This window comes from Ornithinimicrobium sufpigmenti (assembly GCF_004322775.1).
Classification (GTDB): Bacteria; Actinomycetota; Actinomycetes; order Actinomycetales; family Dermatophilaceae; genus Ornithinicoccus; species Ornithinicoccus sufpigmenti.
Map to the genome: position 1 here is coordinate 619,038 of NZ_CP036403.1, position 57,671 is coordinate 676,708.

At 69.9% G+C, this 57,671-nt stretch carries 52 protein-coding genes, 1 tRNA gene and 1 pseudogene (2 of these 54 cut by a window edge); 25 read left to right on the forward strand and 29 right to left on the reverse strand.

The annotated features are described in order from the left end of the window. The 3 genes from ESZ52_RS19100 to ESZ52_RS19855 all read right to left on the reverse strand — a co-directional run. Positions 1-334, reverse strand: partial view of a TPM domain-containing protein gene (locus ESZ52_RS19100; protein ID WP_181009811.1) — the start only. 1,352 nt of this gene lie to the left of the window's left edge; only the first 334 of its 1,686 coding nucleotides appear in the window; the start codon lies at positions 332-334; the stop codon falls past the left edge of the window. Between the two features lie 50 nt (positions 335-384). Further along, positions 385-1,104 (reverse strand): PspA/IM30 family protein, encoded by a 720-nt coding sequence (locus ESZ52_RS02965; RefSeq protein WP_131103625.1) that lies wholly within the window; start codon positions 1,102-1,104, stop codon positions 385-387. Positions 1,105-1,222: 118 nt separating this feature from the next. Continuing rightward, on the reverse strand, positions 1,223-3,310 hold the full coding sequence (locus tag ESZ52_RS19855) for a TPM domain-containing protein (protein ID WP_131103626.1): 2,088 nt from the start codon (positions 3,308-3,310) through the stop codon (positions 1,223-1,225). 110 nt (positions 3,311-3,420) lie between these two features. Here ESZ52_RS19855 and mfd point away from each other — a divergent pair, with 110 nt between their 5' ends. From mfd to ESZ52_RS19615, 15 genes are all read left to right on the forward strand, one after another. Then, positions 3,421-7,026 carry a transcription-repair coupling factor gene (mfd, locus tag ESZ52_RS02975; protein WP_131103627.1) on the forward strand — a complete coding sequence of 1,202 codons (3,606 nt, stop codon included), beginning with the start codon at positions 3,421-3,423 and terminating at the stop codon, positions 7,024-7,026. Positions 7,027-7,084: 58 nt separating this feature from the next. Beyond that, on the forward strand, positions 7,085-7,525 hold the full coding sequence (locus tag ESZ52_RS02980; RefSeq protein ID WP_131103628.1) for a DUF6918 family protein: 441 nt from the start codon (positions 7,085-7,087) through the stop codon (positions 7,523-7,525). A gap of 28 nt (positions 7,526-7,553) precedes the next feature. Beyond that, complete coding sequence (locus ESZ52_RS02985) at positions 7,554-8,102, forward strand: hypothetical protein (protein WP_131103629.1); 549 nt, start codon at positions 7,554-7,556, stop codon at positions 8,100-8,102. After that, complete coding sequence (locus tag ESZ52_RS02990; RefSeq protein ID WP_131103630.1) at positions 8,075-9,130, forward strand: nucleoside triphosphate pyrophosphohydrolase; 1,056 nt, start codon at positions 8,075-8,077, stop codon at positions 9,128-9,130. Before ESZ52_RS02985 ends, ESZ52_RS02990 begins: the two co-directional genes overlap by 28 nt. A 67-nt stretch (positions 9,131-9,197) precedes the next feature. Beyond that, positions 9,198-10,478 (forward strand): phosphopyruvate hydratase, encoded by a 1,281-nt coding sequence (gene eno / locus ESZ52_RS02995; protein ID WP_131103631.1) that lies wholly within the window; start codon positions 9,198-9,200, stop codon positions 10,476-10,478. Positions 10,479-10,580: 102 nt separating this feature from the next. Further along, a complete protein-coding gene (locus ESZ52_RS03000; protein WP_131103632.1) occupies positions 10,581-11,093 on the forward strand; it encodes an FtsB family cell division protein in 513 nt (170 codons plus the stop codon). Further along, positions 11,090-11,608: a DUF501 domain-containing protein gene (locus ESZ52_RS03005; RefSeq protein WP_131103633.1), complete on the forward strand. Its 519-nt coding sequence runs from the start codon at positions 11,090-11,092 to the stop codon at positions 11,606-11,608. Before ESZ52_RS03000 ends, ESZ52_RS03005 begins: the two co-directional genes overlap by 4 nt. After that, positions 11,605-12,546 (forward strand): Ppx/GppA phosphatase family protein, encoded by a 942-nt coding sequence (locus tag ESZ52_RS03010; protein ID WP_131103634.1) that lies wholly within the window; start codon positions 11,605-11,607, stop codon positions 12,544-12,546. Before ESZ52_RS03005 ends, ESZ52_RS03010 begins: the two co-directional genes overlap by 4 nt. A 608-nt stretch (positions 12,547-13,154) precedes the next feature. Further along, complete coding sequence (locus tag ESZ52_RS03015) at positions 13,155-14,693, forward strand: S8/S53 family peptidase (protein ID WP_131103635.1); 1,539 nt, start codon at positions 13,155-13,157, stop codon at positions 14,691-14,693. After that, on the forward strand, positions 14,690-15,319 hold the full coding sequence (locus ESZ52_RS03020; RefSeq protein ID WP_238154331.1) for an RNA polymerase sigma factor: 630 nt from the start codon (positions 14,690-14,692) through the stop codon (positions 15,317-15,319). Before ESZ52_RS03015 ends, ESZ52_RS03020 begins: the two co-directional genes overlap by 4 nt. Then, positions 15,306-15,812, forward strand: coding sequence for a hypothetical protein (locus ESZ52_RS03025; RefSeq protein ID WP_131103636.1), 507 nt, complete (start codon positions 15,306-15,308; stop codon positions 15,810-15,812). The genes ESZ52_RS03020 and ESZ52_RS03025 overlap by 14 nt, the downstream gene beginning before the upstream one ends. An 8-nt stretch (positions 15,813-15,820) precedes the next feature. Continuing rightward, entirely contained in the window at positions 15,821-18,352 is a 2,532-nt protein-coding gene (locus ESZ52_RS03030; RefSeq protein ID WP_131103637.1) for a CHAT domain-containing protein, read from the forward strand. A 44-nt stretch (positions 18,353-18,396) separates the two neighbouring features. After that, a complete protein-coding gene (locus tag ESZ52_RS03035) occupies positions 18,397-19,221 on the forward strand; it encodes a uracil-DNA glycosylase (RefSeq protein ID WP_131103638.1) in 825 nt (274 codons plus the stop codon). Positions 19,222-19,250: 29 nt separating this feature from the next. After that, positions 19,251-19,327: transfer RNA gene (locus ESZ52_RS03040), tRNA-Leu, on the forward strand. A 34-nt stretch (positions 19,328-19,361) separates the two neighbouring features. Beyond that, entirely contained in the window at positions 19,362-19,526 is a 165-nt protein-coding gene (locus tag ESZ52_RS19615) for a hypothetical protein (protein ID WP_238154332.1), read from the forward strand. 399 nt (positions 19,527-19,925) lie between these two features. Here ESZ52_RS19615 and ESZ52_RS19620 read toward each other — a convergent pair. The 11 genes and pseudogenes from ESZ52_RS19620 to ESZ52_RS03095 all read right to left on the reverse strand — a co-directional run. Then, a pseudogene (locus tag ESZ52_RS19620) lies at positions 19,926-20,972 on the reverse strand (recombinase family protein); the annotation flags it as partial. Between the two features lie 184 nt (positions 20,973-21,156). Then, a complete protein-coding gene (locus tag ESZ52_RS03050) occupies positions 21,157-21,366 on the reverse strand; it encodes a hypothetical protein (protein WP_131103639.1) in 210 nt (69 codons plus the stop codon). Next, positions 21,363-21,977, reverse strand: coding sequence for a hypothetical protein (locus ESZ52_RS03055; RefSeq protein ID WP_131103640.1), 615 nt, complete (start codon positions 21,975-21,977; stop codon positions 21,363-21,365). The genes ESZ52_RS03050 and ESZ52_RS03055 overlap by 4 nt, the downstream gene beginning before the upstream one ends. A gap of 19 nt (positions 21,978-21,996) precedes the next feature. Beyond that, on the reverse strand, positions 21,997-22,458 hold the full coding sequence (locus ESZ52_RS03060) for a single-stranded DNA-binding protein (RefSeq protein WP_181009812.1): 462 nt from the start codon (positions 22,456-22,458) through the stop codon (positions 21,997-21,999). Positions 22,459-22,579: 121 nt separating this feature from the next. Then, positions 22,580-24,349: a TraM recognition domain-containing protein gene (locus ESZ52_RS03065; protein WP_131103642.1), complete on the reverse strand. Its 1,770-nt coding sequence runs from the start codon at positions 24,347-24,349 to the stop codon at positions 22,580-22,582. Beyond that, a complete protein-coding gene (locus ESZ52_RS03070) occupies positions 24,346-24,909 on the reverse strand; it encodes a hypothetical protein (protein ID WP_131103643.1) in 564 nt (187 codons plus the stop codon). The genes ESZ52_RS03065 and ESZ52_RS03070 overlap by 4 nt, the downstream gene beginning before the upstream one ends. Further along, the gene (locus tag ESZ52_RS03075; protein WP_131103644.1) at positions 24,909-26,405 is read right to left on the reverse strand and encodes an ATP-binding protein; all 1,497 of its coding nucleotides are present in this window, start codon (positions 26,403-26,405) and stop codon (positions 24,909-24,911) included. The genes ESZ52_RS03070 and ESZ52_RS03075 overlap by 1 nt, the downstream gene beginning before the upstream one ends. Next, the gene (locus ESZ52_RS19975; RefSeq protein WP_181009813.1) at positions 26,402-27,637 is read right to left on the reverse strand and encodes a hypothetical protein; all 1,236 of its coding nucleotides are present in this window, start codon (positions 27,635-27,637) and stop codon (positions 26,402-26,404) included. The genes ESZ52_RS03075 and ESZ52_RS19975 overlap by 4 nt, the downstream gene beginning before the upstream one ends. Before the next feature lie 119 nt (positions 27,638-27,756). After that, positions 27,757-29,226: an SCO6880 family protein gene (locus ESZ52_RS03085; RefSeq protein WP_131103645.1), complete on the reverse strand. Its 1,470-nt coding sequence runs from the start codon at positions 29,224-29,226 to the stop codon at positions 27,757-27,759. Between the two features lie 7 nt (positions 29,227-29,233). Next, positions 29,234-30,673 carry a conjugal transfer protein TrbL gene (locus ESZ52_RS03090; RefSeq protein ID WP_131103646.1) on the reverse strand — a complete coding sequence of 480 codons (1,440 nt, stop codon included), beginning with the start codon at positions 30,671-30,673 and terminating at the stop codon, positions 29,234-29,236. Between the two features lie 48 nt (positions 30,674-30,721). Continuing rightward, on the reverse strand, positions 30,722-31,063 hold the full coding sequence (locus ESZ52_RS03095) for a DUF6112 family protein (RefSeq protein ID WP_131103647.1): 342 nt from the start codon (positions 31,061-31,063) through the stop codon (positions 30,722-30,724). A gap of 101 nt (positions 31,064-31,164) precedes the next feature. On the opposite strand from ESZ52_RS03095, the gene ESZ52_RS03100 reads away from it, so the two are divergent. Then, positions 31,165-31,566 (forward strand): hypothetical protein, encoded by a 402-nt coding sequence (locus tag ESZ52_RS03100; protein WP_131103648.1) that lies wholly within the window; start codon positions 31,165-31,167, stop codon positions 31,564-31,566. Between the two features lie 113 nt (positions 31,567-31,679). Continuing rightward, positions 31,680-32,024, forward strand: coding sequence for a MarR family winged helix-turn-helix transcriptional regulator (locus tag ESZ52_RS03105; RefSeq protein WP_202865400.1), 345 nt, complete (start codon positions 31,680-31,682; stop codon positions 32,022-32,024). A 1-nt stretch (position 32,025) separates the two neighbouring features. Here the strand turns inward: ESZ52_RS03105 and ESZ52_RS03110 are convergent, their stop codons facing one another. The 14 genes from ESZ52_RS03110 to ESZ52_RS03180 all read right to left on the reverse strand — a co-directional run bounded on the left by ESZ52_RS03110 (position 32,026) and on the right by ESZ52_RS03180 (position 46,024). Then, a complete protein-coding gene (locus ESZ52_RS03110) occupies positions 32,026-32,292 on the reverse strand; it encodes a DUF6112 family protein (protein WP_131103650.1) in 267 nt (88 codons plus the stop codon). Between the two features lie 6 nt (positions 32,293-32,298). Continuing rightward, positions 32,299-33,972 carry a M23 family metallopeptidase gene (locus ESZ52_RS03115; protein WP_131103651.1) on the reverse strand — a complete coding sequence of 558 codons (1,674 nt, stop codon included), beginning with the start codon at positions 33,970-33,972 and terminating at the stop codon, positions 32,299-32,301. Between the two features lie 14 nt (positions 33,973-33,986). Further along, positions 33,987-34,673, reverse strand: coding sequence for a hypothetical protein (locus ESZ52_RS03120; RefSeq protein ID WP_131103652.1), 687 nt, complete (start codon positions 34,671-34,673; stop codon positions 33,987-33,989). 56 nt (positions 34,674-34,729) lie between these two features. Next, positions 34,730-35,740, reverse strand: a complete 1,011-nt coding sequence (locus tag ESZ52_RS03125; RefSeq protein WP_131103653.1) for a ParB N-terminal domain-containing protein — start codon at positions 35,738-35,740, stop codon at positions 34,730-34,732. Then, positions 35,737-36,660 carry a hypothetical protein gene (locus ESZ52_RS03130; RefSeq protein WP_131103654.1) on the reverse strand — a complete coding sequence of 308 codons (924 nt, stop codon included), beginning with the start codon at positions 36,658-36,660 and terminating at the stop codon, positions 35,737-35,739. The genes ESZ52_RS03125 and ESZ52_RS03130 overlap by 4 nt, the downstream gene beginning before the upstream one ends. A gap of 89 nt (positions 36,661-36,749) precedes the next feature. Beyond that, positions 36,750-37,199 carry a hypothetical protein gene (locus tag ESZ52_RS03135; protein WP_131103655.1) on the reverse strand — a complete coding sequence of 150 codons (450 nt, stop codon included), beginning with the start codon at positions 37,197-37,199 and terminating at the stop codon, positions 36,750-36,752. Beyond that, entirely contained in the window at positions 37,196-37,954 is a 759-nt protein-coding gene (locus ESZ52_RS03140; RefSeq protein ID WP_131106393.1) for a DUF2637 domain-containing protein, read from the reverse strand. The genes ESZ52_RS03135 and ESZ52_RS03140 overlap by 4 nt, the downstream gene beginning before the upstream one ends. A gap of 59 nt (positions 37,955-38,013) precedes the next feature. Beyond that, positions 38,014-38,973 (reverse strand): bifunctional DNA primase/polymerase, encoded by a 960-nt coding sequence (locus ESZ52_RS03145; protein WP_425600030.1) that lies wholly within the window; start codon positions 38,971-38,973, stop codon positions 38,014-38,016. Beyond that, on the reverse strand, positions 38,970-40,085 hold the full coding sequence (locus tag ESZ52_RS03150) for an ArdC-like ssDNA-binding domain-containing protein (RefSeq protein WP_131103657.1): 1,116 nt from the start codon (positions 40,083-40,085) through the stop codon (positions 38,970-38,972). Before ESZ52_RS03150 ends, ESZ52_RS03145 begins: the two co-directional genes overlap by 4 nt. Before the next feature lie 235 nt (positions 40,086-40,320). After that, positions 40,321-41,148 (reverse strand): helix-turn-helix domain-containing protein, encoded by an 828-nt coding sequence (locus ESZ52_RS03155; RefSeq protein ID WP_238154333.1) that lies wholly within the window; start codon positions 41,146-41,148, stop codon positions 40,321-40,323. A 219-nt stretch (positions 41,149-41,367) separates the two neighbouring features. Then, positions 41,368-41,565 (reverse strand): 50S ribosomal protein L32, encoded by a 198-nt coding sequence (gene rpmF / locus ESZ52_RS03160; protein ID WP_131103659.1) that lies wholly within the window; start codon positions 41,563-41,565, stop codon positions 41,368-41,370. 79 nt (positions 41,566-41,644) lie between these two features. After that, the gene (locus ESZ52_RS03165; RefSeq protein WP_202865401.1) at positions 41,645-42,829 is read right to left on the reverse strand and encodes a radical SAM protein; all 1,185 of its coding nucleotides are present in this window, start codon (positions 42,827-42,829) and stop codon (positions 41,645-41,647) included. A gap of 437 nt (positions 42,830-43,266) precedes the next feature. Next, positions 43,267-44,448 carry a Cmx/CmrA family chloramphenicol efflux MFS transporter gene (locus tag ESZ52_RS03170; RefSeq protein ID WP_131103660.1) on the reverse strand — a complete coding sequence of 394 codons (1,182 nt, stop codon included), beginning with the start codon at positions 44,446-44,448 and terminating at the stop codon, positions 43,267-43,269. A gap of 712 nt (positions 44,449-45,160) precedes the next feature. After that, a complete protein-coding gene (locus tag ESZ52_RS03180) occupies positions 45,161-46,024 on the reverse strand; it encodes a helix-turn-helix domain-containing protein (RefSeq protein ID WP_425600046.1) in 864 nt (287 codons plus the stop codon). 196 nt (positions 46,025-46,220) lie between these two features. Here ESZ52_RS03180 and ESZ52_RS03185 point away from each other — a divergent pair, with 196 nt between their 5' ends. Then, positions 46,221-47,750, forward strand: a complete 1,530-nt coding sequence (locus ESZ52_RS03185; RefSeq protein WP_131103661.1) for an MFS transporter — start codon at positions 46,221-46,223, stop codon at positions 47,748-47,750. 36 nt (positions 47,751-47,786) lie between these two features. Then, positions 47,787-48,356: a TetR/AcrR family transcriptional regulator gene (locus ESZ52_RS03190; protein ID WP_131103662.1), complete on the forward strand. Its 570-nt coding sequence runs from the start codon at positions 47,787-47,789 to the stop codon at positions 48,354-48,356. Between the two features lie 193 nt (positions 48,357-48,549). Here ESZ52_RS03190 and srmL read toward each other — a convergent pair whose 3' ends face one another. Continuing rightward, positions 48,550-49,668, reverse strand: coding sequence for a PheS-related mystery ligase SrmL (gene srmL / locus ESZ52_RS03195; protein WP_131103663.1), 1,119 nt, complete (start codon positions 49,666-49,668; stop codon positions 48,550-48,552). A 644-nt stretch (positions 49,669-50,312) separates the two neighbouring features. On the opposite strand from srmL, the gene ESZ52_RS03200 reads away from it, so the two are divergent. From ESZ52_RS03200 to ESZ52_RS03225, 6 genes are all read left to right on the forward strand, one after another. Beyond that, the gene (locus ESZ52_RS03200; protein WP_131103664.1) at positions 50,313-50,831 is read left to right on the forward strand and encodes a TIR domain-containing protein; all 519 of its coding nucleotides are present in this window, start codon (positions 50,313-50,315) and stop codon (positions 50,829-50,831) included. Positions 50,832-50,911: 80 nt separating this feature from the next. Continuing rightward, positions 50,912-51,670, forward strand: coding sequence for a macro domain-containing protein (locus ESZ52_RS03205; protein WP_238160627.1), 759 nt, complete (start codon positions 50,912-50,914; stop codon positions 51,668-51,670). After that, positions 51,667-52,143, forward strand: a complete 477-nt coding sequence (locus ESZ52_RS03210; protein WP_131103666.1) for an HIT family protein — start codon at positions 51,667-51,669, stop codon at positions 52,141-52,143. The genes ESZ52_RS03205 and ESZ52_RS03210 overlap by 4 nt, the downstream gene beginning before the upstream one ends. 119 nt (positions 52,144-52,262) lie before the next feature. Then, positions 52,263-55,805, forward strand: a complete 3,543-nt coding sequence (mobF, locus tag ESZ52_RS03215) for a MobF family relaxase (RefSeq protein ID WP_131106396.1) — start codon at positions 52,263-52,265, stop codon at positions 55,803-55,805. A gap of 144 nt (positions 55,806-55,949) precedes the next feature. Next, positions 55,950-56,288 (forward strand): sulfate permease, encoded by a 339-nt coding sequence (locus tag ESZ52_RS03220; RefSeq protein WP_131103667.1) that lies wholly within the window; start codon positions 55,950-55,952, stop codon positions 56,286-56,288. Positions 56,289-56,855: 567 nt separating this feature from the next. Beyond that, positions 56,856-57,671: the 5' portion of an ATP-binding protein gene (locus ESZ52_RS03225; RefSeq protein WP_145968819.1), read on the forward strand. Its footprint extends 2,784 nt past the window's final position; the window shows 816 of its 3,600 coding nt (coding positions 1-816); it begins with the start codon at positions 56,856-56,858; its stop codon lies off the right edge, out of view.

The following is a 57,671-nucleotide window of genomic DNA, read 5'->3' on the forward strand; positions in this document are numbered from 1 at the left end:
CCTCCTCGGCCGCGATCTGCCGCGCCCGCTCGGGCACGACCTCGGTCTCGTCGACCAGCCCGTAGCGCCCCGCCTCGATCGCCACCGCCAGGAGAGCGTCGTCGGCACCGAGCCCGGTGCGGTCGAAGGACGCCTCGGCCCAGTCGACGCCGTCCATCCCGTCGAAGTCCTCGACGAGCACGACGTGCAGCACGATCCCGTGCCCGTCCTCCAGCTCCTCCAGCGCCGCCGTCACCTGACGCACCTGGGCAGGGGAGAGGTATGCCGAGGGGTCGGTGATCTGCTCCTCGAGCTGGTGCGGCGGCTCGGCGGCGGCGGGGGACCCCTGCAGCACCGCCGCCCCGACCCCGAGGGCCAGGACGGCGGTGAGGTGCTGGACCCGGCTCAGCTCTGCTGACCCTTGAGCTGCGCCAGGCGGGCCTCGATCTCGGCGTCGTTGCTGTGGTCCTCGAGCTCGGCGAACCGGTCCTCCAGGCTGGTCGACTGCGCCTCGGCGCGCCCCTGCACCATGGCCTCCTGACGCCGGATCTGGTCCTCCCAGCGGGCGATGTCGCTGCTGGGGTCCATGACGTCGATGGAGGACATCGCGCTCTGCACGGTCTCCTGCGCCTCGACGGACCGGGCCCGCGCGACCAGGGTGTTGCGTCGGGACTTGAGGTCCTCCAGCTTGGTCTTCATCATCGCCAGCCCGTCCTTGAGCTGGTCCACCGTCTTGTTCTGCTGGGCGATGACCGGCTCGGCGCTCTTGATGTCGTTCTCGTGCTGGATCTGGCGGTTGAGCGCCACCCGCGCCAGGTCGTCGAACTTGAAGGCGCCGTCCGGGTCCCCCGCGCCGCGCATCTGCTCCGCCTTGGCCGCGGCAGCGGCCGCCTTGCGGCCCCACTCGGCGACCGCCTCGCGGTCGGTCTGCAGGTCGGTCTCGGCCATCCGCACGTTGGCGATGGTCTGGGCCACGGCCTCCTCGGCCTCCGCGATGCTGTTGGTGTAGTCCCGGATGAGCTGGTCCAGCATCTTCTCCGGGTCCTCGGCACGGTCCAGCAGCGCGTTGATGTTGGCCCGCGCGAGCTGGCTGATGCGGCCGATGATCGTCTGCTTCTGGGTCATCCTCGGTGTCCTTTCTCGGCCCGCCGGTCGGCGGGGAGCCTGATCCCGCCGGTCGGCGGAAGAGTAGGTGGAACTGTGGTCTCGTGCTTGGTCGTCGTGCTTGGTCGTCGTGCTGGCCCTAGAACCGTCCGCCGGTGAAGCTTCCTCCTCTGCCCCCGCCCCCGCCGAAGCTGCCCCCGCCGAAGCTGCCCCCGCCGAAGCTGCCGCCGCCGAAGCTGCCGCCACCACCCCAGCTGCCGCCCCAGCCACCGGAATGGCGACGGCCGCGACCGCCGCCCCCGAGCAGGATGCCGCCCAGGATCACCGACCAGGGATCGATGCCGCCGCCCCCGCCGGAGCCTCCGGACCCGCCCCAGCTGCCCAGGTCGTTGTTCGCCTCGGTCAGGGCCTGCTCGCCGAGCTGCTCGGCGCGGGTGAGCAGCCCCATCGCGGCGCGGGGGTCCGTGCCGCTGGTGGTGCGCGCCTCCTCGTAGAGCCGCAGCGCCTCCGACATCCGGGTCCGCGCCCCGCTGGAGATGGCGCCTCGTCGCGTCGCGATCGTCTGGTTGATGCTCTGCAGGCGGGCCCCGACCCGGGTGTAGCGCTGGGCGAAGTCCTCCCGCATCTTGGTCACGTGGGCCTCCTGCTCCCGCATCGGCTCCAGGAGGGTGTCCAGGTCGTGCTCGGCCACGTCGAGATCCGCCAGCGCCCGCAGCGGGTCGCCGGAGCTCCGGGCCGCCTGGGCCCGCTCGATCGCCTCGCGGGCACGCTGCACGGAGTGCCCGACCGTCGGCTCGTGCGGAGCCAGCCGCTGGGCGTCCTGGATGTCCGCGGTCAGCGAGGCGATGCCGCGGCTGAGCTGCTCCGCCGCGCTGGACAGGTCGGCGTCGGCGCGGGAGACGGCGTCCAGCAGGCTGGCCGCCTGCCCGATCGACTCCTCCGCGGCCCGGGCGGCGGCCACGGCCGAAGGACGGTCGTCGCGCTCCAACGACTGCCGGCCGGCGACGATGAAGCCGTCGGCGGAGTCCAGCAGCCCGGTCGCCTGCTCGAGGTGGGCGCGCACCGTGACCAGCGCCTCCCGGGGGTGGCGGGCGGCCAGCCCGTCGAGCTCCTGCCGGGCGGTGGGCAGCCGCTCCCGCGTCTCCCGGGCCCGGGTGGTGAGCTCGTCCAGGAACTGTGGGGCCCGGTCCTGCAGGGCCCGCAGCGTGGCGAACTCCGCGGTGTGCTCGTCCAGCGCGCGGCGGGCCTGGCTCGTGAGCTGGACGATCCGCGACAGCATGCTGCGGCGCACGTCGTCCGGCTCGCGCTGGTCGTCGTCGAGCTGCTGGCGCAGGGAGAACGCCTCCTTGGCCGCAGACTCGGCCTGCTCCAGCACGCCACGGAAGGCCTCGGTGCGCTGCCGGCCGAACTGTGCCTCGGCGAAGGCGAGCTCCTCCTCGGCGCTGCGGACGGCGTTGTCCATCGACACCAGCGCCTCCGCCGACTGCCGCTCCAGCTCCTGCAGGCTGACGCCCTGCGCCGCGGCCGGCCCGGAGCCCCCGGCGCCCCCGCCGCGGGTGGTGCGGCCGCCGCCCTTGCTCCTGGTGGCCGCGCGGATGACCAGGACCGCCCCGCCCCCGACCAGCAGCGGCACCAGCAGGGCCCCGGTGAAGTTGCCCAGGCCGCCGGACGACCGCGTGCGCACCGGCCGGTCGGAGCTGATCCCGCCGCCGGAGGGCCGTGCGTGCTCCCGCGCCACACCGTCGACGGCAGCCTCCGCGGCGCCCGACCAGTCGTCCTGGCCGAGCCGGGGCTCGACGTCCTGCAGCTGCACCCGCTGCAGCGACTGCCCGGAGAGGGTGCTGCCGATGTCCCCCAGGCCGTAGGCGCGCTGCTCCACCGCGACCGCCAGGACCAGGTCGCCGGGCCCCATACCGGACTCCTCGGAGGTGAGCTGCGCCCACTCCGGACCGTTGATCAGTGCGCCGGAGGAGTCGTGGAACTCGTCCACGAAGACCACGAACAGCTGCAGACCGGTCTCCTGCTGCAGCGCGTCGATCCGCTCCTCCACCTCGGTCTCCTCCGAGGGGGAGAGCACGTCGGCGGCGTCGGTGACCGGGCCGGGCAGGTTGACCGGCTCCTCGGCCCACGCCGCGGGGCCCGGGGCGAGCAGGCCGGCCACCGCCAGGGTGGTCAGGGTCGCGGCGGTGCGCCGGGGTCGGGGACGAGGCCGGCGAGCGTCAGGCATCACGCCCCGATCCTCCCCGACCGCTCGCGTTCGCGTCCACCGGGGTGCCCTGGCCGCCGTAGAATGTGGGACCCACCCCTGCTCTGCCGCCTCGCGCCTGAAGGATCCCCATGCCCCTCTCGCCCGTCGTCGACCTGCTCTGCGCCCACCCGTCGGTGGCGCCGGTGCTGGCTGCCGCCCGCGAGGGCGTCCGTGCCGTCGACGTCTCCGCAGCCTCCGGCGCGCACCCGGCGCTGGTCGCCGCACTGGCCGGGAGCGACCAGGCCCCCGTCCTCGCGGTGACGGCCACCGGGCGGGAGGCGGACGACCTGGTGGCCGTCCTGGGTGACCTGCTGCCGGACGGGCCCGACGTGGTCGCCGCCTTCCCCTCCTGGGAGACCCTGCCGCACGAGCGGCTCAGCCCGCGCTCGGACACCGTCGGTCGACGGCTGGCGACGCTGCGCCGCCTGGCCCACCCGGACGACTCCGCCGACAGCGACCCCGCCACCGGACCGGTGCGGGTGGTCGTGGCCAGCGTCCGCGCGCTCCTGCAGCCGGTGGTCAAGGGGCTGGGCGACCTGGAGCCGGTGTCGCTGCGGGCCGGGCAGGACCGCCCGCTCACCGAGGTGGCCGAGGCGCTCGTGGGGGCCGCCTACACCCGCGTCGACATGGTCGAGCGGCGCGGGGAGTTCGCGGTCCGCGGCGGCATCCTCGACGTCTTCCCGCCCACCGAGGAGCACCCGGTCCGCGTCGAGTTCTGGGGCGACACCGTCGAGGAGGTGCGCTGGTTCAAGGTCGCCGACCAGCGCAGCCTGGAGATCGCCGAGCACGGCCTCTACGCCCCGCCCTGCCGGGAGGTCCTGCTCACCGCGGAGGTCCAGGCCCGCGCGGCCGAGCTGGTCGACGTCCTGCCCGGCGCCGCGGACATGCTCACCAGGATCGCCGAGGGCATCGCGGTGGAGGGTATGGAGTCCCTCGCGCCCGCCCTGGTGGACGGCATGGAGACCCTGGTCGACGTCCTGCCCGAGGGTGCCCGGGTGGTCGTCCTCGACCCCGAGCGGGTCCGCACCCGGGCGCACGACCTGGTCATGACCAGCGAGGAGTTCCTCCAGGCGGGGTGGGCGGCCGCCGCCGGCGGTGGCGCGAGCGTGCCGATCGACCTGCAGCAGGTGCTCGGCACCGCGTCGTCCTGGTCGCTGGCCGACATGCGCACGCACACCCTGTCCTCCGGCCGCCCGTGGTGGGCGCTGACCGCGTTCACCGCCGACGCCGAGCTGGCGCAGGCCACCGCCGACGAGGCCGAGGTCACCACGCTGGTCGTCCCGTCCGCCCAGGTGACGGCATACCGCAGCGACGTCGAGACCCTGGTGGGCGACCTGCGCGGCTGGCTGGGCGAGCAGCGCCAGGTCGTCCTGGCCCTGGACGGCCCCGGCCTCGCCCGGCGCGTGGGCGAGGTGCTCGGCGAGCACGACGTGCCCCACCGGGTGGCCGAGGAGCTGTCGGCACCGCTGCCCACGGACCTGGTCACCGTCACGGCGGGACGGGTCGGGCGCGGGTTCGTCCTCAGCGAGGGCGGGCTCGTGCTGGTCGGGGAGACCGACCTCACCGGGCAGCAGACCAGCGGTGGCAGCACCCGCGACATGCGGAAGATGCCGGCCCGGCGCCGGCACCAGGTCGACCCCCTCCAGCTGCGGCCCGGCGACTTCGTCGTGCACGAGCAGCACGGCGTGGGCAGGTTCGTGGAGATGGCCCAGCGCACGGTGCAGGGGGCCACCCGTGAGTACGTGGTGCTGGAGTACGCCAGCTCCAAGCCGCGGGGACATGGTCAGCCCGACCGGCTCTTCCTGCCTACCGACCAGCTGGACCAGCTGACCAAGTACGTCGGCGGCGAGGCGCCCACCCTGCACCGGCTCGGCGGGGCGGACTGGCAGAAGACCAAGGCGCGGGCGCGCAAGCACGTCAAGCAGATCGCCGGCGAGCTGATCCGGCTCTACTCGGCGCGGCAGGCCAGCCAGGGCTACGCCTTCGGGCCCGACACGCCGTGGCAGCGCGAGCTGGAGGACGCCTTCGCCTTCACCGAGACCCCGGACCAGCTCTCCTCGATCGAGGAGGTGAAGGCGGACATGGAGAAGACCGTGCCGATGGATCGCCTGGTCAGCGGCGACGTCGGCTACGGCAAGACCGAGATCGCGGTCCGCGCGGCGTTCAAGGCCATCCAGGACGGCAAGCAGGTGGCCGTGCTGGTGCCGACCACCCTGCTCGTGCAGCAGCACTACGAGACCTTCTCCGAGCGTTATGCCCAGTTCCCCGTCGTGGTCAGGGCGCTGTCCCGCTTCCAGAGCGACAAGGAGGCCAAGGAGGTCATCGCCGGGTTGGCCGACGGCTCGGTCGACCTGGTCATCGGCACCCATCGGCTGCTCGGCTCCACCGTGCGGTTCAAGGACCTGGGCCTGGTGGTCATCGACGAGGAGCAACGCTTCGGCGTGGAGCACAAGGAGCAGCTCAAGGCGCTGCGCACTAACGTCGACGTCCTGGCGATGTCGGCCACGCCGATCCCCCGCACCCTGGAGATGGCCATCACCGGCATCCGGGAGATGTCGACCCTGGCCACCCCGCCGGAGGAGCGGCACCCGATCCTCACCTTCGTCGGGGCCTACGACGAGAAGCAGATCGCCGCGGCCATCCGCCGGGAGCTGCTGCGCGAGGGCCAGGTCTTCTACATCCACAACAAGGTGGGCTCGATCGAAAAGGCGGCTGCGCGCCTCCGTGATCTTGTGCCCGAGGCGCGGGTGGAGACCGCGCACGGGCAGCTGGGTGAGCAGCGGCTGGAGCAGGTGGTGGTGGACTTCTGGGAGCGGCGCTTCGACGTCCTGGTCTGCACCACGATCGTGGAGACTGGCCTGGACATCTCCAACGCCAACACCCTCATCGTGGAGCGCGCAGACACCCTCGGCCTGTCCCAGCTGCACCAGCTGCGCGGGCGGGTCGGCCGGGGCCGGGAGCGGGCCTACGCCTACTTCCTCTACCCGCCGGAGAAGCCGCTGACCGAGACGGCCGTGGACCGGCTGCAGACGATCGCGGCGAACACCGACCTGGGCTCCGGCATCGCGGTGGCGATGAAGGACCTGGAGATCCGCGGCGCCGGCAACCTGCTCGGCGGCGAGCAGTCCGGGCACATCGAGGGGGTCGGCTTCGACCTCTACGTGCGCCTCGTCGGTGAGGCGGTGGCCGCGTTCAAGGGCGAGGCCGAGGAACCCCCCGCCGAGGTGAAGATCGAGCTGCCGGTCGACGCGCACCTGCCGCACGACTACGTGCCGGGGGAGCGGCTCCGGCTGGAGGCCTACCGCAAGCTGGCCCAGGTCGGGGACGAGGCGGAGCTCGACCGCATCCGCGAGGAGCTGGTCGACCGGTACGGCACCCCGCCGCCTCCGGTGGAGACGCTGCTGGAGGTGGCCCGGCTGCGCACGGTGGCCCGCGCCGCGGGCATCACCGACATCGCCGTCCAGGGCAAGATGGTCCGCTTCGGGCCGGTCGAGGACCTGCGCGAGTCCCAGCAGCTGCGGCTCACCCGCGTCTACAAGGGCACGATCATCAAGCCGGCCCTGCGGCAGATCCTGGTGCCGATGCCCAGGACAGCCGCCGTCGCGGGCAAGCCGTTGCGGGACAAGGAGATTCTCGACTGGGCGGCGCAGCTGGTGCGCTCGATCCTGCTCGACGACTACGCCGCGGTCGGGTGACGCCGAGGCGGGTCCTGCCGCGCACGGCGGGCCCCGCCCGTCGTGGCATGCTGACGCCATGAACACGCTCAGCACCTCCCTGCTCGACCCCACGGTCCGCCCGCAGGTGGTCGACGCCCTGGTCCAGCTGGCCGAGACCGAGGTCTCGGGCAAGAAGGGGATCAGCGGCACCATGCTGAAGACCGCGCTCGCCGGTGCCCGCAAGGCCCCCGGCGGCGGGGTGGGGCGGGCAGCCAACGCGCTGCTGCCCGGGGTCGCCCGGGCGCTGGACCCGCACTTCGAGGCCAAGGGTGAGCAGCCGTTCGGGGCCTACCTGGCCGACCCGGCCCGCTCCTCCCAGGTCGCCGACGAGCTGCTCGCGGTGGCTGACGCCCGCGCCAGGTCCGTGGAGGGCAACCCGCTGGGCAAGGTCTACGGCAGCTTCCGGGGACGGGCCAAGGAGCACGTGGTGGCCGCCCTGCCGGGTCTGGGTGCGACCCTGGAGCGCTTCGTCCGCTGACGACGGCGCGTGCGATGATGGCCCCGTGATGAGCCATGTGAAGCGTTCGACGCGCCCTGCGGCGCTGGTCATCGCGGCCTCTCTCGCCCTCAGCGCGTGCAGCGGCCCCGGGATGCGCGAGGGTGCGGTCATCCACGGCACCGCGTACTCGATGCAGGAGGTGCAGCAGGCCGTCGCCCAGATCGACAGCATCGCCGCCAACCCGGTCGACGTCTCGCAGATCGTCTACGAGGCCGCGGTCGTGCCCCTCATCGCGGACGCCTTCCACGGCTCGCCCTACACCGTCTCCGACGCCCAGCTGACCAGCACGATGCACGGAGCCGGCCTGGAGGAGGAGCCCAACGAGCTGGCCCTGAGCTCGGCCCGGTTCCGGCACTACGCCTCCATCCTGCAGGCGCCGGGGATCCAGGAGGACCCGGCGATGGGCCCGGTCCTGGCGCAGCTCAACGCCGTGACCCAGGAGGACATCCTCGACCTCGACGTCGAGGTCAACCCCCGCTTCGGCACCTGGAAGCCCGAGGAGGGCGGTGTCGTCGCCGAGGTGCCCGCGTGGATCACCCCGTCCGGCACCAACTGACGCTCCTGCTCACCTCGCCCCGGGTCGCGCCGGGGCTGCTCTCGGCGACCGCCTGGGACACCGTCCGCGCCGCCGCCGTCGTCCTGGCCGCCGACCCCGACGCCGCGACGCCCCGGGCGCTGCGGGCGGCCGGGGTCGAGGTGTCCGTGCCCGGTCTCGAGCACCTCGCCTCCCCGCAGAGGCTGGCGCGGCACCTGCTGACGCGGGTGGAGGGGACGCTGGTCTGGGTGGGTTCACCCGACGGCGACCCCGGGCTGGCCGAGGCGCTCGCGGTCGAGCTGCCCGAGGGCGACCCGCCCACGCTGGAGCTGCTCGTCGCGTCCTGGGACACCCCGGGCGCGCGGCTGCTCGACGCGGTGGCCGTGATGGACCGTCTCCGCTCGCCCGGCGGGTGCCCCTGGGACGCCGAGCAGACGCACGCCAGCCTGACCCCGTACCTCATCGAGGAGGCTCACGAGGCGGCCGAGGTGCTGGAGCGGCTCGAGGAGCCGGAGGGGCCGGACGGCCCCGACCTGCGCAGCGACGCGGTCGAGGAGCTCGGTGACGTCCTGCTCCAGGTCCTCTTCCACGCCCGGGTCGGGGCCGACCATGCCGAGGACCCCTTCGACGTCGACGACGTGGCCGGGGCACTGGTCGCCAAGCTGGTGCGCCGCCACCCGCACGTCTTCGCCGACGTGCACGCGAAGGACGCGGCCGCCGTCGAGGCCAGCTGGGAGGCGATCAAGGCCCGCGAGAACGCGGACAAGCCGCACGCGACCCAGCGTGCCCACCCGCTGGACGGGATCCCGGCCGGTATGCCGTCCCTCGCCCGCGCCGCCAAGGTGGCCTCCCGGCTGGAGCGGGCCGGGCACGGGGACTGGCTCACGGACCAGGTCGGCAAGCTCGAGGACACCGGCGACCCGGGGGCCCGGCTCCTGCGCACGGTCCTGGAGCTGCGGGCCGACGGGACCGACCCCGACGCGGCGCTGCGGCATACCCTCCGGGCCCTGGCGCAGGCCGCACGAGCGCTAGGCTCGGACCGCACCTGACCACCCCGACGCACCAGCCCCGAACCACCCAGATCCGCCACCCAGCACGCCCGACGAAGGAGCACCCATGGCCGTCATCGACGCCATCATCGCCCGCGAGATCCTCGACTCCCGAGGCAACCCGACCGTGGAGGTCGAGGTCGGTCTGGACGACGGCACCGTCGCCCGCGCCGCCGTGCCCTCCGGTGCCTCCACCGGCGCGTTCGAGGCCGTCGAGCGGCGCGACGGCGACCAGAGCCGCTATCTCGGCAAGGGCGTCGAGAACGCGGTGACCGCGGTGATGGACGACCTCGAGCCGCGCCTGCTGGGCTTCGACGCCTCCGAGCAGCGCCTCGTGGACCAGGAGATGCTGGCCGCGGACGGGACGGACAACAAGGGCGAGATCGGCGCCAACGCCATCCTGGGGGTCTCGCTGGCCGTGGCCAAGGCTGCCGCGGACTCCGCGGGCCTGCCGCTGTTCCGCTACGTCGGCGGCCCCAACGCGCACGTGCTGCCGGTGCCGATGATGAACATCCTCAACGGCGGCTCGCACGCCGACTCCAACGTCGACATCCAGGAGTTCATGATCGCCCCGATCGGGGCCGGCACCTTCCGCGAGGCGCTGCGCTGGGGCACGGAGGTCTACCACGCGCTCAAGAGCGTGCTCCAGGAGCGTGGGCTCTCCACCGGGCTGGGCGACGAGGGCGGCTTCGCGCCCAACCTGGAGTCCAACCGGGCGGCGCTGGACCTCATCATGGAGGCCATCGCCAAGGCGGGCTACACGGCCGGCAGCGACATCGCCCTGGCCCTGGATGTGGCGGCCAGCGAGTTCTACACCGACGGCGCGTACACCTTCGAGGGGGAGCAGCGCTCGGCCGCCGACATGACCGCGTACTACGCCGAGCTCGTCTCCTCCTACCCGCTGGTCTCGATCGAGGACCCGCTGGACGAGGACGACTGGGCGGGCTGGGTGGCCATCACCGCCGAGCTCGGCGAGAAGGTCCAGCTGGTGGGTGACGACCTGTTCGTGACCAACCCCGAGCGGCTGCAGCGCGGCATCAGCGAGAAGGCCGGCAACGCGCTGCTGGTCAAGGTCAACCAGATCGGCTCGCTCACCGAGACCCTCGACGCCGTCGCGCTCGCGCACGCCAACGGCTTTCGCAGCATGATGAGCCACCGCTCCGGGGAGACCGAGGACGTCACGATCGCCGACCTGGCCGTCGCGACCAACTGCGGCCAGATCAAGACCGGTGCACCTGCCCGGTCCGAGCGGGTGGCCAAGTACAACCAGCTGCTGCGCATCGAGGAGGAGCTCGACGACGCCGGTGTCTACGCCGGTGCCGGCGCCTTCCCCCGCTTCGGCGCCTGAGGTCCTGTCCGGCGTTGCGACCACCGGCCGCGTGGCCGCACGGCATACCCTGGCACCCAGCCGTCCCGACGCCCCGACAGCCCCGAGCATCCCAGGAGCCCCATGAGCACCCGCCCACCCCGGCGGCCCACCGCCCGGCCCGGGCAGCCCATGCCGACCCGGGCCGCGGCCACCCGGGCGGCCGGTGCTGGCGGGGTCTCGGCGCGGACCCCGGTGCACGTGCGGCGGCTCATCACGCTGGTCGTGCTCCTCGTGCTCATGGGACTGGTGGTGACGCCGACCCTGTCCGGCTATCTGCAGCAGCGGGCCGACATCACCGCGACCGAGCAGCAGATCGAGGCGGAGAAGAAGGAGATCGCGGCGCTGGAGGGCGAGCTGGAGACCTGGTCGGACCCCGCCCACGTCGAGCAGCAGGCGCGGGAGCGGCTGCGCTACGTCAAGGAGGGCGAGACCGTCTTCGCTGTCATCGACGACACCGGCACCGACTACACCGAGGCACTGCCGGGGATGGCCCCGGTGAGCGAGGAGACGATCGCCCAGAGCCCGTGGTACGGCCAGGTCTGGGAGTCGGTGCGCATCGCCAACGAGGGGCTGCCGGAGACGACCACCCCATGAGCGCGCCGGACCGCACCACGCTGGACCAGCCACCCACCGCGGAGGACCTCGCCGTGGTCGGCCACCAGCTGGGCCGGCCGGCCCGTGGCGTGGTGTCCGTGGCGCACCGGTGCCCCTGCGGCTGCCCCACCGTCGTGCGCACCGAGCCCCGTCTGCCCGACGGCACCCCGTTCCCCACCACCTTCTACGCCACCTGCCCCCGGCTCACCGGAGCGATCTCCACCCTGGAGGGCGAGGGCCTGATGAAGGAGATGACCGAGCGGCTGGGGGAGGACGCCGAGCTGCGGGCGGCCTACACCCTGGCGCACGAGGACTACCTGCGCCGGCGCGAGCAGCTGGCGGACGTGCCCGAGATCGCGGGCATCAGCGCCGGGGGCATGCCCAACCGGGTCAAGTGCCTGCACGTGCTCGTCGCCCACGCGCTCGCGGCCGGACCGGGGGTCAACCCCCTCGGCGACGAGGCGCTCGCCGCCCTGCCGGACTGGTGGGCCGACGGCTGCTGCGGGACACCATGACCCGGGTCGGCGCCGTCGACTGCGGCACCAACTCCATTCGGCTGCTCATCGCGGACGTCCCCGGTGACGGCAGCCTCACCGAGGTCACCCGGCAGATGCAGATCGTCCGGCTGGGAGAGGGGATCGACGCCACCGGGGCCATCTCACCGGCCGCCATGGAGCGCACCCTCACCGCCGCCCGGGAGTATGCCGAGCGGTGCCGGCAGGAGGGGTGCGAGACGGTCCGGTTCGTGGCCACCTCGGCCTCCCGGGACGCCTCGAACAGCGGCGACTTCGTCGCCGGCGTGCGCTCGGCCTTCGGCTCCTTCCACGTCCTGCCCGAGGTGATCAGCGGCCAGGAGGAGGCGCAGCTGTCGTTCGCCGGCGCCACCGCCGGCCTGACGGGCACCCCGGAGCCCTACCTCGTCGTCGACATCGGCGGCGGGTCCACCGAGTTCGTGCTCGGCGACTCCGCGGGCGGGGTGCGGGCAGCCCGGTCGGTCGACATCGGCTGCGTGCGGATGACCGAGCGGCACCTGCACGACGACCCACCGACCGAGGACCAGGTCTGGGCAGCGCTGTCGGACATCGTCCGTGCGGTCGACGACGTGGCCGGCGACGTCGACCTCTCCGGCGTCGGCACCCTCATCGGGCTGGCCGGCTCGGTGACCACCGTGACCGCCCACGCGCTGGGGCTGCCCGACTACGACCGCGACCGGATCCACGGCGCCCAGCTGCCCGTCGAGACGGCCCTCGAGGCCTGCACCGACCTGCTCCTGTCCCGCCGGTCGGTCCGCGGGGCCCTGCCCTACATGCACGCCGGGCGCGTCGACGTCATCGGCGCCGGCGCCCTGATCTGGCGCACCGTGGTCCAGCGGGTGGCGCACGACTCGGGGCTGCGCACGGTGCGCACCTCCGAGACCGACATCCTCGACGGCATCGCGCTCTCCCAGGGCTAGCTGTACTGACCCCGGTCGGGTGGGCCGGGTCGTCCGAGGCGGGTGCGCAGGGTTCTGCAGGAGGGTCCGCAGGAGTCCGCAGGGGGTTCGCCGAGCGTCCGCACAGGGGTCGGGAAAAAACTTCTGTCGGAGATGTATCAGGAGCCGCTCGACCGCCTCCTTCCTCACATAGCGGCCATCCAGAGCCGCCGCGAGGAAGGGACCAGACATGCCGGTCGGAGGCAGGGCGAGCCTGACCGGTCCACAGACCCAGCACTCCTGGGCACCCGGCCGTGACCCGGGTGCCCAGGGTGCTGATCACGACGGCGAGGGCGAGAGCGCTGGCGCACGCAGGTTGACGGCCCGTGCAACCAGCTCAGTCAGCGACGCTGCTCGGCCACGAGACCGACACCGGTCCCGCGGCAGAGCTCGCTCGCACCTCGCGTCGTCACGAGCCCGGTCAAGGACCGGGTCGTGGCGGGGGTGGGGGCGCCGCCGCCACCGTCCGGGGACGTGCAGGGACGTCCCCGGGCGGGGCGGTGGTGTCGACAGCTCTGACAACCACCGTCCCCAGCCACTAGCATGACTGCGAGTCATCGTGGTCGTCCCACTCTCACAAAGGTGCTCACATGACCGACCCAGCGACGACGAGGTCGCCCCGATCCCCGAAGGTGCCGCCCGCCTTCCACGTCCCCGCCACGGCAGCCCAACGGTGGGAGCTGCGCTCGCTGCCCCCGGGGTCAGGCCAGGACGGCACCGTCTACGTCGCCGACCGGCTGCTGCTCGCGGGCGCGCCCGACGAACGCTCCCGACGGGTCTCCGAGCTGCATACCCTCGCCCGCGGCGCGGCGGTCGAGGTCAGCGTCACCCCCTTGGGCGTCGCCCACCGGAGCAAGGTGGTCGCCCGGAACGGCGAGCGCGCCGCCCGCGTGCCGGCCCAGAGCGTGGTGGAGATCCACCCCTCCGGTCCCGGCGCCCCCGACGCCTGGGAGCTGCTGACCAGGGCACGGGAGGCCAGGCTCTCGGTGGCGCCCCAGCTCTCGCTCGACCACGTCCTCATGGCCGCGGGCTACGCCGCCGGGGTCGGCTACGTCTCCGGGGTGGGGTATGTCTCTGGGGTCGGCTACGTCTCGGGTGTGGGCTACGTCTCCGGGGTGGGGGACCCCGGGCCCGGCGCTCCCGCCGGCAAGCTCCCCGTGTCCTGGCCGGGCGAACGCCCTTGGGGAGGGAAGGGGCGGTGGTCGCCGACCGTGGCGATCCTCGACACCGGTCTCGGATCGCACCCGTGGTTCGAGGACAACGTGACCCGCGACCCGAGGATCGACGGACAGCCCATCGGCCTGCGCTTCGCGCCGGAACAGGACCCCGAGGTGCACGGCATCACCCTGGACCCCGTCAACCGGCTCCTGGACCCGATGGCCGGCCACGGCACCTTCATCGCCGGCATCGTCCGGGCGGCCTGCCCCGAGGCCCACATCGTCTCGGTCCCCGTCATGCACGGCGACGGTTCCTGCCACGAGGCCGACCTCGTGGCCGCGCTGACCGACCTGATGGCGCGGCACCTGCAGAGCCTCGCGGGGGAGATCGACGACCCGCCGCTGGACATCGTCAACCTCTCGCTCGGCTACTACCACGAGACCCCCGACACGGTATCGGACGAGACCGGGCTGATGGCCGCCCTCGCAGCGCTCTCGGCCGCCGGGGTGACGGTGGTGGCCAGCGCCGGCAACGGCGCCTCCGACGTGCCGTTCTGGCCGGCCGCCGCCGGATCGCGCGGCGTGGTCGGTCAGGGCGGCGCGCCCCTGGTCAGCGTGGGCTCCACCAACGCCGGCCGGCGCAAGGTCTCCCACTTCTCCAACACCGGCGGCTGGGTCCGGACCTACCGCCCCGGCGCCGGGGTCGTCAGCACCATGCCCGTCACCCTCGACGGGGCGGCCCAGGCCTCGCAGCTGGTGAACGGGTCGGGCCACCCCCTGCGGGGTACCCCCGACCTGGACGACTTCAGCAGCGGCTTCGGCCTGTGGAGCGGCACCTCCTTCTCCGCACCCGGGCTGGCCGGTGAGCTGGCCAGCGCGCTGGCCGCGCGTGAGCGGCCGACGGACCCGCAGGCCCGGATCAGGCTCGCCTGCGAGGTCGCGGACCAGCTGTGCGCGGCAGGTGTGCCGTGACCGCCGAGAGCGAGGTCCTGCCGCTGACCGAGCGGGCCGCGCAGGCCTTCGAGGCGTACCGCCACGGGGAGCCGGACCTGCTGCCGCCCGTCGTGGAGGAGCTCACCCCCATGCTGTGGCACGTGGCGCGCAGCCAGGGCCTGGGCGTGCAGTCCGCCGAGGACGTCGTGCAGCACACCTGGCTGCAGCTGCTGGAGAGCGCGGAGTGCATCCAGGACCCCCGGGCCGTGCTGAAGTGGCTGCTCACGACGACCCGCCGTGAGGCGTGGCGGGTCGGCCGGGCGGCCCGGCGCGAGACCACCCACGCCGAGGTGGGCGAGCTGCCCGTTGCGGACGCCGCATACCTGACCTCTGGGGAGCCGGCCGATCCGGTGAGCGACCAGGTCATCGCCCACCACGAGCACCAGGTGCTGTGGCGGCACGTGGCCGCGCTGTCGGAGCGGTGCCGCCACCTGCTGCGCGTCATCGCCTTCGCCGACCGACCCGACTACGCCGCCATCGCCTCTGCCCTGGGGATGCCGGTCGGCAGCATCGGACCCACCCGCGGCCGGTGCCTGGCGAGCCTGCGCGCCGCACTCTCCCGTGAACCCTCCTACCCGACGGGGAACCACCATGACGCACCCTGACGACCTCGAGCAGCTGGCGACGGCCGAGCTGGACGCCACCGACGCTCAGATCCTGGGCGAGCTGCGCGACCTCTGGACGGCCGTGGACCCGCCCCCGCCCGGGCTGGCCGAACGCGTCCAGTTCGCGATGACCGTCGCCGCCCTCGAGGCCGAGGTGGCGCGCATCGTCCAGGAAGGCGTCGACAACCCCGCCGCGGCCGTGCGCTCGGACTACGAGCAGGTCAGCACGGTCACCTTCGCAAGCGAGTCGGTGAGCGCGATGCTCGACATCGAGCAGGACCGAACGCGCGGCTTGCGCACGGTGCACGGGTGGGTGAGCGCGAGCGAGGTGGAGGTCGAGCTGCGCGAACGCCACCGGTGCCGCCGGGTCCCGGTCGACGCGACCGGCCGGTTCAGCTTCGAGCAGGTGGAGCCGGGCCTGGTGCACTTCGTCTTCCGGCCCACCGACGGGCGGGACGACCGCCCGGTCATCACCCCGGCCATCGAGCTGTAGGGAACAGGGTGGTCGGGGCGAGCACCCGGGGCGAGCAGGTCTGGTCCGAGGCACGGCGGCTGAACGACCTCGGGGACTTCCGGGCAGCCGCCCGGGCGCTGGACGAGGCCCGGCAGGTCCTCGCCGAGGCGCCGGAGCACGACCTGGAGGCGGCACGGATGCGCGTCCGCGTCGACGTCACCGGCGCACTCACCGCGCTGGAGCTGGACGGGTATGCCGCGGCCGCCGACCTGCTGCGCACGGCCCGTTCCCGGGCCGGACAGCTGGCCGCGCCCGACCTCGTCGCGCTGACCCACATCCAGCACGGGGTGGTCGAGGCCCGGTCCGGCAGCTGGGGCCGCGCCCGGGACGAGCTGCTCGCCGCGCTCGAGCTGAGGGACCACCTCGGGACGGTCGAGCAGTGCTCGACGCTCATCACCCTCGGGCTGGCCGAGCTCTCCCTGCGCCGACTGGGCGAGGCGACCGGCCACCTGGAGCAGGCCAGAGCCCTCGCGGCCGACCACGACCTCGATGCGCACCTGTTCAAGGCCACCCACAACCTGGGGTGCGTGCACTTCGTCGCCGGTGACGTCCCCAGGGCGCTGACCCTGATGGCAGAGGCCGACGCCATGCCGGTGCAGGTCTCGCGCGACCGGGCCCTGCTGGACCATGCGGAGGCGCTCCTGGACGCGGGCCTGGTCGACGAGGCGGCTGACTTGCTGCAGACCGCACTGGCCTCGGCGCAGACGGAGGGCCACCGCCTCGACGAGGGCGACATCCTGCTCGACCTGGCCCGGTGCGCCGTCCTGCGGGGCGACCGCGACACCGCCCGGCGCGACGCGCGCCGGGCGGTCGCCGCGTTCCGGTCCCGACAGGCACGTTCCCGGCGGGCCCTCGCCGAGCTCTTCCTCGCGGGTCTGGACCTCGCCGAGGGGGCGCCGGCCGAGCGGGCGCTCGCCGCCGCGAGCCTGTGGGAGTCGAGTGACCCGCGCACCACCGAGCAGGTCGAGGCGGTCCTGCTCACGGCCGAGGTGGAGATCGCCCGGGACCGGCCGACGGTCGCCCGACAGGCCCTCCGGCGGCTGGGTCCGACGTCGTCCCTGCGCCTGCCGGTCCAGCTGCACGCGCACCACCTTCGGGCCCTGGTCGCCGACCGGCTCGGCGACGACGAGGAGTTCGCCGAGGTGGCCCGGCAGGCCAGCGACGCGCTCGCGACCGCGCAGAGCTCGCTGCGCAGCCTGGAGCTGCGCGCCGCCGTCGCCCAGCACGCCGCCCGCCTCGCGCAGCTCGACCTGGCCCGTGCGGTGCGCCACGGCTCCGCCGCCGCCTGCATCGAGACCGTCGAGCGCTGGCGGGGCGCCTCTGCCCGGGCCGAGGAGCTCACCCTGTCCGCGGACGACCAGACCGCGGCCCTGCTCCAGGAGCTGCGCTGGCTGGCCTCGGGGATGAGCCCCGGCGCGCCGGAGGACCCCGTGGAACGGGAGGCGCGGATCGCCGACCTGCAGCAGCGGATCAGCGCCCGCGCCCGGCTGGGCCGCGGCACGGCCGACGGGCCGGTGGCCGCGTCCCTGACCGCCGAGGAGCTCGTCACCGCCCTCCCGGCCGGCACGGCATACCTGACCTTCGGCCAGACCGACGGCCGCCTGTATGCCGCTGTCGTCACCGGCGAGGGTGAGTACCGGCTGCACGACGTGGGGCCGGAGGAAGAGGTCGAGGAGGCGGTGGCGACCCTCCGGCGCGACCTGCGCGGACTCGCGTTCGCCGAGCGCCTGCCCCAGCTGCGCACGACCCTGGCGGCGGCCCTGGCGGAGTCCGGCGCCCGGCTGGGCGGTCTGCTCCTCGACCCGCTGGCCGACGTCGTGGGCTCCTGCGCACGGCTCGTCGTCTCGCCCAACCCGATGCTGCACGCGCTCGCCTGGGCCTGCCTGCCGCAGGTCGAGCACCGGCCGGTGACCGTCACGCCCTCCGCGTCACGCTGGGTGCGAGACCACCAGGACGGGCCGGTCGCGGTGCGCCGGGTGAGCGCCCATGCCGGTCCCGGTCTGCCGGAGGCGTCCGACGAGGTCGGCATGGTGAGCCGGACCTGGGCGCCGGACACCGGTGCGCGAAGCGGCCCCGGGAGGGCCACCGCCCGTGATGTCGCCCGGGCCCTGGCAGAGGACGACCTCGTCCACGTCGCCGCGCACGGTCAGCACTCCGGTGACAACCCGCTGTTCTCCTCGCTGCGCCTGCACGACGGACCGCTCTACGCGCACGACCTGGCCCCCGCCGTCCACGCCCGACACGTCGTCCTGTCCGCCTGCGACGTCGGGCGGGCCCGGATCCGGGGCGGCGGTGAGGCGCTGGGGATGACCGCGGCCCTGCTGAGCCTCGGCGCGCGCTGCGTCGTCGCTGCCGTCGCACCCCTGCCCGACGCGGTGTCGGCCCAGGCCGCGGCGGTCTACCATCAGCAGCTCGTGGCTGGGACGGATGCCGCCGCAGCCCTGGCGAGCGCCGTGCGGGAGACGCCGGGCGCGCAGGCGCTGGTGTGCTTCGGCAGCGACCTGCAGATCCGTCGGTGAGGCCTCCCGGGTGCTCGGCCCCCGCCCTGGACCAGACTGGGACGATGCCGACGGACCTGCCCCACCCGCTGACCGGTCGCCCGTTCCCGAGCCCGGTCCCGCCCGGGACGGGGTGGCCCGAGGACCCGGCAGGGCCGCATACCCGCAGCGCGCGCAGCGCAGCCGGGGTGCGTCGGCAGGCGGCCGGCGCGGCCGATCTGCAGGAGCTCGACGCGCGGGTGTCCGTCTGCGGCGCCTGCCCGCGGCTGGTCGCCTGGCGCGAGCAGGTGGCGGTGACCAAGCGGGCCAGCTTCGCCGACCAGCCCTACTGGGGGCGGCCGGCGGCGGGCCTGGGTCCTGCCGACGCGAGGGTGCTCGTGGTGGGGCTGGCGCCGGCCGCGCACGGCGCCAACCGCACCGGCCGGATCTTCACCGGCGACCGGTCCGGCGACTGGATCTACGCCGCGCTGCACCGGGCGGGTTATGCCAGCCAGCCGACCTCGACCCACGCCGGTGACGGGCTGCACCTGCGCGAGGTCCGGATCACCGCACCGGTCCACTGCGCGCCGCCGGACAACGCGCCGTCGGTGCAGGAGCGGGCCACCTGCCGACCCTGGCTGGAGCGTGAGCTGCGGCTGCTGGAGCCGCACCTGGAGACGGTGATGGCGCTCGGCGGCATCGGCTGGGACGCCTTCCTCGTCGCCGCGCGCGCCGTCGGCTGGGTCGTGCCGCGACCCAAGCCGCGCTTCGGGCACGGGGCCGAGGCGCTGCTCACCACGGCGTCGGGACGGCCGATCCGGCTGCTGGGCTGCTACCACGTCAGCCAGCAGAACACCTTCACCGGCCGGCTCACAGAACAGATGCTGGACGACGTCATCGCCCGGTTCTGAGCGCGGTTATCCTGGGACCGCCCCGGCCCGCCCCCGTAGCCCAACCGGCAGAGGCAGCCCACTTAAAATGGGTGCAGTGCGGGTTCGAATCCCGCCGGGGGCACCAGAGCGTCGTTGTTCAAACCAGCGACGTTTCCGGTTTGATCCGCCCCGTTTCCGCCTGCTGTCTGGCGGGCGAGCGCGGTGGCCTGGACTTCGGGGTTGAACAGGGTGTCGAAGGGCACTCCTGGTTCGGCGTCGATGGCGTCGTCGTCGGTGACGGTGAGGCGTTCGAAGAAGGCCTGGTTGGCGATCCGACGGAGTGAGTCGTCGATGCTCATGTAGATCGCGTGTGCGTTGCCTGCCAGGGCTAGGCAGTCATCGAGGTGGGCGCGGGCCTGGTCGTATTCGATCTCGCTGGCCTCGATCCGGGAGTCGAGAAATGCGATCTGTCGGGCGATGCGGTCCTGTTCGGTCTTGAGCAGGTCCAGTGGCACGGCCCCGGCGTAGTGAGCCTGGAGCAGCTTGGTGCGCTCGTCGTAGAGACGGTCGCGTTCGGCGACCTGTGCCTTGCGTTCGGTCTTGGCGGTGGCGAAGAGCCGGTCGAACTCGCTGGTGATCAGTTCGCGCAGCGCGGTGACGATGTGGGCGGGTATCTGCACGCGGCGGTAGTAGTCCTCGACTGCGGCTTCCACGTCGGGCACGAACATGGACTTGCGGTCGCAGTTGGTGCGCTTGGAGTGTCGGCCGGCGCAGATGAAGTAGGGGTAGATCACTCCGCTGCGGCTGCGGGCGTTGGACAGGATCAGCCGGGAGCCGCAGGTGCCGCAGAACACGGTGCCTTTGAGGTAGTGCTCGTGGGCTTGGGTCTTCTCGCCGGATGCCTGGTGGGCGGCGAGCACGGTCTGGACCCGGTACCAGACCTCGGGGGCGACCAGGGGTTCGTGCAGGCCGTCGTAGGTCGCGCCTTTGAACTGCACGTTGCCCTTGTAGTAGGGGCTGGCCAGCATCCGGTGGATCGAGGACAGCGCTGGGGCCTTGGCGGGCCGCTTCGGTGTCGCCACGGTGGTCAGACCACGGTCGATGAGTTCATCGCGCAGGGTCGCCACCGAGTAGTTCCCGGTGGCGTAGGCCTCGAAGGCCCACCGGATGATCGGGCCGCGGTGCGGGTCGACGTCGATGGTGCGGACCTCGCGGCCGAGTTCGTCGCGCCGGGTCACGTTGAGGTAGCCCATCGGGGCCTTGCCGTTGGTGCCGCCGGTGACAGCCTTCTGGTTCATGCCCTTGGAGACCTCGTTGGCGAGGTTGCGGGAGTAGAACTCCGCGATGGTGGACATGATCCCGTGCAGCAGCATCCCCGAGGGCGTCTCATCGATGTTCTCGGTCGCCGAGACCAACAGGACGCCCGCTTCTTTGAGCGCGAGGTGGATCGCGACGTCGTCGGCACGGTTGCGCGCGAGCCGGTCGACCTTGTGGACAATGCAGTAGGCCACCGGATGGGTCTTGACGTACTCGATCATCCGCATCAGCGCGGGCCGGTCGGCCTGGCGAGCGGACTCACCGGCGTCGACGAACTCCTCGACGATGACCGCGTTGACCTCCTGGGCCTTGCGCAGATTCGCCTGACGTTGAGCCGGGATGGAGAATCCTTCGTCCTGGCCGCCCTTGGAGGCCTGCTCCTTGGTGGAGACGCGCAGGTAGGTCACCGCCAGCGTCGTGGTCGCACCGATCTGATCGGGAGCCGTCACCAGCGGAGGGTGTGTGGTGCTCATGGGTCGTGTTTCCTTCCCCAACAGGTGGGGCCAACACGAGAGCGCGGGACTGCTCGTGCGGTGCGACGTAGGAAACAAACACGACCCGTGCCGTCCATTTACGGACGGGCTGGGTAGGCCACGAAGGGCTAATGAACAAGACGCCACACCACGACCACCTGAGTGGCCGCTGGCATGCGTACGTCTACGATTCTACGCCCTGGCCACCAGGGTGCTCAGGAGGAGTCTCCTGCCCGGCGTTCTCCTGGTGCTCTTGGCGGGCGCGGGCCTGGGCTATCCCGATGAACACCTGGGCGAGCTTGTGCAGGTCGGGGCTGGGACGCAACTCGGCCTCGACGCGGTAGTCGCGCATCCGCTCCGGCGGGCCACTCGGGCTTTCGGCTCCGGTGGTCATGGCAGCTCTCCGGTGTCGAGGTCGAGTCCGGCGAAGAACGCGTCCTCGGCTTCACGGCGGGTCTGAACCTGCTCGAACACGTACTGCACGAAATCCTCACCGCGGTCGGTGATCGTGATGTCCTCGATCGCGGGTGCGGGCTCCTCGCCAGGCCAGACCGCCTGCCGGGTCGGCCGGTCATGATCCAGGCGGGTGCCCGAGGCGGCCACCCAGTCACGCAGCCGGGCGCGGGCGTCGGCGAAGTCACGGTGCCAGCCGATCGCGGCCGAGGCGTTCTGCTCGGGGTCATAGGCACCCAGCCAGTGCAGATGCAGCGCGGACAGCTCCCACACCAGCTCGGGATGGCGGTGCCAGAACGGCGGCAGCACGCTGACGGGCAGCCCGTAAGTGCGGCGCAGCCACGCGACCCAATCGTTGAGTGCCAGCCACTCGGCCTCCAAGTCGTCAGCGCTCAGCAGGTTCCAGTTCACCGGATGCGGCACCGCCGGCGTGTCGGCGTCGTCGAAGCCGTCCACATCATCGGTCTCCGGCGTCTCGTCAGCGTCCGCCCTGTTCTCGGCGTCGTGGACATCCTCGCCGGACGTGTGCTCGTTCGGAGTGTCGTCGTTCATGCTCTTGCCTCCTCTCGGGTCACAGGCCGATGTGCGGCGTGGCGTGCTGCGACTGCGGCGCTCGCCGCTGGGCCTGTTCGATCTGCGGCGCCCCCGCACTGGCGGCCTCCCGGCTCTGGGACTGGCGTTCGAGAGTCCTGCGAGGGGCGCGCCCGCCGGTGTTCTTCGACGGCGGAGTCGCGGGCAGGAACCGGGTCGCCTCGAACTGCTCCTCGCGCTCGCCGGTGTGCTTGTTGGTGTACTCGCGCAGCGACCCTTGGGCGATGAACCGGTCCTTCTCGCGCAGGTGCTCGACGCCGAACTGGGCAGCACCCTTGAACGCAACGACGTCGTGGAAGGTCGTCGGCTGGTTCTGCCATCCGGCCTCGGGGTCATAGTGGCGGTGGCGTTGGCCGGCCTTGAAGTACAAGCGGGCATCGCCGTTCTCGGTGTAGGTCAGTTGCGGCTTGGAAGCCACGAAGGCATAGATGCTGTCCTTCATCTCCAGCCCAGTCGTCGAATCGGTACTCATCGCACGTACTCCTGCTCACACAGCCACCGGAGCGGTGACCGCTGGGACAGGTAGGTGCACGCACGCACCACCACGACCGAAGGCAGCCGGCTCAGCGCCGGAGCAACGCCTCGACCTCAGCCCGGTCGGCCTTCAACTGGCCGCTGTCTGGACGGGAGGGCCAGGGGCGTAGGTCGGTGACGATCGGGGGTGCTGAGCGCAGCAGAGTCACGCCGGTGCCGAAAGGCAGCGTTCTGATCCGATCTGGGGGCAGGATCGGCACCCGGCGGATCGAGCGTTGGTTCGACCTGGTGCCGTGATCGCCCAACGTCACTGAGTCGGTGTACTCGTCCCGCTCACCAATGAGCGTGGACAGGTCTTGGAGGTCTCGGGAGTTGGACGCGCCGCCGAGGATGATCTTGACGATGGAGGCGTCCCAGATCGCCCCGGCGGCGTTGTCGGACCACTTCTCTCGCGCCTGAGCCAACGACTGCAACACCGGCAGGGTCGTGATACCGGTGCCACCGCCCTCGGCCATCAACGTCGGCAAAGACGGTAATGGGGCGAGGTTGCCGATCTCATCCAGCGCCAGCAGCAGCGGCGGGTCGAGGCGGGCACCCGGTGAGCGGGCTGCGATCCTTCTGGCGGTCTCGATGAGGTCTTCGACGAACGCCGCCACCAACGCTGCGGATGCGCCAGCTCCGGCTCCGGTGGCGAGCAGATATAGCGTGCCGCGCTTTCGGATGAAGCTCTCGGGGTCGAAGTCCTCACCCGCGCGTGGTGAAACGGCATCGAGGACGCGGGGATCGGCGAGGGCTCCGAGAGCGAGTGCGACGCCTTGCCAGATGGAGTCGCGGGTCTTGGGGTCGGAGTCGATCATCGCCCCGAGGGAGTCCGCCCACCCGGTCGCGGCCCGGGTGCTGTTGGTGAGGATGGCGACGGCCTCGGCTGCCGCGGTGGGGTCGAGGGTCCAGCGGAACAGCTCAGACGGCAGCCGGTGGTCGAGGGCTGCGGCGTGTAGCAGGGCTTGGAGGGCGGTGCGGGTCTTGCCTTCCCAGAACCCGCCGGACTCCACCCCGCCACTGCTGAGCCCGGTGGCAGAGGCGAGGCCGTTGGCTCGGATCATCGCCGTGAGGGGATCGTGGCAGCCGCGGATAGGTGACCAGCGCATCCCCGCGGGAATGCCCTCGGCCAAGTGCTGGGGGTCGAACACCGCCACCGGCCGCCCGTCTCGTTGCCGAGCGCGCAGGGTGGCGGTGAGATTGTCCGGCCGGGTGCTGGTGGTGACCACGGCGCCGGGCGCGTCGAGGATGGCGTTGATGACCACGTGCAGGCCTTTGCCGGAGCGGGGCGGGCCGATCAACAGGATCGAGTCCTCCACGCTCGCCCACACCTGCCGGCCCCGTGAGCGGCCCAGCAGATAGCCGACATCGGAGGGTGCCGCGCCGGTCAGCGATGGCCGCAGCGTCGAGGCACGGCGCAGGAGCGCCTTGACCGAGGCGGTCTGGGTGACCTCGTGGGCGGTGGCGGTGCCGGCCAGGCGCCGCGGGTCGGTCTCGGCCCTTCGCGAGTGGCGACGCAGCCGCACCCACACCCACGCCCCGGCGAAACCGAGCCCGGAGAGGAGGACGGCGGTGGTGATCCAGTACGCGACCGGGCTCAGCCCTTCGGCATCCAACGCCGTCGCGGGGTCGGCGGGATTGAACAGCACACCGATCCCGGATGCGGGACCGGCGGCGGGTTGGGGTGTGCCGGTGAGGAACGCCGCCACGCTCCCGGCGGCGCGCAGGACGAGCGCGAAGCCGAAGGCACCGATCAGGACGCCGATGGCGGCGTTGGTCAGGTCATCGCCCATGCTCCCGGTCGGCCGCTGCCCGGTCATCGTAGAAGCCGCCGGATGTGCAGGGTGCCTGAGACCCGGCCCAGCAACACGACCTCACGGGGGCCGCAGGCCAGGACAGGAGCGAGCTGGGCCGTGTCCATCAGGGCGCGGGCATGGCCGGTGCCGGTGGCATCGGTGTGAGCGACGACGACGGCGACCGCGACGTCCTCACCGGGCACGAACCCCTCGCCGGTTACCTCCACCAGCTCCGGCATGTGCTTGGTCTTGGTGTGCTTGCCACGCCGTTCCTGCGGCTTGGTCTCTGCGGGTTCTGTCAGGGTGGGTTTGCGGGCGCGGATGAGGTCGGTGAACACGGACCCGTCGCTCTCTCGGACCTCGACCCGCACGGCGATGGTCCGGTCGGAGGTGACGGCATCCATCAGCTCGCCGAAGGTGCTGCGCGTCCACGCGGAATCCTGCTGTGGGGGCGGGAACGGTGCGCCGTCGACGGTGACGTCCAAGATTCCGTTCTCGGCGACCGTGACGACGACGTGTGGCAGCAGCACCGGGGTCTCGACGGGGTCCTGCCCGGTGGTGCGGCGTGGCTTCTTCGACGCCATCACGTCACTCCCTGCGTGAGCCGGGAGCTGGTGTCGAACAGTCCCAGCTCGGCGGGGTGGAGCTGATGCTGGGTCACGAAGGAGCGATCCTTAATCCGCCACAACCCCTGCCCGACGCCTAACGACGGCAGTAGCTTCTGTTCGGTGCCAGTGAGTCCGAGCGCGGTCGCGGTGGGTCCGAGCTGGTCGGATTCCTGCCGGTACACGATCCGGGTCTCGGCGTTCGCGAGCAGGCTGTTGGCGAGGGAGCGCATGGCTGAGCCTTGGTCGCCGACGTTGTCCAGGTCGGAGAGCTTGTGGAAGATCAGCATGTTCGCGATCCCGTAATGACGAGCGAGCCGCCAGTGCGCGTCCATGCGCTTCAACAACCCCGGGTGGGACATCAGGCGCCAGGCTTCGTCGTAGATCACCCATCGCTGCCCGCCATTGGGGTCCAGCAGTGCGGATTCCATCCACGCGCTACTGCAAGTCATCAGTACCGAGATGAGGGTGGAGTTCTCGGTGACGCGGGAGAGGTCGAGGCTGATCATCGGCAGAGATGGATCGAACCGGATGGTGCTGGGTCCGTCGAAGAGTCCTTGGAGGTCGCCCGCGACGAGTCTGCGGAGGGCGTGGCCGACAAGCCGGCCATCCTCGGCCAACCTGCCGTCAGCATCCGCATCTGAGCCGCTGGGTTTGAGGATGTGGTCGACGACCATCGGCAGGATCGGCACCGTGTTCTCCCGCACCGTCTGGGTGAGGGCGTGGTCGATGGCGGTGTGCTCCAACGGCGTCAACCCCCGCGCGAGGACGGTCTCGGCCAGGGCTCCGATCAGGTCACGACGCCGCGAGGCCACGGTTGTCGTCCACTGCAGATCGGTGAGGCCGCTGGGTCGGTGTCCTTCGTCGAGGGGGTTGAGCCGGGTGTTGAGTCCGTGGCCGAGGACGATCGCCCGGCCACCGACAGCTTCGGCGACCGCGGTGTGCTCGCCTTTCGGGTCGCCGGGGACGTAGACGCGGCGCCCGAACGGCAGACTCCGCGTGTAGAGGGACTTGGCGAGAGAGGACTTGCCAGAGCCGACGATCCCGGCCAGGACGACGTTGGGTGCGGTGATGATCCCGCGGGCATACAAGACCCAGGGGCCGTAGACGAAGCTGCCGCCGGAGTAGAGGTCTTGGCCGACGAACACCCCGTCGGAGCCGAGGCCGCCTTCGGCGACGAACGGATACGCCCCCGCCAACGTCGCCGAGGTGTCCTGGTGACGCGGAAGCCGGAACCGACCCGGCGACCTGAGCGCCGCCGGTCCGGGCTCACCCGCAGCGGGCAGGTACTGGGTGGCGCGGCGTTCGGCCCGCTCGGCCTCGGCCTTCGCGCGTGCGGCGGCCATCTCGGCGGCGCGTTGCTCGGCCTGGAGTCTCGTCGCTGCCTGCCGGCGCTGCTTGCGCAGCCGGCGGCGCTCCTTGGCCGGTGCGACCAGGACCGAGGTGTGCAGCCGCTCGGGCTCGGTGCTGCTCATAGCGACAACCCCCGCCCTGAACCAGCCGAGCTGCGGGAGGGGGAAGTGAACCAGTCGCGGTCCGCGACCAACGCCGCACGCCGCGCCTCACGACCCCCGTGCGCCGGCGCTGCCTGCTGGGCATCACGCGACAGTTCTGTCCTGATGCTGTTGGTCTCAGGAGCAGGCGGATCAACGAGGAGTGCTGGGTCGGGTGCAGTGTCGAATTGCCGGTAGAGACCGACTTGGCCGAGCGCGTGGTTGTAAGTCACCGTGTACCCCGCGACGGTGACGGTCCGGTCGATGCCGCTCGTCGGCGGCTGATCGTCGTAGACGTAGCCGTTCTCCAACGCCGCATCGGTGGTCTCGTCGCCGTAGTCCCATCCCTTCGGGTGTTCGAAGGCAGCGTCGGTGCCGTTGCGGTCGATCAGGGCGTGCACCGCATCGGCCTCCTCGCCTTGGAGGAACACCACGCTGATCCATCGTTGTGAGACCTCGTCAGGTCGGATGGGGCCGTGCTCACTCAGTTCGGCCAGGGCGTCGGTGTTGGTGCGGGCGGCCTCGGCCACCCACGCCGGGAATAGGCCCTCGTGGTCGGGCTCGCTGTCGGGGTGATCGAGGGCGTACTGGCGGGCCTCACCGGCGGCTCCGAGGAAGGTGGCGAGGTCGCGGATCGCATGGTCGGGGTCGACGGGTTGCCCTGCGCCGGTGAACAGGTCCCGGCCCTCCAGTTCCTGCCCGGTGGTGGTGTCGGTGATCCGGTAGGCGTAGCGCTGATGCTCACCAACCGGCGCATCCGGCCACACCACCAGCGCCAGCGACCCCGCCTCCACGGTCGTGGTCGCTGGGTCACCGTCGAGCCGGGCGGCCACGCGTTCCCGGGCGGCGTCTCGGTCGACGACCGGTTCGGGGTGCCAGGCGATCCGCCCGGAGTGCGAGAACGCCGCGTCGAGCCGGTCGTAGGCCTGATCCAGCAGCGTGCCGGCCTGGTGCAGCTCATCGGCCGCGGCCAGCGCGGACGCCGCACCCGCGGCGAGGTTGCCGTCATCGTCGAACGCCCGGTCCCGCGCGTTCAGGTGAGTGCTGGCGAGCTGGTCGAGCACCTGGTGCATCGACCGCACCCCCGCCACGAGGTCACCGAACACCCGGTATATGTCCGCCGAGTCCTCGAACACGCGGGACGCGTGGGCCAGGCCCCGCAGCGGCTCGGAGGCTTCGGCTGCATCGGCGAGCGGGTCGTGGAACGTGGGCATCACAGCCTCCAAGACGGTGGGCGAACAGAGAGGGGCGAGCCCGTGGTTCGGGCTCACCCCTCAGGTGCACGCACCACGCCACCACCATCACTGGGCCGGGGGCCGGCGACTGTGCGCGATCAGACGCGGCGGCACAGCGGCAGTGCGGCGGCGGTGAACGCCGCAGCCTGCTGGCCCACCAGGAGCCGGGTCTCGCAGGAGGCTTGGATGGCGGCCTGCTCGATCGCTGCCACCCCGGCCTCGAGTTCTTCGTCCGTGGGCGCGGACACCGAGATGAGGCCGGTGTATCTGAGGACGCCGTGGCCGGCGGTCAGGTCGGCTTCCTGCTGGAGCACGTCCTGATACTCCGCAGTCTGGGAGGCGTCTTCGATCTGCCCGATCTTCGCCCGCTGCGCGGCGTCGGAGATGTGCTCGACCTTCTTCTTGCGGATATCCCGTGCGGCCTGGTCGGAGCGCATCGGGGTGCAGATCAGCGAGAACGACCGTTGGATACCGGTGGAGAGCAGGACCGGGGACAGGAAGCCGGGATAGACCAGCGACCGGGGCCATTCGGAGACCCAGAGCACGGCGTGGTGGGCGGAGTCGGTGCGCAGCCGGGTCCAGGACTCGTTCACTGCCACCGGTCCGGCGGTGGCGAGGGACTGGCCGAGTTCTCCGTGCCGCTCCAGGGTGGCGGCGATCGCCGGGTCATACGCCGAGCGCAGGATCACCGCGATCTCACCCGGGCTCAGCCATCCCGAGGGCGTTAGATCAGCCGACCGCAGAGCGGCCACGAGGGTGGACATCTCTTGGCGGAGCACGGCGGCCGCACCGCGGATGCCGCCGCCGGCGGTCCGGATCTGCCGGGCACTGGTCTTCATGTCTAGCGACAAGCTCAGCGTCGTGGCATGTCTCTCACCCGCGGGTCCGGCCCGGTCGATCAACTCCGCATAGGTGGTCGCGGCCCAGGTGTCGTCTTCGGTGCCGTGGGCTTCCCACCATTCGGCCAGCCCGGTGCCCGAGTCCGGCAGGGTGCGTTCCAGGATTTGGAGGGTGGCGATGCGGCCGGAGCGGCAGACGGTGGCCAGGACACGGCCCCAGGAGGTGACGCGTCGTTCCTGCTCACCCGGGTCCAACAGGACGAACGCCGGGTGGGAGACCTCGCAGACCACGGTGAGGGTCTGGGCGTGGGGGTCGTGGATCATCCCCGCCCCGGTGTCGGGGTCGGTGTACTCGCGCAGCCTGGCCATGTCACCCGGCAGCGCAAGCGTCCCGACCGGTCGCGGCGTGACGATCCGGCGCCGATAGAGGAGTTGTCCGCCGGTCGAACGCCAGAGCCACCAGAACGCGACCGGCAGCCACTCCACCGCGGGCCGGCCCGCGATCGGTATCCACGTCAAGGTGGCGGCAACCACCCAGACCGGTGCGGTGTATGCCAGGAGGATGCCGCCACCGGCATACAGCGCACCTACCACCGACAGGATGCCGATGGCGAGGGTGATGAGCTGCGACAGGGACAGTCCGAGGAGGATGCCGCGGCGGGTGAGGCGGGAGAACTTCACCGGCACCAACTCCGAAGACGTAGCGCGGTCGTTCTGCTTCGTGGCCATGACCGGTTCACTCCTTCCCGGTGGGCTTGGGAGCCGGCGGCGGGGGCTGTTTCGATGGACGCGCTTCCGACTGCGACGGCCCGCCGGTGGGTGTCTTCGGTGCCGGTGTCGACGGCGGGGGCGCCTGCGCGGACGGTGGTGATGTGCTGCCGGTCTGTCCGGCCGAATCGGCGGCGGCCTCGCCCTGGTTGCCGAGGGCCGTGCCGGCCTTGGGTCCGGCGGTCGCGGCGTCCTTGGCGACTTTCGCCGCCACCACGGCCGCGGCGGCGGGACCGGCCGCGGCGCCAGCACCGGCACCGGCGCCCGCTCCACCGCTTGCCCCGGCACCGGCGCCGCTACTCGCGGCCGCCTTCCCACCACCAACTCCGGCCGAGCCAGCAGTGCCACTGGATGCCTGCGGCTTCGGATTCTTCGGCTCCGGCGGCTTCTTCCCACCACCACCACCACCGCCGTTGTCGCCCTTGCCCCCGCCACTGTCGTCGAGAACCTTCTTAGGCTCCGCCCCGCCCTGCGGCTTCGACGGAGTGGGCACGGGCCTGTTGAGGGCGCTCTTGGCGTCCTGCTCCGACCCGATGGCGTGGTACATGTCGAACCCGACGAAGTTCAGGAACTTGTAGGTCATGTACGGCGCGAAGGCAGCCATTGCCATGAGCACGATCCCGGCGATCGGGTCCGCCACCGAGGACAGGTCGCCGTCGATCGGTGCGGAGACTTGGGTGATGGCGACCAGGAACATCACGACCAGGACGAGCTTGGAGACGATCAGGGCGATGACGAACATCGCCCACTTGCTGATCCACCCCTTCGTTGCATCCCACGACGCCCCGGAGAACGCCAATGGTGCGAGCACGATCGCGACCAGCAGCAGCGCCTTGCGCACCAGCAGGGACAGCCACACGATCGCCGCCGCGCTGATGGCGAGCCCAGCGAGGAAGATCGTGATGATGGCCCCCACCCCGGGCGCGGCGATGTTGATCCCGACCAGCCCTGCGGCGAGCAGGGTGATCTTGTCGCCCATCGACTCGGTGGTCTCCCCGGCGGCCTGGATGATCCCGATGCAGAGCTGATCGACGATCTCCAACAACAGCGCGGTCAGGGTGATGACCACGAACGACCCGAGCACGGACTTCGCCAACCCGAGGGCGGCACGACTGAGTGCGGTGGGGTCGCGGCGGATGAGGCCGGTGATGAGTTGGAGGCAGAAGAACAGCAGCATCACGAACACGGCGATGCCGAACAGGATGTTGTAGACCGCCACATACTCCGGCGACGTGACGTCGACCAGGGTGGTGGTGTCGAAAACCGTCCAGACGGCCTCGAACAGCCACCCGGCGGCGGCGCCCATCGCGCCGGCGAGCCAGTCGAACGGGGCCGAGACCAGCGAGGCGGCGGCCTCGCCGGCGGTGTCGCAGACGGTCGAGACGAGGGGGATATCGCACAGACCCACCGCAGATCACTCCTTCATGAAGGGGTCGAGAAGGTTGGTGGGCGGGGGTCAGACCTGCTGGCCGACGTCCCAGAAGAAGTTGATCAACGTCACCGACGCGCCGCAGATGACGGCGGCGCCGCAGGAGACGAGGACGCCGACCTTCCCCCGGCCCGCCAGGTGGGGGTTGGAGGAGTTGGCGCCGAAGCCCCACACGATCGCGGAGATGATCAAGGCGAGGACGGAGAGGATGAGGCCGATCGTCATGACGGCACCGACGATGGTGCGGAGTTGGCTGATGCCGGGCAGTCCGGAGTCGTTGGGGTCGATATTGATGTCCATCGGCACCAGGCCGGCCACAGTGGTCGTGGCGGCGGTCGCGGTGTCGGCGAGCAGGATCAGTGTGTTCATGGCAGGTGTGCTCCTTCACGAGCGAGAGAGGGTTCTCGTCGGTCAGGTGCACGGGATGTCCCGCAAGCCACAGGTACATGCGGATCGCATATACCTGGGGTATGAGTGCACACGAGGAGACAGAGCGGGCCGTGGCCCGCTGGCATGAGATCGTCAACGCCGCGGATCTGGACGCCGCACGGGAAGCGGTGTCCGATCCGATCGTGGTCAACGGGCCTAAGGGCGCCGGATCGATCAGCCCGGCCGAGTTCGCCGAGTGGATCACCCGCTCGGGCATCCACTTGTCGCCGCGGTCCTACCACCCGGTCAGCGAGCATGTCCTGGTCGTGGAGCAGGATGCCCGCTGGCCGCAGGACGGCCCCGCAACGCGCGTGGCGACGGTGTTTCGTACGCACGGGGGCCGGGTGTCGGCGGCGCTGCGGTTCCCCACGCTCGCCGAGGCACTGGAGTTCGCGTTCCTGTACCGGGAAATGGCCGTTACCGAGCCTGGCACGGCGGCATGACCGGTCCTGATCCGGCGCGGGGCGGGCCGGGTAGGGCGTTGTTCCGGTTCGTGCGGCACTGGTCACGCCGGGCGACCTCCGGTGACACGGCCGCTGGTGAGCACGGGCGGGACGTGTGGGTCGCCGAGGCCGTGCACGCCCTGGCCGAGGACGGACGCTCTGAGGTGACGGTCAACGACGTCGCGGCCGAGCTGGGTATCGATCAGTCCGGTGCCAGTCGCATGCTGACCGATGCCGCCAGTCGTGGCTACCTCGACATCGCCCCCTCGCTCGTCGATGGGCGACGACGCGCCACGGCGCTCACCCCGGTCGGCCGTGAGCTGTTGGAGCGCGCGCATGCCTGGCAGGAACAGGTCTTTGCCCGGCTCACCCAAGACTGGACAGAGCGCGAGCGGGCCGAGTTCCACCGCGGCATGCTCCGCCTCATCGCCGCATCACACGACGATGCGGCGGGCTGACCTACAACGTCGAGCCCACGTCGAGCAGCCAGTTCAGCCAGGCCACGCCGCCGCCGGCCAGGACCGCAGCGCCCAGGGCGGTCCAGGCGCCGATCCTTGCTTTGGTGGCGGCGGCGTGGTGACCGTTCGCGGTCGCCAGCGCCCACACGATGGCGCAGACGATCAGCATCAGCACCGCGCTGATGAGCACGAAGGTCAGTAGGGCGCCGATGACCTCGCGCAGGTCACCGATCCCTTCCAGGCCCTCGAAGTCGGGGAACACGTCCATGTCTGATCAGCTCCCGGCCCGGACGGTGACGTGCAGGTGATCGAAGTGTCCGCCGGTCGCATCGTCGGGGTCGTGCATGCCGCCGCCGTCGTAGGGGCGCCAGCCCTCGGCGTCGCGGGCGAGGGACCAGATGAGGCCGTCCCAGATCAGATACTCCACCCCGAGGGTCTGGGCGTGGTCCTGCATCCAGTTCGTGACCTCCCAGCCGAGTTCGCGCTGCTCGGGCGTCGGGTGCTCGCCGATGGCGTTGCCGAACGTTCCGTCGCAAGCCCGGCCGAGGGGGTGTTCGGAGCTGGCGCCGGGCCTGGGTGAGTAGCAGGCCCAGGAGGTGTCGGGGAACGCGGCGATGGTCTGGGTGTAGAGGTGCAGCATCCGTGCGGTGATCTGCCCATCTGAGGTCGGGTCGTCCACCATCCTGTCGGGGTCGCCGTCGAGGGGGTCCGGCTCACCGCCGGGTGTGCCGGTCTCGGTGTCGCAGTCGCCGTTGGGTGTGCCGGTCTCGGGTTCGGGGAGGTCGGCGGCGTTGTGGGTGTTGAGCCAGGCGGCGGGGTCGGTGTGCTCACCGTTGGTGCCGCCGAGGCGGACCTCGAAGTGCAGATGCGGCCCGGTGGAGTTGCCGGAGCTGCCGGTGTCGCCGATGTGCTGCCCAGCCGTCACGGTGTCACCGACCTGGACGTGGATGCCGTGCTCCCACATGTGCGCATACGCCGTGGCCACCGTGGCGCCGTCGATCTGATGCTCGATGACGATGAGGCCGCCGTACCCGCCGGAGAACTCCGCCACCGTCACCGTGCCGTCCGCAGCGGCGAGGAGGGGTGTGCCGTCGGGTGCGGCGAAGTCGGTGCCGGTGTGGAAGGAGTCCTCGCCGGTGATTGGATGCACCCGCGGCCCGTACTCGCTGGTGAGCACCCAGGTGCCCTCGGGTATCGGGAACACCACCCGCGACGACCCCACCGCCGCCACTTGCTGTGCAGCCGGGACCACGGCATCGCCGGCGGACGCGCCCGCCCCGGCCGTCGTTGTGGTCGACGTGAGTGCGGTGAGGATGGTTTCGGCGACGGGCTCGTAGTTGCGGTACCGGTCCGGATACGCGCTGACTTCGACGGCTTGGGCGGCCTCGCCCTTGTCCATCTCCTCCCACCCGGGAATGTCCAACAGTCCCCGCAGTGAAGGGTGGTTGGGTCCGGTGGGGCCGCCGAAGAACGCCTCGGCTTGGTAGACGGGGTCCATCAGCTCGGCAACCGTGCCCCAGCCCGATTGAGGGCGCATCTGAAACAGGCCCAGGGAGTCGTGGTCGGAGCCGTCGCCGTCGTTGGGGTAGTCCGCGGACTCGGGGTAGGCGGAAGTGTTGGCGAGCATCCGCAGCGTGGACTCGGTCAGCGCCGCCATCAACGCGATGACAAGGCCGTCGCGGGTGATCCCGTCGATGCTGCTGCCGGTCTCGATGATCGTCGCGGCATGGGTGAGCTGGGTCCGGTTCAGCGTGAACGTCTCACCGTTCGCGGTGGTGACCTCCAGCTCGTCGGGGACGTCGCCGACCGTGACGTTCGAGCCGCCGGGGATGGTGCAGGAGCCGGTGGCCGTCAGGGCCGGGTTCATCACCACGCCGATCCCGATCAACACCAGCGACGGCGCGAGGAAGACCAGGGCGAGGGCGGCGACGACGAGCTTCTTCAACACGACATGTCACCGACCTATCGGAGGGGGTTGTCGAGCTGGGACAGCCGCAGCAGATGACAGGTCTCGTAGGTCGGCCCGGAGACCACGAACACCGTGAACGCCACCGCGTGCTCGGAGGTCACCTGCTCGTCGTTCCACAGCCCGGTGCGGTGGCGGGTGCCCTCGATCGTGACCGCGACCGTGCCCTCGGCAAGCTGACCCGGCTGCGCCTGCTCCACCGCGGTCGCCCAGGAGTCGGGGATATAGGCGTCGTCGATGGTGATGTGCTGGGTGGTGGCGTACTGCCGCAGCTCCAGCCAGGCATCCCGAGACGGGAGGTAGGCGGCGATGTCCGAGGCGAGCCCGGCCTGCTCTTCGCCGGTGGGGTCGCCGACGTCGAGGACCACGCTGGTGTAGTCCAGGGGCATGAACCCGCTGGCGGTGTCCCACTCGAACAGCGCGGTGGCGACGTTGCGGGCGAAGGCCTCCGGATCATCCGAGGCCCGCACGACCGGCAGCCGCGGTGTCGTGGTGGGGACCGGATCGGACGGCGCGGTCACCACCGGGCCAGGAGTCTCGCCGTCGTCGTTGTCGTGGCTGGGTGGTCCGGCCAGGAGGCCGTAGACGCCCACACCGGCAAGCACGAGGACGACGATCGCCGCGGTGAGGGCGGCGATGAGTCGGCGGCGGGTCCGGGGCTCGGAAAGGTCGGGAGTCTTCATGCCCACCAGGTGCGCGACCGGCACCAACCCAGACAAAGGCGGGGCGGAGGTGGCCGTCAGAGGGCGCGCAAGTGGCCGCGCGCGGCCGCCGGCTCATCGCCGGCAGTGTCGCGGTCGCGCAGGGTGCGCAGTTCCTCGGCGAACCGGCTGGTGCCCTCGGCGGTGGTCAGGAACGAGTCGATCTGCTCATCGCTCAACTCGACGGCGAGATATTCGACGTCGTAGTGGGTCCACCACTGGTCCAGCTCGCCCCAGGTGAGCACGAACGCCCTCACCGGATACCGCGCCGGTTCGCCGTCGTCGTCGGTCACGGCCCTGGGTCGGGGTGTGCGGGTCTTCTTGGCGTCCTTGGCGCGGGCGAGGGCGTCGGCGGCGAGCTGATGCAGGTCGGTCTCACGTTCGGCCTGCGCGTTCTGGGCGGCGGCGTGGATCGCCTCAAAGATCGGATGCACGGCAGCCCCGGCGTCGATGCGCTCCAGCTCAGCGCTGACTCGTGCTCTTAGTTCGGCGGGTTGGGCGGGGTCTTCGGCGAGCTTCTGGAGGTAGCCGACCTGTTCGAGTCGCTTGTAGGAGGCGGTGCCGGTGACCATGCGGGCGGCCTGCTCACGCGCTTCTCCGAGTCGTCCTGACGGTTCCGGCGATTCGCCGGGACCGTCGTTTCCTGGCTGTCGTTCCCGGCTGAACTGCGTCGCGGCCCTCCTGCGCTCAGCGTCCTCGGCCATCAGCGCCTTCAGTTCCCGATACAGAGCCGCGGCCTCGGTCTGGGTCAGCGGCTTGTGGAGCACGTTGTCGTCCTGTTCGGCGAGCAGGTGTCCGAGGCGGTCGGAGATACCGGAGCGGACCCAGACGTTGACCTTGCGCCAGCCGAGCTTCTTGATCGCCGCCAACCGGCGTGCCCCGCACACCAGCACCCCGTCGGGGGTGATGGTGATGGGCTGCAACAGCCCGTCGCGGTTGATCGAGGTGGCGAGTTCGTCGATGTTGCCGAACGCGGTCCGGTGTCGGCGCCCGACGCGGATGGAGTCGACGGTGCGCTCCAACTCGATGTACCCGGTTGGCGCGGTCACGACCGATCACCACCAGGCTCGTCGTGGTGGCCAGGTGCGGCCAGGGAGATGGTCAGGATGAGGTCGTCATCGCGCAGCAGCACCGGCAGGGTCTCGCCGATCAGCAGCCGCAGCAGCACACCCCGCCCCGCGGTCGTGGCGGCGTACGCGGGGTGCGGGTTGCCCAACAAGGCGCGCAGCAGCGCGGTCCACGAGGAACGTGGGATGTCCAGCAGCGCGCGGGCGTGCTTGTCCCGCCGCAGCGCCTCGTAGGCGGCCTGGCGGGTGCCGGTCTTGGTCAGCGCCCCGCAGACATGCTCCACCCCAGCCCTGGTGGTGGCCGGGTCCCAGCCCAACAGCGTGAACAGCGCGATGGCGTCCTCGGCCGCCGACCCCGCGGACATGCACGCCCGATCCGAGCCGCGCCCACCATCATCGGAGCCTGCCCCGGCAGCGTCCGTCTCCGCGTCGTCGCCGTCGTCGTGGTTGTGGGGGTCGGTGATGTGGAAGGCCGGGTGATAGTCCACCAGCGCGTTCTCCCGGTCGGAGAACCGTTCCGGGTCGTGGAACGCCGAGACGTGCGGGCGGCGGGCCTGATGCACCGAGCAGAGCAGGCCTTGGGCGCGTTCTTCGAAGAAGCAGGTGATCCGCACCGCGTGCGTGATCACCGCCCACGGGTCGCGTGCTTCTCGGGCGGCGCGGGTGATCATCACCTTGAACGCCGCCGACGCTGCCTCCCACGGGTCCAGGCCGTGCTTCCTGGCGAGGGGTTCGTACTTGGTCGCGGTGTAGGCCATCAGCTCCGCGGCCACCGGATCACCGCTCCACGAGCCCGCTCCCGCGGCGTGGAGCCGGGTCAGCAGCGTCCGCAGCCCGTCGCTGGTGGTGAAGTCCTCGCTCCCTGTGGCCTGTCGGTCGTGCAGGTTGGTGGTCGTGGTCATGGTCGGGCACCTCCTGACAGGTAGGTGCACGCACGTCCCCACACCACCGACTGCCAGGGCGACGTGATGATGGGAGTGCGCATGTCAGGTCACCCCAGCCCGATCCCCGAACGGGACACCCACGACTGGTGCCGGTTCCCGCGGCCGAACTCCGAGACATCCGGCAGCCGCCGCGCCCGCTCACTGATCACCGTCGCGGCCTTGCCGAGACCGCGGCCGCCGGCCCGCGTAACGTGGGCGGTGACCTTACGGGTGCGACGGGCCAACTCGACCTCGAAGTCGATACCACGCCCCGCCACCGTCGCCGACCGCCGGGCGAGCAGATCGGTGGGCCGCACCCACTCCACACCCCGCGCCCGCCGCGCGCTATCCGCGATCGTGGCCTTGCCGGAACGGTTGCGTTGGGCGACCCTGGCGGCCTGCACCGCCTCCGGCGTCCCCGCCTTCTCCGGGTCCTCTTGGACCGAGTGGTCCTTGGTCGGCTCGGGTGCGTTCAGCCGGCGCTCGTGCTGATGGCGGGCAGGGTCTGTGGTGTTCATGGTGTCTTCGCCTCCTCGACGGTTTGCTTGTCGGGAAGGTGCGCGTGCGTGAACCAGCGGCCCACCGTGGACGGGTGCACGCCGAGTTCACGGGCGATGCGCTTGTTCGACCACCCCTGCTCACGCAGCTTCGCGGCGCGCTCACGCCGATCCGAGCGCGTGACGCCGGCCCGCGTGTGCCGGGTACTTTCGACCACCGGCGGCGGGGCAACTGGCGCGCTGTCCCCATCTGCGGCGGGCTCCGCCGACGCTGGCACCGGGAGCAGACTCGGTTCCGGCGCTTCGACGGGCGCGGACGGCTGCGTCGGCTGCTCCACGAGCGCGACCCGGTCAAGGGCGACCATGCCCGTGTCGGTGTCGGTGTCGGGGTCGGTGGCTGTTGGGAGTGGTCGGGTGAGGATGACGGTCAGGTGGGTGATCGCCAGCAGCACCACCGGCGGCACCGCCGCCACGGCTGCGGCCAGCACGCCGGGCACATCAGCATCGGCGGCGACCACGGCATGGATGGCGTTGGCGGTCACCGAGACCGCGGCGCCGCCGATCAGCAGCACCCACGGATACCAGGCCGACTTGTGGCGGGCGAGGGCGACGACGGCGACGGTGGCCACGACGATGATGCCGTCCACGATCAGCGGCCACGCCCACGCCTGCCCGGCACCGATCCCGCTTCTGGCGGCGAGGTCTGCCAGCGCGGTGAAGGAGAGCCAGAAGGCGCCGGCGGCGATGAACACTGTCCCGGACACCGCCGTCACCACCGCCCAGCGGCGCCCGGCCGCCCTGCTTGCGACCGTGTTGCTGGTGACTGGGGTGGTCATCACAGCCCCCGCGCCCTCGACGGCCCTGCCGACGGGCGGGTGCTGGTGTTGCGGTCGAACCAGCCGTCCGCGGCCAGAAACGAGGCCCTCCGTGCCGGGGACGAGGGTTCGAGGAGGGCGGGTGTGGGGTGGACGGTGCGGTAGGCGGAGCGGACTGTGGCGGTGATCTCGCGCTCGGCGAGTCCGGCGTGCCCGGCGGCTGCGGTGAGCACATCGAGCGCATCCGACGCCGGGAGCCCGTTCTCTGCGAGCCGGCACGCCGCCCAGAACAGGCCACGGTTCCGCTCTCCTTCGCCACGGGCCGCGACCCACGCTGCCAGCCGCGACACATCGACACCACGATCCAGACCCGCGGGTCTGGATCGGGATATGGGACGGGGGTCGAGGAAGTCCCGCAACCGCTGCGCGTCCAGCGTGCTGGCGGGGCCGGTGTTGACCTCCTCGATCTGGTAGCTGACCGTGGTGCCCTCGATGGAGCGGGCCGAGGGTGGGACGATGATGTAGCCGCCGTCGCCACGAAAGTCGATCCCAGCACGAGCCGCCTGCCACGACCGCTGCTCCGCGTCGGGTGTGGCCGGGTAGTAGGCATGCAGTCCGCCCGTGGGCGTGCGCACCAGCAGCTCCCACCCCTCCACCAGCCCGGCGCGGGCGGCGCGGTCGAAACTGGCGCGCCCATCGACCGGGCCATGCACGTCCACGTCCACCACGACCGCGCCCGACGCGGCGCCGGTCGGCACGCCGATGTTCGCTCCGGGCGACTGCCGCCACCACGCCTCGACCTGATCCAGGTCCGTGGTGGCGTCGTGGAACCCGTGTCCGGTGGCCGGCCGCTTCCCCCACGGTGCGCAGGGGAAGACCGGTACTCTCGCGGACGCGAGCTCTCGTGCGGCGGCCGAGAGCGGCCACGCCGCGTTCATCCGCAGCAGGACCGAGGAGACGGCACCGTGCGTGGTCATCACAGCCCCCGCCCCTCGAACGCCGACACCGGTACGGGTCTGGCGGCCGGTTCAAGCGATGGAGTCGCCTGCCGCGGCGAAGCCGGCTCCGGCACCGGCGATGCCGGTGCGGGTGCGTCGCGGCGGGTCGCGTCCCGGTCCAGACCTGGCGGGGTGCCGTCACCGACCTGGGTCGTGTCGAGCTGGTCCAGGATCGCCAGGGCGGTCTTGCGGACCCGCTCCCCGGTGGCCTTGACCACCTCCACCGGCTCTTTCCCGTCGACGCGGGCCGCCCAGGTGGAGACGTACGGGATCGTGTAACCGGAGGTGTCCATCCCGTGCGCGGCACCGACCATCAAGGCCACGGACTCGGCTTCGACCTCGCCGATGCCGCGATGCTGCCGGGCCTCCTCGGCATCGGGACCATGCAGGAGGACGTGGCCGAGTTCGTGAGCGAGGGTCTTGACCTGGGCGGCCGGGTCCATGTTCTCGCGCACCGCGACGGTGTTCGCGGTGTAGTCGGTCAGCCCGTTGGCGCCGCGGATCATGCCCTCGTGCGGCACCCGCAACACCGAGAAGCCGGACGCCTCGACCTGCGCCGCCAGGCCCTCCCACAACCCGGCCGGCGCTTCGCCCTCCAGCAGCCGCGGCGCGGGCGGTTCGGGGATCGGATCACCGGTTGTCTGGGAGACGTCCCACACGTAAGCGGGCCGGACCCCGACCATCCGCGTTCGCACGACCTCACCGGCACGCGGCTTCTCACCCTTGCCCAGCCGCCGCCACGACTCCACATCTGTGAGGTTCGATGAGGCGAAGCGGCCTGTCACTGGGGCGAGAATCTGATACCCCGGCCGGCCCTTCTGCACCTGCCGACCGAGACCCTGCCACTGCCGATACCCGGCGACGTAGGACGGGAACGGGTCGGGCACGAGCCCGGCCTCGTAGGCGCCTTGGTGCTGTTCCCAGATCAGCAGCGTGTTGGAGAACGATCTGGTCCTGAACCGTGCTGCGAACGCGAGCGCCCGCGCCCAGTCCTCGCCGGAGACGAGCTGTTCGACCGCGCCGGTGAGGCGCTCGTGCAGCTCGTCGAGCTTCGCCGCCCGTGCGGCTTGTGCTTGCTCCCGTGTCGTGGCCATCGTCGTGTCCTCCCGATACCCTGAGCACCGGGCCGATCGGGCTCGGTGACCATCAGGTGCGCCGGGATCACCAGCAATGACGAGACGGACAACGGACGATGTGACCGCCAGGCGTGTGGTGAACCCGACGAGTCCGTACCGGACTATCAGCCCCTGAGCGGTCTCGGCCGCAGAGGCGGGCGATGATGCGGATACCTGTATCGGCATTGCGGCGATCTGTATCGCCAGGACCTTCTCAGGCGGCAGTCTTCTGTCGGCTCAGTTCCCGGTAGCGCGTCGGGGTGACGCCCACGGCTTGGCGGAACATCCGAGCGGCGTGACCTCGGCTGTGCCAGCCGACCCGCCGCATCGCCTCCTCGATCCGCAGGTCGGTCTCACGCAACAACCGGGCGAGCTGCTCAGCGCGGATGGTGACCAGGTACGTCATCGGAGACTTCCCGTAAGCGTCGACGAACACCCGACCGAGCTGCGAAGGCGACAGATGCACCGCCTCGGCCAGGCCCTGGAGCTTCCACCGCCCGGCAGGATCGGCACGCAGCAACTCGACGGCCTCTCGTGCCTCCTGCCGCAAGGGCACGAATCTACGGTGGCGCGGTGGACTCGGATGCGCCGCCCGGTGTTGAGTCGGCGATCGGCGCGCCGGCGTCGTCTTCACGTGGGGCGCGACCACGTCGAGGACAGCGAACAGCAGTGCTTGCATCCGGTAGAACCGATCCGGTGACGGCCCGTCCAGGCTCAGAGCCACCAACTCGTCGAGCCAGGGCATGAGTATCCCGGAACGGTCCTCGCCGAGGTGGAGTGTCTGCGCGGGTTCGGAGTACAGCTCCTCGGCGAAGTCCTGCGCATCGAGGCGGTCGGCCAGCAGGGCGGCGTGCTGCCAGAACACCTGATCGATCACGTAGTCGCGGTCCAGGTAGAGCGTGGTGACCGTGATCGAGCCTTCGGGCTCGCTTCCGCACAGGGTGTTCGAGCCGAGCACGATCACATCGCCGACTGTGACTGGCTTCTCGCCGAACTCGCTCAGCAGAATCGCCGAACCGTTGCGGACGAAGATGAGTCTCACGCAGTCATAGGCGACCGGCGCAGTCGGGGTGTGGATTGTGCGGCTGCGCGCGAGGATTGGATGGAAGTCTTGCCGCGATGCCGGTTGTTGTCGAGTTGGTGCTCGCGCGGTGGAGGGCATGATGCCGGACCGGTCGAGGCCGTGGGGGACTCGGCCTGGACGTGACGCGGCGACGACCCCGTTGTCTTGGTGGGGCCGTCGCCGCGATCTGTGGGGTGGTCAGCGCTGCATCGTCTGCGGCGTCAGGACCTGACGGCCCCGATATTGGCCGCAGCTAGAGCACGCCCGGTGTGGCAGCGTGGGCTTTCCGCACGCAGGGTTGGGGCAGGTCGTGGTCTGCGGCGGGGTTGCCTTCCACTGCGAGCGGCGTGATCTGGTGCGCGAGCGTGACTTCCGCCGGAATCCCGAGGATGCCATGGCGGTTCTCCTTTCGAGTACGTTGATGTGGGCGTGGGAACGAGCCCACCTACCGGCGGGTCTCTGCCGACCAGTGGCATCACGGCGTGTCACCTCCCGTCGCTGCTTGGCGTGGGGTCGGTGGGGTATGTGGAGCGTCGCGGGCGTTGAGATAGTCGGCGTGGAGTTGCCCGCACGCGGCGTCGATGCCCGCGCCGAACTGCTGACGCCGGCTGACCGCCACGCCGGCCGACCTCAGGCACGCGACGAACTCTTGGACGGTCCGGGTGGCTGGACGCCGGTACGGAGCGGTCACGCCTGCGGCTTCGTTGTAGGCAATGACGCTGACCTTGAAAAGGTCCGGTCGTGATCGGTGCTTCACCAGACGCGCGAGGTGTTCTGCGTGTTCGGCGCTGTCGTTGACGCCATCGATCAGCAGGTAGGCCAAGAACACACGCCGGCGAGTCGCAGCCACGTGGCGGTCCAGGATGTCCACGCTTGCCTCGAGCGGGAATCGCTTCTGCAACGGGATCAGGATGGAGCGCTGGTCCGGGAACGGTGAATGGACCGAGAGAGTGATGGTGACGTGCGGGTGCTGGGCGACGAGTTGGGCCAGTCGTGGCGCGAATCCGACCGTGGACACTGTGATCCGTCGCGGGGACCAGCCGCCGACCTGCGGGTCGGTCAGCATGTCCAGTGCCGTGAAGATGCGGGGATTGGCGAGGGGTTCGCCCATGCCCATGAAGGCAATGCTCTTCACGGGAAACGCACGGTCGCGCTGCCAAGGGGCGTAGAGGGCCTGCGCCAGAATCTCCTCGGCGTCCAGGTTCCTGACGAGCCCGACCGCACCGGTGGCGCAGAACGTGCAGGCCAGGCCGCAACCGGACTGCGAGGACAGGCAGATCGATGACCAGCCGTCGCGGAAGCGTGAGCGCACTGCCTCGAAATAGCCGGGCTTGTCGCCGGAGAAGAGGACCTTCTCTACGGATGCGTCTTCGCTGCTGCTCACAACCGTCGCGGGCAGGATCATCGGTCCCAGCCGTGCTTCGAGGTCGTCGCGTACGAGCCGTGGAAGGTGGTGGGCGTCGCCGAAGCGTGCGGTCCGGCCTGCGCGGAGGCCTTGGAGCAGCGCGGTGAACTGATAATCGGGCTGACCATGCTTATCGAGCAGGCGGCGAATGCGCTCTAGATGGCTGTTGGGCGGAGGAATCGGCAGGGCCGGGCTTCCCGTTCGCCGTGCAGGAATGCCGGCAGCGAGATTGGTGGGATAGCTGGGAGTAACCACGAGGGAGAACCTTCCGGGTAGTGAGGTAGATCGCGCGGTGGACGCGACCGACTCAGCGGAAGGACAAAGCAGCGTGGCAGCAGCCGATGAAATTCAGTTCAAGAACGGAATTGGACCACAGGAAGAGGGTCCAGAATGTTCCGTCGAACCGGCACGATGTGCCTGCGGAAGACCCGTTCGCGCCGAAGAAGTGGCGGTCAGCGAGATCTAGCCACCGAATCCTTCCGGTGGCTAGGCTCTGTCTGCGATCGGGGTCGACATGGCACCCACGTTAGCACGCGACGCCCGGCCGGTGCTACCGCATAGGTGCTTGCCGCCCGCGGACACGCGTCGTCCACGACAGCGACTGAGCTGGCTGGCCCCGGCGGTGGGTCCGAGCCTTGTCAGGCCCACCGCCGGATGCACATTTCAGGTCGGGCCGCAACCAGCGTGTCCGCTCAGGCCACGGGCACTGTCGTCCGCGGCCGATCTGCACGGGCGCGTCCCATCGCCCACCCGAGGCCGACGGCGCCAAGCACCAGGAGCGCGCTGACCGCGAGCGGACCGCGCACGCCGACCAGCTCGATGGCCACCCCGCCGGCGATCGGCCCGATGACCGCGCCGAGGTTCATCGCGACCGTGGCGAACGACCCGCTCATGGACGGCGCGTCGCCCGCGGTTGCCATGATCCGGCCGATCAGCGTGCTGCCCAGCGCGAAGGAGAGCGCCCCGAGGAGCAGCGCCAGCACCCACAGCACCGGCTGGCTATCGACCATCACCGTCAGCAGCACCCAGCCGAGCACCAGCAGCGGGCCGGTCACTCGGATCACCTGGCGCCAGCTCCGGTCCGCGAGCCGACCTGCCGCAGTCACACCGCAGAACGCGCCGAGACCGAACACCCCCAGCAACAGAGGCACCAGGGCTTCGCTGACCCCGGCTCGTGTGCCGGCGATGACGGCGAGGTAGGTGAAGGAACAGAACGTGGCCGCGTTGACCAGGACCCCCATGACGATGTTCAGCTGGACCGGCCGCAGCCGCAACGTCCGCAACTCACCGGTCAGAGACCGTCGCGCCACAGCGTGGTCTGTCTGCGCCGCGCGTGTCGGGGTGGCGATGAGCACCGCGATCAGCGCCGGCACCGAGACAAGGGCGATCGCCCACAAGGTGGCCCGCCAGCCCAGGGCGTTGCCGACCAATGCTCCCGCCGGGACACCGGCGATCAGGGCCAGCGTCGTGCCACCGAGGATCACCGCCAGCGCACGGGCACGGGAGTGAGCCGGGACGAGGTGCGTGACCGTGGAGAGGGCGACCGCGAGGAAACCCGCGTTCGCCAGCGCCGCCACGACCCGGGTGGCGAACAGGAGCCCGAAGCTCTCCGCCGTGGCGCCGATGACGTGCGCGAGGATGAACAGGGCCAGAAACCCGCTCATGGTCCAGCGCGGTGAGAGTTTGCGACCGACCGCGGCCATGACAGGCGCTCCCAGCGCCATGCCGACCGCGAAGGCCGAGGTCAGCAGACCGGCCTGCGCGAGCGAGATATCGAGGTCGCCGGCGATGCCGGGCAGCAGACCGGCCAGGACGAACTCAGAGGTGCCCTGCGCGAACACAGCGAGGGCAAGGATGTACAACACAATGGGCATGAAAATGCCTTCCGAAGCAAGAGATGACGAGAGTGAACGGCGCGGTCGGCACCGCAGGCGCTTCGGATGCGTGAGGATTCACAAAGAACAGCGCCGCCCGACAGGGCGCGCGCTGGGAATCAGGAAGGAACTACAGCATCTCGGGCTACCGGCGGACCGATAGCCCCACTCTGCTTGCTTCGGGAGAACTCACGAGTCCAGCGTACCAGGCCACAGACGGCGGATTTTGCATCGCAACCTATCGCCAACCCTTGTGTGGGCGGCTACCTACAGGTGGTGACGGCCGACTGGCAGCACCGTTCGCCAGGAGTGTCAACTGCTAGAGGTGAGCGCCGCCGCTGCCTGCAACGGCAGCACTCCATTGCCGAGCGCCGCGATCTGCTGATTCGGGGTGAGCCTGTGTCCAGAGTCGGTGACCCAGCCGGCGGGGAGTCCCATGAGCCACTCCACGAACTCCGGTGCTGGCCGTGGTCCAATGTCGTCGTTCAGGAGGGCTGGTGCCGGGGCGTCTCGTCCGGTGATATGTTCCCATCTTGCGATGGCGTCGGCGTAGCGTCCCCAGCGTCGAAGATGTCCTCGATCAGCGACCAACGGAACGAGCGATGTGACCGACAGGCACGGCGGTGAACCCGACGAGTCCCCACCGGACTACCAGCCCGTAAGCCGCCCCTGGTTCACAGACCGGCGATGATGCGGATACTCGTATCGCGGCTCAGGGCTTTGTCCTCTGTCGGCTGAGTTGCCGATAACGGTTCGGGGTCACACCGACTGCCTGGCGGAACATGCGGGCGGCGTGGCCCCGGCTGTACCAGCCGACCTGACGCATTGCTGCCTCGACGGGCAGATCGGTCTCGCGCAGCAACCGGGCCAATCGTTCGGCACGCAGCGTCGACAGGTAGGTCATCGGTGTCTTCCCATAAGCATCGACAAACAGCCGTCCGAGCTGTGATGGCGACAGATGCACCGCGGCGGCTAGCTCCTGAAGAGTCCACCGCTGTTCGGGGCCGCTGCGTAGAAGCTCGACTGATGTGCGGACCTCAGTCCGCAGCGGTGAGAAGTGACGGCAGAGGGGCAGACCGGGCAGCATGGCCCTGCGCTGCGTCGGCGTCCGCCTCGCGTCGGTGGTCCTGACGTAGGGAGTGATCACGTCGAGGACAGCGAACAGCAGCGCCTGGAGGCGATAGAACTTCTTCGGTGACGGTCCGTCGACGCTGAGCGCGACCATCTCGTCCAGCCACGGCATCAGCATGCCGGAGCGGTCCTCGCCGAGGTGGAGTATCTGGGCCGGTTCGGAGTACAACTCGTCGGCGAAGTCTTGAGCATCCAGCCGGTCGGCCAGCAGGGCTGCGTGCTGCCAGAACACCTGGTCCACGACGTAATCGCGGTCCAGGTACAACGTGGTGACCGTGATCGAGTCCTCGGGCTCGCTCCCGCACAGTGTGTTCGCCCCGAGTGCGACGACGTCACCAGCCGTGACGGGCTTTTCGCCGAACTCGCTGAGCAGGATCGCCGAGCCGTGCCGAACGAAGATCAACTTCACACAGTCATACGCGACCGGAGCGATCGGGCGATGAATCGTGCGTGAGCGGGCGAGGATCGGCGAGAAGCTCTCGGCCGGCCGCTCAGAGGATCGCGCTACGCGCCGCACATCCACCGGCGCGCTCCTGCACGGGCGGGGGTGCGTCGGTGCTCTCGCGACTGCTCTCCCCACATGCTTGAACGATAGTTCTACTTGTACTATCGTTCAAGTACCTACTTCAGAGGAGGCTGTCATGTCAGAGGTTGCAACCCGACGGGCGGGAGCGCGCGAGTGGGCGGGCCTGGCCCTGTTGGCGCTGCCGACCGTGCTACTGGGCCTGGATGTCACTGCGCTGTATCTGGTGCTGCCGAGCATGTCTGCGGCGCTCGACCCCTCGGCCACCCAAACGCTGTGGATCATGGACGCCTACGGCTTCTTCATTGCCGGGCTTCTCATCACCATGGGGACACTGGGCGACCGCATCGGCAGGCGCCGCCTGCTCCTGATCGGCATGACGGCGTTCGCGATCGCGTCGGTCTTCGCGGCGTTTGCTCCCAGCGCCGAGCTGCTGATCCTGGCACGCGCCCTGCTCGGGATCGCCGGCGCCACACTGATGCCCTCGACCCTGTCGCTGATCTCCAACATGTTCGCCGACGTGCGTCAACGCGCGGTCGCGATCGGTGTGTGGGCCACGATGTTCGCCCTGGGGATGGCGGCCGGCCCCGTGGTCGGTGGTGCGCTGGTCGATGCGTTCTGGTGGGGCGCGGCGTTCCTGCTCGCGGTCCCCATCGCGATCGTCGTCCTGGTCGGCGCGAAGATCGTGCTGCCCGAGTACGCCGACCCCCAGGCCGGGCGACTGGACCTGGCCAGTGTCGCCCTGTCCCTGGCCGCGATCCTGCCGGGCATCTACGCCGTCAAGCATGCCGCCTCCTACGGCGTGGATGCGAGCACAGCGATCCTCCTCGCCGTCGGTGCGGCCGCGAGTGTGCTGTTCGTGCGCCGGCAACGACGTCTGGCTTCGCCGTTGTTGGACGTCACGTTGTTCACCAACCGAGCCTTCTCCGCGGCACTGGCCGTACTGCTGATCGGGCTCATCGGGGTGGGCGGCACCATGTATCTGGTCACTCAGTATCTCCAGCTCGTCGAGGGCCTCACCCCTTTCACCGCGGGTCTGTGGATGGGACCCCCGGCCTTGGCCATGTTCGCCGCCGCTATCGGTGCACCCTTGGTTGCCCGGCATGTACGACCGGGCCTAGTGATGTCGGCCACCCTGGGCCTGTCGGTGATCGGCTATGCGCTGCTGGCAACGGCCGGTACCGGCGACACCGTAGCCGTGGTGGTCGGATTCGCGTTCGTCTACCTCGGCCTCGGCGCGATCGCCGCGCTGGGCACCGACATCGTTGTCGGCGCCGCACCGGCGGCGAACTCTGGATCGGCTGCCGCAATGTCCGAGACTGTCCAAGAGCTTGGCATCGCCGTCGGCGTGGCGCTACTCGGTAGCCTCAGCACCGCTCTCTACACCGCCCGCATGAGCGCTCCCGCAGACACCTCACCCGAGATCGCCGAGAGCCTTACCGGCAGCCTCTCGGGTGCACTCTCGGTCGCCGACCAGATCCCAGCCGAGGTCGTGCAAGCGGCGCAGGAAGCGTTCACCACCGGAGTGAACATCGCCTCGGCAGTGGCCGGCGGCGCCATCATCGTAGCGACTGTCCTGTGTCTGGTGGCCCTGCGCCATGTCCGTCCACTCGGTGAAGATCAGGATGTCGAAGCCGACCGTCGGTGACGGACTCGATTACCCTGGAAACCAGAGGAGGGACCAGTGAGCGACGGCGATGAACACCCCATCGATGGACGACGTGCCCGGGGCAACAAGCGCCGCGCTGAGATCATCGATGCCACCCTCGCTGTCGTCACCCGTGACGGTGCGGCAGGCGTCACCCACCGGACCGTCGCCAAACAGGCCGGCATCACCACCAGTCTGAGCACTTACTACTTCGCCACCCTCGACGATCTCCTCGTCGCTGCACTGTCCAGCGTGGCCGACGCCTACACAGCGCACATCCGCCAGATCATCGACGCCCCCGGTGACAAGCTGCACGGCCTGGCCAAGCTGATCGTCAACTCTGGCGGCCCAGGGCGCGAACGAGCCTTGGCCGAACGCGAACTATCGACGCTGGCCGCCCGCAGGCCTGCCCTGGCACCGGTAGCCCGGCACTGGCGCGAGAACGTTGCCGAACTCGCCTCGACCCTCACCGACGACCCGCAGGCCATCGCCACGCTCGTCGCCGCCTCCGACGGCCTGTGCACCGCGATCCTCATCGACAACATCCCCGCCGACATCGACTACGTCCACCGCGTTCTTTCACAAGCCATCGGAGCACCGGTGTAACGCACCCACGTCACAACGCTCCGATAGCCCATCGCAAACGAACTAAGGTGTCTTCGCGCCTACATGGCGACGAGAGGGCCGATCGCCGTCGCTGGCCGCGACCGTGCGCAGGAGGTACCTGTCATCTGTAGTGCTCGTGACTTGCATCGACACCGGCCGTTTATGCAGACGGGGCGCGCCAGAAGAGTCAGAATCAGATGAGTTCCATGACCGGTCCTTGGTGCACGGCCCGGTAGATCGCATTGCGAATCGTGTTGGCCTCCTGCGACGTCAGGGTCCGGTCGATCGGTCTCAAAATTATTCGCAGGAGCATGTTGCTCTGACCGGGTCGGGTTTCGAGGCGCCTCCGGGCGCCGTCCGGTAACGCCTCGTGGGGCGTGCTATCCAGGAGATCGACGGCTTCGATCACTTCTGCGTCTTCCGCCAGCGCGACGCGGATGAGGTCGCCGAGAGTCTCTTCGTCCTCCTCATCGTCAACGACTACAGAGATATCTCTCCGTGCCGGTGGCAGTGGCGAGACGTGTTGCCACGGTTCCAGCGTGAGCATCTGGACGGCGATGCGGGGATCGCGGGCGCGTAGGTAGCGGATGTCAGGGATGGACTTGCGCAACATGAGCGCTCGCTCCAGCCCCAACCCCAGTGCCAACCCTGACCATCGCTGTGGGTCCAAGCCAGAGCTGCGCAGTACCTCAGGATGGATGCGACCGCATTCGGCCAGTTCCAGCCACTCACCGTCGAGCAGTACGTCGATCTGCCGTCCGCCGACCGTGTACGGGTGAACCGCGTCGGTGACCTGCCACTCCGCTCCTGGAAGGACGGACTGCACGATGCACGCGATCATGTCGAGCATGTCCTCGTCACTGACGTCAGGGGTGTCTCGGATGCGCCAGAGGTCCACTTGATGTGGCTCGCCTACGTGGCTTCGATCAACGACATCGCGGCGATAGACCAGCCCGGGTACGACGATCAGCTCGTCGATTCCGGTTCGGTCGGCATACTGCTCCAGGGCCTTGGGGAGCTCCGCGCTGGTGTGGCTGCGCAGCATCACCGTGGGGCTTATGTAGCGGGTGTAGCGGCGGGCGCGTGTGACGTCTTCAGGGTCGTAGCCGAGTCGGTCGTAGTTCTCGCGGACGGCGACGGCCGGTGGATTGCGGACGTATCGGACCGTGTTCAGCCATGTGCCTTGCAGCGCGTCGACGACCGTAGAGAGCAGTGTTTGGATCGCGTGATCGCCTTGGGCCGGGTCAGTCAGATCGCGCAGGGTGAGAGCGCGCTGGAGTTGGACAGGGCTGAGATATTCGGCGGAAGCCATGAGCGGGTCTCCTGAAGGGTGCTGGGCCAGTGAAGGATGAAGAACTCCCCCGGCCGCGCCTGCGGAGACCCAGCGAGCTACAGGCGCACGTGGAAGACCCCGCGGCCGTCTCCCGGCCGGGGGTCAAGAAATCGCTGCTGCCAACTCACACCGCGATCCTATCAGCGATCAGTGAAGGGTTCGCGAATGCAGATATCACGCGGCATTCTGCCGCCGGTGCTGCCGGTAGCGAGTCGGAGTAGTGCGGTCGCACTTGCGGCACACCCGGGCAGCCTCGATCCGGATGTCGGTCAGGTCGTCGCCACTCCACCTGCCGGATGCGCGATCCCCGCGAGCCACCATCGAAGCCGATCCAGGCGACTGCCACCTGGAAGTACGACAAGCGGTCAGCGACGATCGCCAGGTCGTTCCTGAATCACCACCCCTATGGAGCCGCCACGCCTCTTGCAGGTCGAGGTCGAGCGGCTGACTGTGTGCCCGCGGGAGTGTCCGCGACGACGAAGCGAGGGGTCGCCCGTGCGCGCTGGGCGTCTCTGGGAGAGGCGCCCAGAAGCAACGAGGTCGTCGCCGTTCGACGGTAGAATCGAGTCTAGGGTCCGGGTTTCCGTCGATCCTCAGCGACGACACGATCCAGGAGCCCGACGATGAGCTACCGCAACAAGACCTATGTCGCCTTCGCCAGCGAAGACATCCACAACTACCGGCTCATGACGGCCTGGCGAGCGAACAAGAACATCGAATTTGACTTCACTAACGCACACGACATCTACGAGGCGCGTGACACGAGCACGCCTGAGACGATCAAGCGGCGACTGCGGGAGCGTCTGAACAACACGAAGCAGGTCGTGCTACTTGGCAGTCCTGCCGCCCGACGCAAGGGAGGCGACGGCTCCTCGTTCCTCGCCTACGAGGTCGGAGCGATCATCTCCCTTGGCCTTCCTGTCGTCGTCGCTAATCTCGACGGAGCCCGTCGCGGCAAGAGCGGCACCAACGTTCCTGCCCCCTTCGCTGACAAGAACTACTTCACGATGTCCGTGTCGTTCGGGCCGACGATCATCAAGTACGCACTGGACCACTACGTTCCTGACTTCAATAGCTCAGACAAGACCGGCCCACACAATTACAACGAGTCCGTGTACGAGAGTCTGGGGCTGAACAAGTAGTGCGCCACAAGCGGTCACTACGACGGTACGTGGGGAGATTTGCCCGGCGCTTCTTGGAAGCCCTGGGTGCGTTGGCTGTTGTGGCCGGCGCCCTCGCGCTCTTCGCGCCCGATCTTCTGAACGGTCAATGGTGGCTTCTAGCCGTCGCGGGAGCACTTGCCGTGGGGTGGGCGCTGTTCTCCCTGCGACAGAAGGACCCCGAGCAAAGATTTCCCTCGGAGAGCATCAGCATCCGCTTGGTCGTGGGCGACCTGTTCGAGCAGAAGGCGTCAGCCCTCGTCGGGATGACGACTACGTTCGACACAGAGCCAGGCATCATTGAGAACGGCAGCGTTCAAGGCAACCTGCTTCACAGGATCTATGGTGGATCACAGACGCGACTTGATGCTGAACTCGCATCCGCGCTGACGGGTATCGGACCAGTGGGCACTATCACGAAGCCCGGCAAGGAAGATGTCTATCCAGTCGGGACCGTCGCTGTCCTCAACGGAGAGGGCACGACTCGCTACTACTGCGTCGCCTACACCTGCATGGACGAACACAACCGCGCCCAGGGCACGATCCGAGGCATCCTGGACAGCCTCGACAGCGTGTGGGATGCCGCTGATCGCAACGGCAACGGAGAGCCGATCTGCGTGCCGCTGCTTGGCCAGGGGCAGTCCCGTATCCCTGAGCTGACGGCCGAGGTCGCCGTCAGGCTCATCGCGTTCTCGTTCCTCCTTCGCGCCCGGCGCGGACGGTTCTCGAAGGAGTTGCGCATCGTCGTGCATCCGAACGAGATCGGCAAGATCGACCGCGCCGAGTTCCAAGCGTTCCTGCGATCCTTGGTCGCCGGATGAACGACAGCGAGAGCAGCCTCGACATCCCTGAGCAAGAGCCCTGCGCATTCTGCGACTACCTCAGTGGGGTGCGTCCATTTACGGTCCTCTATCGTGACGATCTGATCGCTGTGCTCGTCACAAGAGAACAGCGCGGCATCGGACACCTGCTCGTGTTGCCGGTGCGGCATTACCCGACCCTGTTGGAATCCGAGCCGAACGAGCGTCATGCGATGATGGACACCCTCGCATGGGCTGCCGCAGCGATCGACGCTGCGTTCGAGCGCCCAGGAATCGCGGTTTGGCAGAACAACGGCACAGCAGCACACCAGGCCATTCCACACCTCCATTTTCACATCGCTGGCACTCTGACCGGCGGAGGCACCGACTTCGGCGACGTTCCTGAACTCACCGTGGAGCAGACTGATCAGATCGCTGCACAGATTCTGGCGGCAATCCGCATCGCCCCCGATCTCGGATCAACACCCCGCTAGTCTCGTTCCAGGAGTAACGCGGCCGTCCACCTCATGTCACCCCCAAGGTGATGACGCCTGCGCGTCGTCGTCGCTCGCCCACCTGCCTATCGAAAGGCGGTGGCGCGGTGACGGTCTCGATGCGCGTGATGAGCGCGGGCGATGGCTACAAGTACCTGCTGCGCACGGTCGCGGCCGCGGACGGCGACCGCGAGCTGTCAACACCGCTGACGAGGTATTACGTGGAGGCGGGTACACCACCGGGCCAATGGATCGGTTCTGGTGTCGCCGCGCTCGGCAAGGGTCAGCTCGCGGTGGGTGATCGGGTGTCGGAGGCGCAGCTCCAGCTCTTGATGGGGATGGGTCGTGACCCGATCACCGGCGACCCGCTCGGGCATGCGTTCCCCGCCTACAAGTCGGTGCCGGAGCGGATCGAGGCCCGGATCGCCGACCTCGACCCCGGCCTGAGCCCCGGCGCCAAGGGTGAGGCGGTCGCACAGATCGAGGCGGAAGAGAGCGAACGCGGCAGACGCCGGGCGGTGGCCGGGTTCGACTTCACATTCTCCGTCCCGAAGTCCGCCTCGGCGTTGTGGGCGGTTGCGGACGCGGGGACGCAGGCGCTGATCGGTGAGGCGCATCATCGGGCGGTTGCGGAGGTGGTTGCGTTCATGGAGCGCGAGGTTGCCGCCACTCGCACCGGTGCAACCGCTGGAGACGGTGCTGTTGCGCAGGTCGATGTGACCGGATTGGTGGCGACGGCGTTCGATCACTTCGACTCCCGCGCCGGCGACCCCCACCTGCACACCCACGTCGTCATCTCCAACAAGGTCCAGACCGTCCTCGACGGTAAGTGGCGGAGCCTGGACGGGCGGCCGATGCACGCCGCCGTGGTCGCCCTGTCGGAGCTGCACGAGGCGGTGTTCGCCGACTACATGACTCGTACCTTCGGCGTTGAATGGGAAGCCCGCGACATGGGACGAGACCGCAACCCGGCCTGGGCGATCACCACCGTCCCGGAGGAGCTGGTGGCCGAGTTCTCGACCCGCGCAAAGCACATCCACACCGAGACCGATCGGCTCATCGCCGACTATGTGAGCAACCACGGGCGGCGACCGTCCCTGGCGACGATCATGAAGCTCCGCGCCCAAGCCGCCCTGTCCACCCGCCCGGACAAGGAGGTCCATTCGCTGGCCGACCTCACCAACCAGTGGCGTGCCCGTGCCACCGGAGTGCTCGGGCAGGACGCCACTGGCTGGTCGCGCGCCGTGACGGACAACGACAAGCCGCTGCTGCTGCGAGCCGACGACGTGCCGCTGGATGCGGTCGCCGAACTCGGCGCCTCGGTGGTCGAGGTGGTCGGTGAGAAGCGGTCCACGTGGCGGCGGTGGAATCTGATGGCTGAGGCGTCGCGGCAGACGATGGGCTGGCGCTTCGCCACCATGCGCGACCGGGAGGCGGTCATCGCGATGATCGCTGACGCCGCCGAGAACGCTTCACTGCGGCTGACCCCTCCCGACCTTGCCACCAGCCCGGCCGCGTTCAGACGGGTGGACGGCACGAGTGTGTTCCGGCCCAAGCACTCCACGGTGTTCTCCTCCGAGCAACTGCTCGCGGCCGAAGACCGGCTGCTCGAACGCTCGCGCACTATGACCGCACCCACCGTCCCGCTGCACACGGTGGAGAAGATCACCGCGCGGCCCGATGCCGAGGGGCGGATGCTCGGCGAGGATCAAGCCGATGCGCTGATGAAGATCGCCGTCTCCGGCCACGTCCTCGATGTGCTCGTCGGCCCGGCCGGCGCCGGGAAGACCACCGCGATGAACGCGCTGCGCCGGGCGTGGGAGACCGAGCACGGCAATGGCTCCGTGGTCGGGCTCGCACCGTCTGCCGTGGCCGCCCAAGTGCTCGCCGACGACCTCGGCATCGCCACCGAGAACACGGCGAAGTGGTGGCAGAACCACCTCGTCCACGGCGAGGACTTCCGAGAAGGTCAGCTCGTCATCATCGACGAAGCCTCCCTCGCCGGAACCCTGTCCCTGGACCGGATCACACACTTGGCCGAGCGCGTTGGGGCGAAGGCGCTGCTGGTGGGCGACTACGCCCAGCTCCAATCGGTGGACGCAGGCGGCGCCTTCGGACTCCTCGTGAACGACCGCGACGACGCGCCCGAGCTGGTCGACGTCCACCGCTTCACCAACGCCTGGGAGAAGACCGCATCCCTCGCCCTGCGGCACGGCCGCACCGAAGTGATCGACACCTACCGCGACCACCACCGCATCCACGAAGGCGAGGCCGAGGCGATGACCGACGCCGCATACGCCGCGTGGCGCGCAGACCGGAATCAGGGGCTGGCGTCGGTGCTGATCGCCGAGACCCGCGACGACGTCACCACCCTCAACACCCGTGCCCGCGCTGACCTGATCCTCGACAGCACCCTCACACCCGGCCGAGAAGTCGAACTCACAGACGGCACCACCGCCGGAGTCGGGGACACGATCATCACCCGCCGCAACGACCGCCGCCTGCGCAACGGGAAAACGTGGGTGCTCAACGGTGACACCTGGACCATCACCGGTGTCCGAGACGACGGCTCGGTCACGATCCGCAAGACCGGACGCAGGTTCGGCGGCTCCATCGTCCTCCCGGCCTCGTATGTCACCGAGCACGTCGATCTGGGTTACGCAGTCACGGCGCATAGGGCGCAGGGCATCACCGTCGACACCTCACACGTCCTGGTGGAGCCGACCACCATGCGGGAGAACTTCTACGTCGCGATGACCCGCGGCAAGCACTCCAACCAGGCCTATGTGGTTCTGGACCGGCCAGACGACGCCCACGCCGAGCCGCACCCGAGTGACAATCCAGACGCCACCGCCCGCAGCGTCCTCTACGGGGTACTCCAGCACTCCGGTACCGAGCTGTCCGCGCACGAGACCATCACCGCGGAGCAAGAGCACTGGGGCTCGATCGCCCAACTGGCGGCCGAGTACGAGACCATCGCCGCCGCGGCCCAGCACGACCGCTGGGCCACCCTCATCCGCGACTCCGGTCTCAGCGAGGAACAAGCCAACACGGTGATCGAGTCCGACGCGTTCAGGGCCCTGACTGCTGAACTCCGCCGAGCAGAAGCCAACCATCACGACCTCGACCGCTTGTTCCCGCGCCTCGTGACGGCGCGCGGGTTCGATGATGCCGACGACATCGCTTCCGTCCTTCACCACCGCGTTGCCCGGGCAACGGCACGTCCCGCCAAGTCAGGCCGTACCCGCAAGGCACCACGGCTGATCGCAGGACTGATCCCGTCCGCCGATGGACCGATGGCAGGCGACATGCGCCAAGCGCTCGATCAACGACACGAGCTGATCGAGCACCGCGCCACCAGCGTCCTGGATAGCGCGCTCAGCGGCCAAGAGCCCTGGACTGCCGCGCTCGGCCCGGTACCCGAGGGCGAGAAGGAAGCGAAGGCGTGGCGGCGCAACGCCAGAGTGGTGGCCGTCTACCGCGATCGCTATCAGATCACCAGCAGCCGCCCCCTCGGCCCCGAACCGGAATGCGCGGCGCAGAGGATCGACCATGCCCGCGCCGATGCCGCCCTCCTCCGCGCACAGGCCATCACCAAGCCCCAGCAGGACGGACCGGGAAGGCGTCCGATCAGACATGACCCCATCGGCCCGCGGCTGTGACCCTTCAAGATGTCAGAACTCGCGCGTATCGTAGAAGCGAGGCAGGGTTTCCTCACCACTCGGCCGCACGCGGTCGGCCCGACTTCGCGCCCTTCTCAACGCACTGCCTCCTCAGGTGAAACGCGCGATTGAGAGGAGCCGAACATGTTCCGCCTCCTGATAGTGGTCAGCATCCACGTCCGGAACTTCCTGCGCCGCTACATGCCCACCAACGTCCTCGCTGACGCCATACGGGCCAGGCGTGGCATGAAGTGGGGGCCGGCAGTGATGCTGCTGGCGGTCCCGTACTTCGCCGCCGCCGTCTGGCTCGCCGGCCTCATCGATCAGGGAGCGCCAGGTTGGCTACACCTGCTCGTCCTGCTGACGATCTGGAACGGGTTCAAGATGCTCTGGCTCGGGCCTGCCAGCGTCGCTTGGCTCACCCGCGCCCGCCTCCGCGAGGCCGGTGCACGTCGACGGGCAGCGGCGAGCCGCCGCCCGTGACACAGAGTTGACCATCGAGGAGGGCGCACCCGAGCAAGCGGGAGTCACTTGATGCGTGGGTTCGCCGCGATGGATCGATCGCTCGGCCGCGGGCCGACGCACCTGGTGCGTCATCACTTCCGTCCGAAAGTCTGCGCGGCCTGAGACAATTGGCTTGTGGCACGTAGGAAGCCGAAGCGAGGGAAGAGGCGGCAGCGACCCCGTCAGCAGCCCACTGTGCCCTCGAAGCCTTCCGGCCCGCCCGACGAACCGGATACCTCGGACCGCCTCATCGATGAGTGGAGCGGAACGAGAAGTGGTGCTTGGGCCAGCAGGGGGTTCGACTTCCAACACACCGTGGCAGCCTGGCTCGCCGCTCGACTGATTGCGGGCGATCTTCACGCCCAGCGTCTCGTCCCCGAAGGACTCGAGGACGTCACTATCGAATCCGAGACATCTCGGCATGTTCAGATCAAGTCACGAGGAGAGCATCTTGGTCTCTTCCCCGTGGGAACGGCGAGTAGTCACATCGTGGATGCATGGCTCCGACACCGAGAACGCGGCCGTGGATCGGAGAGCCTTACCGTCGTGTTCGAGCGCGGCATCGAGGGTGCGACTGGACTCTCACGGTTCGACACACCACTCAGCAACTCGCTCAGCCAGGATTCGCTGCTACGACTAAGTATCAGCGCCACGGCGCTCAAGCGAGGGCTCAAAGAAGGTGAGGTGCAGGAGCTACTCGAAGCGACGACCGTCTACGGAGCCTCTTGGTTGGCAGTCGAGGAAGACAGCAGGACACTACTTGGAGCAACCTTCGAGAGGTTGCAGCCAGCAGCACTCAACTACCTTGCACGCGAACTCCGCGTTGTGGCGGCGGAGATCGCCACGCTCAACGCACCGGCCGAGTACACGCACAGACAGTCTCTCGACCGAAGCGAGTTAACCCGGCGCTGCCAGCACTTCGTCGAGCAAGTTGACCTCGATGCGCTCGAAGCAGCAGTCACTCTGGGTCTGTGCTCACCTTTGTCACAATCTGAGCCAATGCACGATGAGCGCTTCTACGAAGGAGTTGCGACCCAGCCAGGGCATGTCGCGGCGGGTCTGGTCGTACCGCGAGCAGACTTGATCGGCGAGGCGGTAACCGGGATACAAGAGACATCGTCCGTCATCCTGACTGGGCCATCCGGCGTCGGGAAGAGCGCCCTACTCTGGTCAGTCCCGCAGGCCCTCCCTGGCGTCTTGTGGTTCCGCGTGAATCGACTTTCTCCCGCTGACGTACCCGAAGTACTCCGGCTGTGCCGCTCTCATCGAGTCTCTGACGCGAACCCCATCGGCCTCCTCATCGACGCGGCCGGCACAGGACTGTTCGAAGGTTGGTCAGTCCTACGCGAAGAGGTGGCAGCG

Bases quoted from the DNA above. Each gene is read 5' to 3' on its own strand.
- ESZ52_RS02965 (WP_131103625.1), bottom strand. From the start codon at position 1,104: ATGACCCAGAAGCAGACGATCATCGGCCGCATCAGCCAGCTCGCGCGG.
- ESZ52_RS19855 (WP_131103626.1), bottom strand. From the start codon at position 3,310: ATGCCTGACGCTCGCCGGCCTCGTCCCCGACCCCGGCGCACCGCCGCG.
- mfd (WP_131103627.1), top strand. From the start codon at position 3,421: ATGCCCCTCTCGCCCGTCGTCGACCTGCTCTGCGCCCACCCGTCGGTG.
- ESZ52_RS02980 (WP_131103628.1), top strand. From the start codon at position 7,085: ATGAACACGCTCAGCACCTCCCTGCTCGACCCCACGGTCCGCCCGCAG.
- ESZ52_RS02985 (WP_131103629.1), top strand. From the start codon at position 7,554: ATGAGCCATGTGAAGCGTTCGACGCGCCCTGCGGCGCTGGTCATCGCG.
- eno (WP_131103631.1), top strand. From the start codon at position 9,198: ATGGCCGTCATCGACGCCATCATCGCCCGCGAGATCCTCGACTCCCGA.
- ESZ52_RS03000 (WP_131103632.1), top strand. From the start codon at position 10,581: ATGAGCACCCGCCCACCCCGGCGGCCCACCGCCCGGCCCGGGCAGCCC.
- ESZ52_RS03005 (WP_131103633.1), top strand. From the start codon at position 11,090: ATGAGCGCGCCGGACCGCACCACGCTGGACCAGCCACCCACCGCGGAG.
- ESZ52_RS03010 (WP_131103634.1), top strand. From the start codon at position 11,605: ATGACCCGGGTCGGCGCCGTCGACTGCGGCACCAACTCCATTCGGCTG.
- ESZ52_RS03015 (WP_131103635.1), top strand. From the start codon at position 13,155: ATGACCGACCCAGCGACGACGAGGTCGCCCCGATCCCCGAAGGTGCCG.
- ESZ52_RS03025 (WP_131103636.1), top strand. From the start codon at position 15,306: ATGACGCACCCTGACGACCTCGAGCAGCTGGCGACGGCCGAGCTGGAC.
- ESZ52_RS03035 (WP_131103638.1), top strand. From the start codon at position 18,397: ATGCCGACGGACCTGCCCCACCCGCTGACCGGTCGCCCGTTCCCGAGC.
- ESZ52_RS03050 (WP_131103639.1), bottom strand. From the start codon at position 21,366: ATGACCACCGGAGCCGAAAGCCCGAGTGGCCCGCCGGAGCGGATGCGC.
- ESZ52_RS03055 (WP_131103640.1), bottom strand. From the start codon at position 21,977: ATGAACGACGACACTCCGAACGAGCACACGTCCGGCGAGGATGTCCAC.
- ESZ52_RS03060 (WP_181009812.1), bottom strand. From the start codon at position 22,458: ATGAAGGACAGCATCTATGCCTTCGTGGCTTCCAAGCCGCAACTGACC.
- ESZ52_RS03065 (WP_131103642.1), bottom strand. From the start codon at position 24,349: ATGACCGGGCAGCGGCCGACCGGGAGCATGGGCGATGACCTGACCAAC.
- ESZ52_RS03070 (WP_131103643.1), bottom strand. From the start codon at position 24,909: ATGGCGTCGAAGAAGCCACGCCGCACCACCGGGCAGGACCCCGTCGAG.
- ESZ52_RS03075 (WP_131103644.1), bottom strand. From the start codon at position 26,405: ATGAGCAGCACCGAGCCCGAGCGGCTGCACACCTCGGTCCTGGTCGCA.
- ESZ52_RS19975 (WP_181009813.1), bottom strand. From the start codon at position 27,637: ATGCCCACGTTCCACGACCCGCTCGCCGATGCAGCCGAAGCCTCCGAG.
- ESZ52_RS03085 (WP_131103645.1), bottom strand. From the start codon at position 29,226: ATGGCCACGAAGCAGAACGACCGCGCTACGTCTTCGGAGTTGGTGCCG.
- ESZ52_RS03095 (WP_131103647.1), bottom strand. From the start codon at position 31,063: ATGAACACACTGATCCTGCTCGCCGACACCGCGACCGCCGCCACGACC.
- ESZ52_RS03100 (WP_131103648.1), top strand. From the start codon at position 31,165: ATGAGTGCACACGAGGAGACAGAGCGGGCCGTGGCCCGCTGGCATGAG.
- ESZ52_RS03110 (WP_131103650.1), bottom strand. From the start codon at position 32,292: ATGGACGTGTTCCCCGACTTCGAGGGCCTGGAAGGGATCGGTGACCTG.
- ESZ52_RS03120 (WP_131103652.1), bottom strand. From the start codon at position 34,673: ATGAAGACTCCCGACCTTTCCGAGCCCCGGACCCGCCGCCGACTCATC.
- ESZ52_RS03130 (WP_131103654.1), bottom strand. From the start codon at position 36,660: ATGACCACGACCACCAACCTGCACGACCGACAGGCCACAGGGAGCGAG.
- ESZ52_RS03135 (WP_131103655.1), bottom strand. From the start codon at position 37,199: ATGAACACCACAGACCCTGCCCGCCATCAGCACGAGCGCCGGCTGAAC.
- ESZ52_RS03150 (WP_131103657.1), bottom strand. From the start codon at position 40,085: ATGGCCACGACACGGGAGCAAGCACAAGCCGCACGGGCGGCGAAGCTC.
- rpmF (WP_131103659.1), bottom strand. From the start codon at position 41,565: ATGGCATCCTCGGGATTCCGGCGGAAGTCACGCTCGCGCACCAGATCA.
- ESZ52_RS03170 (WP_131103660.1), bottom strand. From the start codon at position 44,448: ATGCCCATTGTGTTGTACATCCTTGCCCTCGCTGTGTTCGCGCAGGGC.
- ESZ52_RS03185 (WP_131103661.1), top strand. From the start codon at position 46,221: ATGTCAGAGGTTGCAACCCGACGGGCGGGAGCGCGCGAGTGGGCGGGC.
- srmL (WP_131103663.1), bottom strand. From the start codon at position 49,668: ATGGCTTCCGCCGAATATCTCAGCCCTGTCCAACTCCAGCGCGCTCTC.
- ESZ52_RS03200 (WP_131103664.1), top strand. From the start codon at position 50,313: ATGAGCTACCGCAACAAGACCTATGTCGCCTTCGCCAGCGAAGACATC.
- ESZ52_RS03210 (WP_131103666.1), top strand. From the start codon at position 51,667: ATGAACGACAGCGAGAGCAGCCTCGACATCCCTGAGCAAGAGCCCTGC.
- mobF (WP_131106396.1), top strand. From the start codon at position 52,263: ATGCGCGTGATGAGCGCGGGCGATGGCTACAAGTACCTGCTGCGCACG.
- ESZ52_RS03220 (WP_131103667.1), top strand. From the start codon at position 55,950: ATGTTCCGCCTCCTGATAGTGGTCAGCATCCACGTCCGGAACTTCCTG.